34 protein-coding genes are annotated in these 42,922 nt (G+C 68.1%); 14 read left to right on the forward strand and 20 right to left on the reverse strand.

Annotated elements, in window-relative coordinates:
• Window positions 1-203 precede the first annotated feature (203 nt).
• Together PMI12_RS19615 and PMI12_RS19620 are read left to right on the forward strand one after the other, a co-directional pair.
• A complete protein-coding gene (locus PMI12_RS19615) occupies window positions 204-2,102 on the forward strand; it encodes an ATP-binding cassette domain-containing protein (protein ID WP_007835946.1) in 1,899 nt (632 codons plus the stop codon).
• A gap of 88 nt (window positions 2,103-2,190) precedes the next feature.
• Window positions 2,191-3,957, forward strand: coding sequence for a phospholipase D family protein (locus tag PMI12_RS19620; protein ID WP_007835947.1), 1,767 nt, complete (start codon window positions 2,191-2,193; stop codon window positions 3,955-3,957).
• Between the two features lie 6 nt (window positions 3,958-3,963).
• Here the strand turns inward: PMI12_RS19620 and PMI12_RS19625 are convergent, their stop codons facing one another.
• The 4 genes from PMI12_RS19625 to PMI12_RS19640 all read right to left on the reverse strand — a co-directional run bounded on the left by PMI12_RS19625 (window position 3,964) and on the right by PMI12_RS19640 (window position 8,842).
• Complete coding sequence (locus PMI12_RS19625; RefSeq protein ID WP_007835948.1) at window positions 3,964-4,875, reverse strand: copper chaperone PCu(A)C; 912 nt, start codon at window positions 4,873-4,875, stop codon at window positions 3,964-3,966.
• Between the two features lie 29 nt (window positions 4,876-4,904).
• A complete protein-coding gene (locus tag PMI12_RS19630; protein ID WP_007835949.1) occupies window positions 4,905-7,223 on the reverse strand; it encodes a TonB-dependent receptor in 2,319 nt (772 codons plus the stop codon).
• An 84-nt stretch (window positions 7,224-7,307) separates the two neighbouring features.
• Window positions 7,308-7,679, reverse strand: coding sequence for a DUF2946 family protein (locus PMI12_RS19635; RefSeq protein WP_007835951.1), 372 nt, complete (start codon window positions 7,677-7,679; stop codon window positions 7,308-7,310).
• A gap of 11 nt (window positions 7,680-7,690) precedes the next feature.
• The gene (locus PMI12_RS19640; RefSeq protein ID WP_007835959.1) at window positions 7,691-8,842 is read right to left on the reverse strand and encodes a TraB/GumN family protein; all 1,152 of its coding nucleotides are present in this window, start codon (window positions 8,840-8,842) and stop codon (window positions 7,691-7,693) included.
• Window positions 8,843-8,906: 64 nt separating this feature from the next.
• On the opposite strand from PMI12_RS19640, the gene PMI12_RS19645 reads away from it, so the two are divergent.
• Window positions 8,907-9,320, forward strand: coding sequence for a VOC family protein (locus tag PMI12_RS19645; RefSeq protein ID WP_007835960.1), 414 nt, complete (start codon window positions 8,907-8,909; stop codon window positions 9,318-9,320).
• Window position 9,321: 1 nt separating this feature from the next.
• Entirely contained in the window at window positions 9,322-10,485 is a 1,164-nt protein-coding gene (locus PMI12_RS19650) for a toxin-antitoxin system YwqK family antitoxin (protein ID WP_007835961.1), read from the forward strand.
• A gap of 86 nt (window positions 10,486-10,571) precedes the next feature.
• Here the strand turns inward: PMI12_RS19650 and PMI12_RS19655 are convergent, their stop codons facing one another.
• The 3 genes from PMI12_RS19655 to PMI12_RS19665 are packed head-to-tail and all read right to left on the reverse strand — an operon-like array spanning window position 10,572 to window position 13,537.
• Window positions 10,572-11,546, reverse strand: a complete 975-nt coding sequence (locus PMI12_RS19655) for a Bug family tripartite tricarboxylate transporter substrate binding protein (protein ID WP_007835962.1) — start codon at window positions 11,544-11,546, stop codon at window positions 10,572-10,574.
• Between the two features lie 3 nt (window positions 11,547-11,549).
• Window positions 11,550-11,786 (reverse strand): hypothetical protein, encoded by a 237-nt coding sequence (locus tag PMI12_RS19660; RefSeq protein WP_007835963.1) that lies wholly within the window; start codon window positions 11,784-11,786, stop codon window positions 11,550-11,552.
• Window positions 11,783-13,537: an FAD-dependent monooxygenase gene (locus PMI12_RS19665; protein WP_007835964.1), complete on the reverse strand. Its 1,755-nt coding sequence runs from the start codon at window positions 13,535-13,537 to the stop codon at window positions 11,783-11,785. The genes PMI12_RS19660 and PMI12_RS19665 overlap by 4 nt, the downstream gene beginning before the upstream one ends.
• Before the next feature lie 98 nt (window positions 13,538-13,635).
• On the opposite strand from PMI12_RS19665, the gene PMI12_RS19670 reads away from it, so the two are divergent.
• Window positions 13,636-14,418 carry a helix-turn-helix transcriptional regulator gene (locus PMI12_RS19670; RefSeq protein WP_007835965.1) on the forward strand — a complete coding sequence of 261 codons (783 nt, stop codon included), beginning with the start codon at window positions 13,636-13,638 and terminating at the stop codon, window positions 14,416-14,418.
• Window positions 14,419-14,427: 9 nt separating this feature from the next.
• On the opposite strand, the gene PMI12_RS19675 is transcribed toward PMI12_RS19670, so the two are convergent.
• Complete coding sequence (locus PMI12_RS19675; protein WP_007835966.1) at window positions 14,428-15,528, reverse strand: fumarylacetoacetate hydrolase family protein; 1,101 nt, start codon at window positions 15,526-15,528, stop codon at window positions 14,428-14,430.
• 140 nt (window positions 15,529-15,668) lie between these two features.
• Here PMI12_RS19675 and PMI12_RS19680 point away from each other — a divergent pair, with 140 nt between their 5' ends.
• From PMI12_RS19680 to PMI12_RS19690, 3 genes are all read left to right on the forward strand, one after another.
• Window positions 15,669-16,859, forward strand: a complete 1,191-nt coding sequence (locus PMI12_RS19680; RefSeq protein WP_042673827.1) for a DUF3108 domain-containing protein — start codon at window positions 15,669-15,671, stop codon at window positions 16,857-16,859.
• A gap of 105 nt (window positions 16,860-16,964) precedes the next feature.
• A complete protein-coding gene (locus PMI12_RS19685) occupies window positions 16,965-17,276 on the forward strand; it encodes a BTH_I0359 family protein (RefSeq protein ID WP_007835970.1) in 312 nt (103 codons plus the stop codon).
• Window positions 17,277-17,441: 165 nt separating this feature from the next.
• A complete protein-coding gene (locus PMI12_RS19690; protein WP_007835973.1) occupies window positions 17,442-18,293 on the forward strand; it encodes a ChaN family lipoprotein in 852 nt (283 codons plus the stop codon).
• Between the two features lie 306 nt (window positions 18,294-18,599).
• Here PMI12_RS19690 and PMI12_RS19695 read toward each other — a convergent pair whose 3' ends face one another.
• Window positions 18,600-19,934: an aminotransferase class III-fold pyridoxal phosphate-dependent enzyme gene (locus PMI12_RS19695; protein WP_007835976.1), complete on the reverse strand. Its 1,335-nt coding sequence runs from the start codon at window positions 19,932-19,934 to the stop codon at window positions 18,600-18,602.
• A 70-nt stretch (window positions 19,935-20,004) separates the two neighbouring features.
• Here PMI12_RS19695 and purU point away from each other — a divergent pair, with 70 nt between their 5' ends.
• On the forward strand, window positions 20,005-20,871 hold the full coding sequence (gene purU, locus PMI12_RS19700; protein WP_007835977.1) for a formyltetrahydrofolate deformylase: 867 nt from the start codon (window positions 20,005-20,007) through the stop codon (window positions 20,869-20,871).
• A gap of 9 nt (window positions 20,872-20,880) precedes the next feature.
• On the opposite strand, the gene PMI12_RS19705 is transcribed toward purU, so the two are convergent.
• The 4 genes from PMI12_RS19705 to PMI12_RS19720 form a co-directional block, all read right to left on the reverse strand.
• On the reverse strand, window positions 20,881-21,252 hold the full coding sequence (locus PMI12_RS19705; protein ID WP_007835978.1) for a YXWGXW repeat-containing protein: 372 nt from the start codon (window positions 21,250-21,252) through the stop codon (window positions 20,881-20,883).
• A 129-nt stretch (window positions 21,253-21,381) separates the two neighbouring features.
• The gene (locus tag PMI12_RS19710) at window positions 21,382-22,701 is read right to left on the reverse strand and encodes an SGNH/GDSL hydrolase family protein (RefSeq protein WP_007835979.1); all 1,320 of its coding nucleotides are present in this window, start codon (window positions 22,699-22,701) and stop codon (window positions 21,382-21,384) included.
• A gap of 64 nt (window positions 22,702-22,765) precedes the next feature.
• Window positions 22,766-26,059: a carboxyl transferase domain-containing protein gene (locus PMI12_RS19715; RefSeq protein ID WP_007835980.1), complete on the reverse strand. Its 3,294-nt coding sequence runs from the start codon at window positions 26,057-26,059 to the stop codon at window positions 22,766-22,768.
• A gap of 10 nt (window positions 26,060-26,069) precedes the next feature.
• Window positions 26,070-27,683 (reverse strand): AMP-binding protein, encoded by a 1,614-nt coding sequence (locus PMI12_RS19720; RefSeq protein WP_007835981.1) that lies wholly within the window; start codon window positions 27,681-27,683, stop codon window positions 26,070-26,072.
• 85 nt (window positions 27,684-27,768) lie between these two features.
• Here PMI12_RS19720 and PMI12_RS19725 point away from each other — a divergent pair, with 85 nt between their 5' ends.
• The 3 genes from PMI12_RS19725 to PMI12_RS19735 all read left to right on the forward strand — a co-directional run bounded on the left by PMI12_RS19725 (window position 27,769) and on the right by PMI12_RS19735 (window position 33,117).
• Window positions 27,769-28,458, forward strand: coding sequence for a TetR/AcrR family transcriptional regulator (locus PMI12_RS19725; protein ID WP_007835982.1), 690 nt, complete (start codon window positions 27,769-27,771; stop codon window positions 28,456-28,458).
• A 26-nt stretch (window positions 28,459-28,484) separates the two neighbouring features.
• Window positions 28,485-29,744 carry a branched-chain amino acid ABC transporter substrate-binding protein gene (locus tag PMI12_RS19730; protein WP_007835984.1) on the forward strand — a complete coding sequence of 420 codons (1,260 nt, stop codon included), beginning with the start codon at window positions 28,485-28,487 and terminating at the stop codon, window positions 29,742-29,744.
• A gap of 154 nt (window positions 29,745-29,898) precedes the next feature.
• Window positions 29,899-33,117 (forward strand): bifunctional cytochrome P450/NADPH--P450 reductase, encoded by a 3,219-nt coding sequence (locus PMI12_RS19735; protein WP_007835986.1) that lies wholly within the window; start codon window positions 29,899-29,901, stop codon window positions 33,115-33,117.
• A 15-nt stretch (window positions 33,118-33,132) separates the two neighbouring features.
• On the opposite strand, the gene PMI12_RS19740 is transcribed toward PMI12_RS19735, so the two are convergent.
• The 5 genes from PMI12_RS19740 to PMI12_RS19760 all read right to left on the reverse strand — a co-directional run bounded on the left by PMI12_RS19740 (window position 33,133) and on the right by PMI12_RS19760 (window position 37,529).
• Window positions 33,133-33,912 carry an esterase/lipase family protein gene (locus PMI12_RS19740; protein WP_007835991.1) on the reverse strand — a complete coding sequence of 260 codons (780 nt, stop codon included), beginning with the start codon at window positions 33,910-33,912 and terminating at the stop codon, window positions 33,133-33,135.
• An 89-nt stretch (window positions 33,913-34,001) separates the two neighbouring features.
• The gene (locus tag PMI12_RS19745; RefSeq protein ID WP_007835992.1) at window positions 34,002-34,637 is read right to left on the reverse strand and encodes a TetR/AcrR family transcriptional regulator; all 636 of its coding nucleotides are present in this window, start codon (window positions 34,635-34,637) and stop codon (window positions 34,002-34,004) included.
• A 22-nt stretch (window positions 34,638-34,659) separates the two neighbouring features.
• Window positions 34,660-35,088, reverse strand: coding sequence for a phasin family protein (locus PMI12_RS19750; RefSeq protein ID WP_007835995.1), 429 nt, complete (start codon window positions 35,086-35,088; stop codon window positions 34,660-34,662).
• Between the two features lie 52 nt (window positions 35,089-35,140).
• On the reverse strand, window positions 35,141-35,695 hold the full coding sequence (locus PMI12_RS19755; RefSeq protein ID WP_007835996.1) for a hypothetical protein: 555 nt from the start codon (window positions 35,693-35,695) through the stop codon (window positions 35,141-35,143).
• A gap of 163 nt (window positions 35,696-35,858) precedes the next feature.
• Window positions 35,859-37,529 carry a WS/DGAT/MGAT family O-acyltransferase gene (locus tag PMI12_RS19760; protein WP_007835998.1) on the reverse strand — a complete coding sequence of 557 codons (1,671 nt, stop codon included), beginning with the start codon at window positions 37,527-37,529 and terminating at the stop codon, window positions 35,859-35,861.
• Between the two features lie 362 nt (window positions 37,530-37,891).
• Here PMI12_RS19760 and PMI12_RS19765 point away from each other — a divergent pair, with 362 nt between their 5' ends.
• Together PMI12_RS19765 and rocF are read left to right on the forward strand one after the other, a co-directional pair.
• Window positions 37,892-39,949 carry a prolyl oligopeptidase family serine peptidase gene (locus PMI12_RS19765; protein ID WP_007836000.1) on the forward strand — a complete coding sequence of 686 codons (2,058 nt, stop codon included), beginning with the start codon at window positions 37,892-37,894 and terminating at the stop codon, window positions 39,947-39,949.
• Window position 39,950: 1 nt separating this feature from the next.
• A complete protein-coding gene (rocF, locus tag PMI12_RS19770; protein ID WP_007836002.1) occupies window positions 39,951-40,871 on the forward strand; it encodes an arginase in 921 nt (306 codons plus the stop codon).
• On the opposite strand, the gene PMI12_RS19775 is transcribed toward rocF, so the two are convergent.
• Window positions 40,868-41,410, reverse strand: coding sequence for a DUF805 domain-containing protein (locus PMI12_RS19775; protein WP_007836003.1), 543 nt, complete (start codon window positions 41,408-41,410; stop codon window positions 40,868-40,870). The two genes, rocF and PMI12_RS19775, sit on opposite strands and share 4 nt — an antisense overlap.
• A 44-nt stretch (window positions 41,411-41,454) precedes the next feature.
• Window positions 41,455-42,816, reverse strand: coding sequence for a DUF58 domain-containing protein (locus tag PMI12_RS19780; RefSeq protein WP_007836004.1), 1,362 nt, complete (start codon window positions 42,814-42,816; stop codon window positions 41,455-41,457).
• Between the last annotated feature and the right edge of the window lie 106 nt (window positions 42,817-42,922).

Here is a 42,922-nt window from a genome sequence, read left to right on the forward strand (position 1 = left end):
CGCAAACAGAACTCCTGGGAGGACTGCTTGCCTCGAACACCTTGCGGTATTCATCAGCGAAGCCCACGAGTATATGACAGTTTTCGGACCTTGCAAGGCTGCCCGCAAGAAACTCGAAGAAGGCCCCTCAGGCCCCTCACACGGAGCGGCCTCCTCCTCCACCACCAGGCCCTGACATCGGCTCCTCCGATAATCCGCGCCACATGGCACTCATCACACTCCTCGACGCCCAGCTCGCGTTCGGTCACGTCCCGCTGCTGGATCATGCGGACTTCTCTCTTCTCGAATCGGAGCGTATCGGCCTGATCGGCCGCAACGGTGCTGGCAAGTCTTCCCTGCTCAAGATACTGGGCGGCCTGGAGAAGACCGACGACGGCACTCTCCAGTTGCAGCAGAACCTCCGTGTGGCTTATGTCGCCCAGGAACCCTTGCTGGACATGGACGCGGATGTATTCACCGCAGCCAGCCAGGGCCTGGGCCCCGTCATTGCCATTCGCGATCTCTATCTCTCCGGTGCGGACGGCCTCGATCTGGACGCGCTGCAGTCCCAGATCGAAGCCTTCGACGCCTGGAACTGGGAGCAGCGCGTGGAAGAAACGCTGCACCGCCTCCACCTGGACCGCGACGCCCGCGTCGGGTCGCTCTCCGGCGGCACCCGCAAGCGCGTCGCACTGGCCCAGGCGCTGGTGGCCGCGCCCGACGTGCTTCTATTGGACGAACCCACCAACCACCTGGACCTCGACTCCATCGAATGGCTCGAGCAGTTGCTGATCGACTTCAAGGGCAGCGTCGTCACCGTCACCCACGACCGCAGCTTCCTGAACCGCGTCGCTACCCGCATCGTCGAGCTGGACCGGGGCAAGCTGGGCTCCTACCCCGGCAACTTCGAGCAGTATCTCCTGCAGAAGGAAGAGCAGCTCGCCCAGGAAGCCGTGATCAGCGCCAAGGCCGACAAGCTCCTGGCGCAGGAAGAGATCTGGATCCGCAAGGGCGTCGAAGCACGCCGCACCCGCAGCCAGAGCCGCATCAACCGCCTGCAGGAACTGCGCGCCACGCACGCCGCCCGCCGGAACGTGCAAGGCAGCGTCAACATGGACGTGGCCTCGGGTCAGTCCAGCGGCAAGATCGTGGCCGAGCTCACCGATGCCACCAAGTCCTTCGGCGAGAAGACCGTCATCCGCAAGTTCAGCAGCACCATCTTGCGCGGCGACAAGGTCGGCCTGCTCGGGCCGAACGGCGCGGGCAAGACCACACTGCTGAAGCTGATCCTGGGCGAGCTCGAGCCCGACACCGGCAAGATCCGCCGCGGCACCAACCTGCAGGTGGCGTACTTCGACCAGATGCGCGACAAGCTCGACCTCGACGCCACGCTGGAAGACTTCATCAGCCCCGGCAGCGAGTGGATCGAGATCGGCAGCCAGAAGAAGCACGTCAAGAGTTACCTCTCGGACTTCCTCTTCTCGCCGGCACGCGCCAACTCCCCGGTCCGCTCCCTCAGCGGCGGCGAGCGCAACCGCCTGCTGCTGGCCCGCCTGTTCGCCCGCCCGGCCAACGTGCTGGTGCTGGACGAACCCACCAACGACCTCGACATCGACACCCTCGAGCTGCTCGAAACCCTGCTGCAGGATTACGACGGCACGGTGTTCCTGGTGAGCCACGACCGGACCTTCCTCGACAACGTGGTGACCAGCACCATTGCCTACGAAGGCGACGGCAGCTGGCGCGAGTACGAAGGCAGCGTGCAGGACTGGCTGATCCAGTCCAGGCGCGCCCGCGAGATTGCCGAGCAGCGCCTCGCCGCAGCACCCGCTCCAGCACCTGCGCCCGCCCCGGCCGCGGAACCCGCGGCAGCCCCCCGGACAGCCGTCGCCCGCAAGAAGCTCTCTTATAAGGAGCAGCGCGAACTGGACGCCCTCCCCGCGCAGATCGAAGCCCTCGAAGCCGAGCAGAAGCGCATTACCGAGATGCTCGAACTCGACGGTGGCGCCATCTACGCCACCGATGCCTCTCGCGCCGCCGAACTGGCCGAGCGCCACGCCAACATCGACGACGAACTGCTCGCCGCCCTGGAGCGCCAGGAAGAGCTGGTCGCCGGGCGCTGACGCCCATGCCGGTCGTCCGCCTGTCCGACGCGCGGCAGGCGCCGACTAGGCTATACATGCTGCTCATCTCAACACCGGGAGAAGCCGCATGCCTTCCTCCTTCCAGGCGTTCTGCCGCCGATCCGCCACGCTTCCCGCGCTCGGCGCGTTCCTGGCGCTCCTGTTCCTCTGCGGCTGCGCGCAATTGCCGCAGAACGTCGAGCGCCCCATCTCGACCGCGATCACCTCGCCAGCCAGCGGCACCGCGCTGGCCGACCTGGTGCAGCAGCGCCGGCAGGCCGACAAGGCCCGCTATGAATCCGGCTTCATGCTCATGGGAGGCCCGCAAGCGGCGTACGGCAGCCGGCTGGCACTGATCGAGGGTGCCCAGAAGACGCTGGACCTGCAGTACTACGCCATCCACGCCGATGCCAGCACCGGCCGCCTCGTGCGCGGCCTGCGGGGAGCTGCCGAGCGCGGCGTGCGGGTGCGCGTGCTGCTCGACGACTTCCACACTACCGGCCGCGACGCGGCGGTGCTGGGGCTGGCCTTCATTCCCAATATCGAGATGCGGCTGTTCAATCCGATCGCGGGCTCGCGCGATTCCCGCATCAGCCGCTTCCTCAATTCGATCGACGACGCCTCGCGCATCCAGCAGCGCATGCACAACAAGCTGTTCATTGCCGACAACGTGCTCGCCGTCACGGGCGGGCGCAATCTCGGCGATGCGTATTTCGGCAATGCGGCCAACGCCAACTTCATCGATGTCGACGTGCTGGCGGCCGGTCCCATCGTGCAGGATCTCTCGCGCAGCTTCGACAGCTACTGGAACAACGAGCGCGCCTACCCCGTGCAATCGCTGATCACGCGCGAGGAGCTGCAGGCCATGCGCGACCGCGCGCGCAAGGCCGATCAGGAACTGGCCGAGGAATCGGCCCGCGCCCAGGACGCGAACGGCAACCCGAAACCGCCGGACGGCGAGCCGCGCCCCAACGCGCCTCCCACCGCCGCCCAGCGCGCCCGCGCCTGGGACGAAAAGCCGCTGGACCTGCGCACCGCCACCTTCGTCTGGGCTCCGGCCGTGATGCTGGCCGACAAGCCCGGCAAGATCCCCGCCGACTCGGATCCCACCAATGCGAAGGCACCGGGCCTCGTGGTCAGCCGGCCCGATGACAAGGCCGGCACCTCGCGTGGTGCGGCGTCGCTGGAAGCCGCCTCCGACCGGGCGGCCAACGGCGACACGGTGGTCGAGGGCCTCCTGCAGCTGATCGGCCAGGCGCGCACCGACCTGGTCATCATCTCGCCCTACTTCGTGCCCGGCAAGGACATGCTGCGGGCTTTTTCCGAAGCCCGCGGGCGGGGCGTGCGCATCCGCGTGCTGACCAACTCGCTGGCCTCGAACGACGCCCCGGTGGCGCACGTGGGCTACGCGCGCCATCGCGAGGAACTGCTCAGGATGGGCGTCGAGCTCTACGAACTGCGCAGCGAGCAGGCGAGCCTCGGCAATGTCTTCGGCTCTTCGGTCGGCGACAGCGCTCCCGGTGAATCGCGCGCGATGCTGCACTCCAAGGTGCTGGTGATGGATGGCCGGCTGCTGGTGGTCGGCTCAATGAACCTCGATCTGCGCTCGCAGCTGCAGAACACCGAGCTCGCGCTGCTGATCCGCAGCAACGAACTCTCGCGCGCAGCGTCGGAGCAGATCGAGCGCGGCATGCGCGAGCGCTCCTGGCACGTCGATCTGGTGGACGGATCGCTGCAGTGGCACGCGCCCGAAGGCAGCGACCTGAAGGACACCCGCACCGAGCCAGACGCCAGCGCCATGCTGCGGCTGATGCTCAAGCTCTTCGGCCCGCTGGCGCCCGACCAGCTGCTTTGAAGAGGCTCAGTGCTTGTGCTGATGCGCCGGGCCGGCGGCATCGGCACCTTCGGGCGCGCCCACCGGCAGCGCTACGTCCAGCGCGGTCTTCACGCCCTTGGCGTCCTCGAACTTCAGCGTCATCGGCACGCTCGCGCCCTTGGCCAGCGGGCCCTTCAGGTCCATCATCATCACGTGATAGCCGCCGGGCTTGAGCTCGACGGTCTGGCCCGCGGGCAGGTCCAGGCCGCCGGAGAGTTCGCGCATCTTCATGGTGTCGCCCTCCATCTTCATCTCGTGCACTTCGGCGATGCCGGCTGCCGGGGTCGAGATGCCGACCAACTTGGTGCCGGTAGGTGCGGTGAGCTTCATGAAGGCGCCGGTGCCGCTCTGGCCCGGCACCGACTGGCGCACCCAGCCATCGCGTACGTCGACGGTGGCCACGCCCTGCGCCACCACTTCGAGCTTCGCGGCGGGGCTCTTCAGCCCCTTGGTCGAATTGCCCGAGGCCGGCACCTCGGCCCAATCGGCCACGCCAACGTCGCAGGTCTGCAGCACCTTGAACCACAGCGTGCCCGGTGCCGCGGGCATCTTGCCGCGCAGCACGAACTCGGCGCGCTCGCTGCCGGGCAGCGCGTTCTCGGGCTTCTCGGCGGTCCAGCGCACTTCGCCATCGCCGCCCGTTCCGCCCTTCTGCACGTCGAGCTTCCAGCCCTTGCGCGCCTGTGCGTCGCTCAGCACGAAGCCCTTTGGCAGGCGCACGGCGAGGCCGGTGGTGGCCTTGGCGCCTTCGCAGGCGTGGCCGACGCGGAAGGCGGCGTTGTAGTCGCTGCCCACGGTGGCGCCGCCCGGCGGCAGCGTGACATGCGCGGAGGCGGCCGCAACGCCCGTCAGCATGGCGCAGGCAGCGAGAGTCTTGAGAGTGGTCGAGGCATTCATGGCGAAAGATCCTTGAAGTGGAAAGAGGGTCAAAGGTCGAACTTGAGTTCGGCCACGTAGGTGCGCTGCGGGTATGGGTGGAAGGCCCAGTACCTGTTGTTGTTCAGGTTGTCGATGCCGAAGGACGCGCTCCACTGCCGGTCGATCCGGTAACGTACGCGCGCGTCGACCACGAAGAACTTCGAGAAGCCCATGTACGCGGCGCCGTTGGGGTCGCTGTTGTCGAGCGTGCCGTACTGCCTGCCGCTGTAGCGCGCGCCGACGGTGTAGCTCCAGCGGGCGTCGGGGCGGTAGGTGGCGAGCAGCGCGGCGCGCACCTTGGGCACGCGCGGCTGGTCGCGGCCGACGCTGGCCGCAAAGCCGCTGTTGGCGGTGATCTTCGAGCGGGTCAGCGTGAGGCTGCCGCTCAGGTCGAGCCCCCGCACGCCCACGTCGACCGCGTTCATCGCCACTTCGAGCCCGCGCGTGCGGATGGCATCGACGTTCTGCACCGTGCTCACGAGGTTGGTGAGTGCCTGGGTGTAGAGCGCGTCCTTGGTGTTCTCGAAGAACAGCGTGGTGCGGAGCACGCCGTCGAGCCCCCAGCCCTTCATGTCGCGCTCGGCGCTGAGCTCGGTGGTCCACGAGCGTTCAGGGCGCAGATTCGGATTCGTGTTGACGATGCGGTTGCCGTCGATCGAGCCCTGGTAGAGCTCGCTCACCGTCGGCATGCGCACCGCACGGCCGGTCGAGGCCTTGAAGAGCCAGTCGGACGTGGCCTGCCACGCGATGGCGGCCTTGGGCGAGTCGTAGCTGTTCTTGCGCGGCGTGAAGTTCAGCAGCGTGCTTGCGTTGCCGAGCTGGCCGCCGTAGGCCTGCCAGCGCTCATGGCGCAGGCCGAGCGTGGTCTTCCAGTCCTTTGCGAAGCGCCAGGTGTCCTGCGCGTAGAGCGACTGCAGCCGGGTGTTGCCGTTGAAGGCCGAGAACGGCGTGACGGGAGAGCCGTCGATCCAGTCGAGCGTGTTGCCGACGCTGGCGCGCAGGCGCGCCGTGTCCTGCTGGAAGCCGAAGTCGACCACGTGCGCGCCCACGCCTTCGGCCGAGCCGGTGGGCCGCCAGGTGCCGGCCGCCTTGAAGGTGTTCCAGCCGGAACCGCCCATGTCGGTGGTGCGGCCCGGGCCGCCGTTGAAGGCGCCGGGTAGCGGTGTGGTGGGCGTGCGCGAGGTGTCGCGCGAATAGTCGAACAGGCTCGCCGCCACCTCCCAGTCGAACACGCCGCCGGTGTGGCTCTTCACCGAGAGGCCGTGCATGTAGTGCGTGAGCGCGGTCTCGGTCGGTGCGAGCGCGGCGCTCGGCGAATCGAGGTTGTAGCTGCGCCCGCCGATGTTCACGCGCCCGCCGTACACCGGCCGCCCGAAGGCGTCGCGCAGCCAGGTGTCGACGCTGCCGTGCGTGGTGTTGTTCCATGCACCCAGCGTGTAGGTGGCGCGCACCGCAGGCGAGAGGTCGTAGGCCACCTTGAGCTTGGCCTGTTCCTGCGTGGTGTCGTAGAGGGTCGAACCGCCCACCAGCCACCACGGCTGGTTCGATGGATTCAGCCCGAGTACGGCGCCGGTCACCGGCGTGCCCGCGCTGCCGACCGTGCCCGCGCTCACCAGCCGGTTGCCGAACACCAGCGCCTGCCCCTTGCTGTGGGTGCGCGACGCGCTGAGCCACCACGACCAGTCGCCGCTGCGGCTGCCCAGCGACAGGTCGAGCTGCTGGCCGGCCGGCGAGGAATGGCTGTTGTACAGGTCGAAGTTCGACGCGAAGCCGCTGAGCTTGACGTGCGCCTCCAGCTGCGTGGGCATGCGCGTCACGTAGTCGACCACCGCACCCACCGAGTTGCCCGGGTACGCGGCCGAGAACGGCCCGTACAGCACGTCGACCCGCTCGATTTCTTCCGGCGACACCATGCCCCAGCGCGGCGCGTAGGTGGCGCCGTTGCCCAGCGGGTTCGACAGCATGATGCCGTCGGCGTACACCATCGAGCGCGCGCTGTTGCCCGTGCCCGAGGCGCGGGTGGCGAGCACGGCGTGGTTGAAATCGCCGATGTAGCGCTTGCGCACGACCAGGCTCGGCAGGTATTTGAGCGCGTCTTCGCTGTCGGTGGCGTTGACGGTTTCGACGACCTGCTCGTGCGTGACGCCTTCGATGGTGGTCGGGATCTGCGTCGGAAGCGAGGTCGGGCGGCCGCCGGTCACGGTGATGGTGCTGAGCGCGCGGCCACCGGTGCCGCTTTCAGGCGTCTCGGCGGACTGCTGTGCCAGCGCAGGCACGCCGAAGGGAAATGCCATGGCGATCGCCAGGGCGCGGGAATGCTTTTTCAAGAGGAACCTTCTCCACGAAACTTCAAGCCGGACAGGCCGCACATGCGCTTCGGTCGCGCGCATGCAGCTACGGTTTTGAGAGCGTCAGGAGAAAGCCGGGGGCCCGCGCGCCGGCAACGGCGCCGCGGTGGCCGCGGCCAGGCGCGCGGCGGGAATGGACTGGACCACGCGGCCCAGCGGCAAGGGAAGATCGAAGACGGGAGCGGCCACAGCCGGCGGCGGTGCGCCGCTCAGCACGCACAACGGGCAGTCCATGTGCGAGGCGCCCATTTCCTGCGTGCCGTCTTCGGTGTGGACCACCACCTTGATCGAGCCGGCGCTGGAACACACCAACTCCATGGCCTGCGGGTTCACCAGCGGCGATGCCACCGCCACGCCCAGCGACAGCACGAACCACAGCAGCACCCAGCGGCCGACGAGGCCGAGGAAGCGGGTGGGGTGGCGCAGCACGTGCATGGCGGTCGCGATTATCTGCGCACTTTGCCCTTGGCAGGCGCCTTGCCCCCTTTGGCGGCAGGCACAGCCTTTGCCGATCTACCGCCCTTTGCTGCGGCAGCAGGCGCACCCTTCTGACCACGCTGACCCTTGGCGGCCTTGCCGCCGCGCACGGCCTTCGGCGCTGGCGAAGGCGCCGCAAGCGCCGGCATCGGCACCGCCGTCTGCGCCTGTGCATCGGTCAGCACTGCCGTCACGGTGAAGCCGCGCGCCGCCATCAGCGCGGGCAATCCCTGCGGGCCGATCATGTGCAGTGCACCGACCGCCGCGAACACGCGCTTGCCACCGAAGTGCAGGCGCTCGATGCCGTCGGCCAGGTTCGGGTTGCGGTCGTCGAGCAGGCGCTTCATCAGCCGCTGCTCGGCGGTCGTCTTGAGGCAGTCGCACCACTCGGGGTAGCGGGCGAGCCTGGCCGCGTCGCTGCGCGCCCAGACGTCGGCCAGCTCCTTGAGCTGGCCGCGCAGCTTGCCCGATTCCAGTTCGTCCAGCGCCGCATCGACCTGCTCTGCCTCCTCGGCTTCGGATTCGCCGGTCAGCGCCTTCAGCTGCTCGGCCGCGCTTTCGAGCGCGACGACCGGCTTGTTGCCGTTGCGGGCGGAAACCGCCAGCGTCTCGTCCACGCCGAATTCCGGGTACAGCCCGTCGGCCCGTCCCGCCAGGCCGGCCAGTGCCGTGACCTGCAGGATCGGCTGCAGCTTCGACAGCGTGCCAGGCGGCACGCAAGCCTCGGTGTTCTGGCGCTCGAGACGGCGGGCACGCTCGCCGCTGAGCATGCGTGCCAGCAGTGCCGGGTCGGCCGGCTGGCCCATGACCTGGGCAGTAGCCTCGTCGCGCAAGTCGAGCTCCAGCGCAAGGGTGTCGCTCTGCGCGAGCGCTTTCTGGATGGTCGGACCGGGCCGCACCCAGTCGCCGCGGCCGACGTGGATGGTGCCGTAGAGCCACGAGCTGCGCCCGTCGCGCTCGATGCGCCAGAGCACCCCGCGGTCGACGCCATTGCGCACGCCCATGCCCGGCTTTTCGAGGCTGGCGATGGCCGAGGGGGGGCAGGCGGCATGCGCAGCCGCGAAAGTGAACAGAAGAGCGATGCCGCACATCCGCGCGGCGAAGATCCGGAGTATCCGCAAGGCTTGCTCCACGATAAAAGAAAGTCCGGCATTCTCACAGCACCGCTGCCCATAATCCGAAACCATGCAGAGCATCTTCCACCTGGCCTTCAACGTCCGCGACCTCGACGTCGCCCGCCGCTTCTATGGCGGCGTGCTCGGCTGCGCCGAAGGCCGCAGCACCGGCACCTGGGTCGATTTCGACTTCTTCGGTCACCAGGTTTCGCTCCACCTCGGCGAGCCCTTCGCCACCGCCCGGACCGGCCGGGTCGGCGACGTGATGGTGCCAATGCCGCACTTCGGCCTCGCGCTGGCCCTGCCCGACTGGCAGGCGCTGGCCGCGCGGCTCGAAGCCGCCGGCACCGAGTTCGTGCTGAAGCCGCAGGTGCGCTTCGAGGGCCAGCCGGGCGAGCAGTGGACGATGTTCTTCCTCGACCCGTTCGGCAACCCGATCGAGGTCAAGGGTTTCCGCTCGCTCGACACGCTTTACGACAAGTGACATGACCCCGCGCCGGACCGCCCTCCGCGGCGCCGCCGCATTGCTCGCGTTGCTCGGCGCCGCGACGGCGCACGCGCAGCTGGACTGCGAGCTGAACGGCCGCAGCGTGAACCCGGCCGACGGCAGCAGCACCGCGGGCAAGACCGGCCTGCTGCGCTGCAAGGACCGCGCAACCGGCGAGCTGCAGCGCGAGGAACAGGTGCAGAACGGCGTGTCGATGGGTCTGGTGCGCATCTACGAGAAGGGCAAGCTCGCCAAGGAGCACACCCTCAATGCCAAGGGCAACCTGCAGGGCCGCGCCCGCGAGTTCTCGCCCACGGGCCGCGTGCTGCGCGACGCCACCTACGACGACGGCCAGGAGCGGGGGCTCGTGCGCAGCTTCTACCCCGACGGCAGGCTTCGGCGCGCCATCTTCTATCCCGACACCGGCAGCGGCAGCGAACGCGCGTCGGTCGAATTCACCGAGCACGGCCAGCTGTCGGCGCTGCGCTGTGCCGACGCGCCCACGTTGGCCCCGGTGGTCGATGACGCCAGGCTCTGCGGCTTTACAGGCACCGGCCCGTCGCAGGTCGAACTGTTCGACTCGCGCGGCACCCTGCGCTCGCGGCTGTCGTACGTGTCGGGCAAGCGGGTGCGCTCGCAGAGCTTCTACGACAACGGCAAGACCGCGGCGATCGACGAAATCGTCGGCAACCAGCGCACCGAGCAGAACTACTCGTCCGAGGGCGTCAAGCGCCGCGAGGCGGTGTACCTGCTGGTCGAGCGCGCGAGCGTGCGCCTGCGCGAGCAGGCCTTCTCCGAAAAAGGCGCGCTGGTGCGCGACCAGCGCTGGAACAGCGCGGGCGAGCCGATCGTCGACGACAGCTACTACCTCAACGGCCAGCCGAGCAGCAAATCCGCCTACAGCGGCAGCGGCGACACGCGCACGGTGGAGATCACCGAGTTCTACGACAGCGGCCAGCGCGCCGCGCAGGGCCGCTACCAGGTGGTGAGCCGCGGCCGGCAAATCCCGGTCGGCACCCACCAACGCTTCAGCGAAAAGGGAACGCTGCTGGCTGAATCCACCTTCGACGCCAAGGGCCGCGTGACGCGCGAGCGCGCCTGGGACGAGAACGGCGAGCTGCAGCGCGACGACGAGGTCTTCGAGGACGGCTCGAAAAAATAGGCTCGCCTCCTACCGGTGCAACACCAGGGGCCCGGCAACGCCGGTTCCTCGGTGTTTCACGAAGGGAGAGAGTCCCCTCTGCGGCTTCAGTCCAGCTTGATGCCGGCTTGCTTGATGATCGGGCCCCAGCGCCTGGACTCGGCGCGCGACAGCGCCGCGAACTGCGCCGGCGTGCCGGGCATCGCTTCCATTCCGAAATCATCGAAGCGCTTCTGCACGGTCGGCGTGCCGAAGGCCTTGTTGAGGTCGCCGTTGAGCTTGTTCACCACCGCCGCCGGCAGGCCCGCCGGGCCCAGGATGCCCTGGAAAGCGAACACCTCGGTGTTGGGCACGCCCACTTCGGCCAGCGTCGGCACGTTGGGCAGCAGCTTGCTGCGCGCACCCGAGCCGATGGCCAGCACGCGCACCTTGTTGCCCTGCATGATCGACAGGCCCGAAGCCAGGTCGAGGAACATGCAGGGCACCTGCCCGCCCATCACGTCGGCCATGGCCGGCGCCGCGCCACGGTACGGAATGTGGGTGATGAAAGTGCCGGTGCGCACCTTGAACATCTCCATCGCGAGGTGGTGCGGCGAGCCGTTGCCGGGCGAGGCGTAGTTGACCTTGCCGGGGTTGGCCTTCACGTAGGCCAGGAACTCCTTGAAGTTCTTCGCCGGGAAGTCCGGATGCACGACCAGTGCCAGCGGGAACTTGCCGATCGCACCGATGTAGGTGAAGTCTTTCTCGGGGTTGAACGGCAGCTTGCTGAACAAGTGCTCGTTGAAGGCCAGCACGGCGTTGTCGGCCGACATGATCGTGTAGCCGTCGGGCTTGCTCTTGGCGACGATGTCGGCGCCGATGTTGGTCGAGGCACCGGGGCGGTTGTCGACCACGATCTGCTGGCCCAGCGTCTGGCGCATCGATTCGGCCAGCACGCGCGCGATCACGTCGGTGCCGCCGCCCGCAGGGTACGGCACCACCCACTTGACGAGTTGCGCGGGGTACTCCTGTGCATGGGCGAAAGGCGTGGCGGCCACGGCGGCGCCGGATGCGAGCGTGGCGAGAAGGGTGCGGCGATCCATGGATCAGTCTCCAGTCGTTGTTTGTGATTCGGAAGCGGACAGCGATGGTACGGGCAGCGCGTGCAACGCGTCGGCCAGCGCGGCGCGGCAGCGCGCCTCGTCGCCGACCTGCTCGAACAGCAGCAGCGCAAGCCGCGCGAGGAACAGCGATTCGCGCTCGGCGCCCGCCTCGGTGATGGCGCGCGCGCACTCGGCGTAGAGGCGGTCGCGGGCGTCGGGGTTCAGCGGTGTCGTGCTCATGCGGGGAGCTCCTGGGCCGCACGGGCCAGTGCGGGTTGCAGGGCGCCGGGCGGCAGGCGATGCCAGCGCGCGGCCACGTGGCCGTCGGGGCGCAGCAGGTAGACCGCGCCGTCCTGTGCGCCGAGCGCTTCGAAGACGGCAGGGGATGCATGCGCATCGGCGCCGCCGGAGCCCGGGCTCGCAATGCTGCGAACGACGAAGGGCAGCGCGCCCTGCCGTGCCTGCGCGACGTCGGCCGCGGGCGGCGCGGCCACCTCGGGCTGCAGCACCAGCAGCGTGAAGGCCGGCGCGACCCAGTCGGTGAGATGGCCTTGTTCGAGTTGCTGCTCCGGCATCACTTCGCCCGGCAGCGGGCCGGCCGGCAATGCATCTCCTTCGCCCGACGACAGCGGCGAATCGGCGTAGCGCACGGCCTGCGTCTGGCGCGGGTTGATGAGTTGCGCGATGCCGCGGTGCCTTTCCGACAGCGACAGCGCCGCCTCGCGCAGCAGGTCGAAGCCGCGCGACGGCGGCGACATGAACTCGGTGCTGCGCATCGCGTTCTCGGCGTTCACGTGGAAGGCCGCGATGCGCTCCTGCGAGTACGAGTCGAGCAGTGCCGCATCCGACAAGCCCCTGGCGACGAACGCCAGCTTCCACGCGAGGTTGTCTGCGTCGTCGAAGCCCGAGTTGAGCCCTCGCACGCCGAAGATCGGCATCGCATGCGCCGCGTTGCCCGCGAACACGACGCGGCCGTGGCGGTAGCTGTCGAGCGTCATCGCGCCGGCGCGGTAGACCGAGGTCCACACCGTCTTCCATGGCAGGTGGCCTTCGCCGATGGCGTCGAGGTGGCGCTGCACGAACTCGGCCACGGCTGGTGGCTGCAGCGCCTCCTCGGTGCTCTGGCCGGGGCGCAGCTGGTAGTCGATGCGCCAGATGTCGTCGGGCTGGCGGTGCATCAGCACGGTCGAGCCCGGGTTCCACGGCGGGTCGAACCACGCGCGGCGCTCCGTCGGGTGCCTGCTCTTGAGCTCGATGTCGATGATCACGTAGCGGCCTTCGTAGCCCGTACCTTCGAGCGCGAGCCCCATCGCCTTGCGCACGAAGCTCTGGCCGCCGTCGCAGGCTGCGAGCCACTGGCCGTGCAGCCGGTATGCGCCTTCGGCGTTGCGCACGTCGAGCGTCACGCCGTCGTCGTGCTGCGCGAGGCCGGTGAGCTCGGTGCCCCAGCGGATGTCGATGAGCCCCGGCGTCGCCTCGTTGCGGCGGAAGATCTCTTCGAGCAGGTAGTGCTCGGCGTAGTACTGCTCGAGGTTGATCATCGGCGGCAGCTTCTGCTGCGCGTCGTGCGGCATCTCGAAGCGGAACACCTCGGCCGTCTTGTAGAAGCTGCGCCCGCCGGTCCACGGCAGGCCCTTGCCCATGAAGCCGCGCAGCACGCCGAGCCGCTCCATGATCTCGAGACTGCGGCGCGAGATGCAGGCCGCGCGGCTGCCCACGCACACGGTGTCGTCGGCTTCGAGGATCACGCTGCGCACACCGTGGTTCGCGAGCCCCAGCGCCAGCGCCATGCCGACAGGGCCGCCGCCGGCGATCACCACCGGGTGGCTGCCGGCTTCAACGCCGCCAGGGCCGAGCGCGGGCGTTCGGGCTCCGTAGCGCGTGTAGTGGAACGCGCCGACCGAGGGCGGCAGTCCGGCGTCGGCGCCGGACTTCGGCGGCACGGGGCCGCTGGCGGCATCGCCGAGGGTGGCAGCGGGAGAGTTCATCATCCGGCGGGATTGTCCCGATGCGGGAGGAGCGGCAATGTCATAACTTCGTACGAGGTAGTTACCCGTATGTGCGCCCTTTTCTTCTTCTTTCCTCCCGCATGAGACGCTGGCGCATCCACCCCGCCGAAGACACCGCGCTGGCCGCCGCCGTGGTCGGCGACGTGCTCTCCGGCGTGGGCACGCCGCTTCTGGCGACCAGCTATCTCAAGGCCATGCAGCGCGTGATGCCGGTGACCTTCTGCACCGTGTTCGTGGTCGATGCCGCCGGGCGCATCGAGCTCGTGTCTGCCGCCAGCAGCTACGGCAGCACGGCCGAGCGCACGTCCGAACGCTACGTGGCGCAGCGCTTCGATTTGCTCGACCCGAACATGGCCTGGCTGGCGGCGCGCAAGCTGCCCAGGCGTGCGCAGCTCTGGATGGGGCACCAGCGCGCCGACGAAGTGGCCGACCCGGTGTACCGCGCCGCCTGCTACGGCGACGTGGGCATTCGCGAGCGCGCCTCGGTGCTGTTGCTGCAGCCCACGGGCCAGCGCGTGGCCGTGAGCTTCTACCGCAGCCTCGCGCAGCCGGAGTTCGGCGCGGCCGACTTCGCGCGCATCGAGGCGCACGCCACGCTCCTGGCCGATGCCACCGCCGCGCACGGCCGCAGCGCAGTGGCCGCGCGGGAGCCGGTGGAGCCCGTCCTCGCCTCGCGGCTGCTGAAGCTGAGCCTGCGCGAGCGCGAGGTCATCGGCCACCTGATGGCGGGCCGGACGGCCAAGGAAGCCGCGCGCGAGATCGGCGTGGAGCTGACGACGGTGCGCACCCACCAGTACCGGGCGTTCCGGCGGCTGGGGATACGGTCGCAGAAGGAGTTGCTGCGCGGCGCGGGGCCGCACTGAGCCGGCCCCTCAGTCTTCGGAAGCTTCTTGCTCCGGCCGTGGCTCGTCCGGCGCCCCGCCCTGCTGCGGCTTCACCAGCGACACCGGCGCCTCCTTCGGCCGCCCCGCCGTGGACACGATCTCCTGATCGATCGCCCCGAACAGCGAGCGCCCGTCCAACCCCTTCATCTCGATGCGGATCGTGTCGCCGAACTTCATGAACTCGGTGTAGGGCTGGCCGGTCTGGATGGTCTCGATGCAGCGCTTCTCGGCGATGCACGAATAGCCCTTGGGCCAGTCCATGTGGCCGTTCTTCTCGACGCCCTTGTTGCTCACGGTGCCGCTGCCCACGATGCTGCCGGCGCGCACGTTGCGCGTCTTGGCGATGTGGGCGATGAGCTGGCCGAAGTGGAAGGTCATCTCCGGGCCGGCGTCGCACAGGCCGACCTTGCGGCCGTTCCAGCTGCTTTGCAGCGCGAGGTGTACGCGGCCGTCCTGCCACGCCTCGCCGATCTCGTCGAGCGTGACGGCCACGGGGCTGAAGGCGGTGGCGGGCTTGCTCTGGAAGAAGCCGAAGCCCTTGGCCAGCTCGGCCGGAATGAGGTTGCGCAGGCTCACGTCGTTGGCCAGCATCACGAGGCGGATGCCGTCGAGCGCCTGGTCGGGCGTGGCACCCATGCGCACGTCGCCGGTGATCACCGCGATCTCGGCCTCGAAGTCGATGCCCATGGCTTCGCTGGGCACGACCACGTCGTCGGTCGGGCCCAGGAAGTCGTCGCTGCCGCCCTGGTACATCAGCGGATCGGTGTAGAAGCTCTCGGGCACCTCGGCGTTGCGCGCCTTGCGCACCAGCTCCACGTGGTTCAGGTAGGCCGAGCCGTCGGCCCACTGGTAGGCGCGCGGCAGCGGGGCCATGCACATCGACGGATCGAAGGGAAAGGAATGGCGTGCACGGCCGGTGTTGACGGCGTCGTACAGGTCCTGCAGCTGCGGGCTCATGAAGCCCCAGTCGTCCAGCACCTGCTGCAGCCGGCTCGCGATGCCGGTGGCGTAGTGGGCGAGCGTGAGGTCGCGCGATACGACGACGAGCTGGCCGTCGCGCGAGCCGTCCTTCAAGGTGGCGAGTTTCATGATGCGGTGCGTGCGTGAGAACGGGGACGGGGCGCCGGCCCGGGCCGGTCGCCGCTCCCACTTAAACTGGTTGAACGGGCGGCAGTTTACCGAGGTGGTCTTTCGTGAACCTCCGGGCCGGCGCCTCACTCCACATACCGATGCCGACGCTCGTCGCCCCCTCTTCCTCGCCATCGCTGCCTCCCGGGCTGCCGGGGCGTCCGTCGTGGCGGGTTCTGATCGGGCTGACGCTGCTGGTGGGGCTGGTCCATCTGTTGCTGCTCGGGCTGGCGCCGATGGCGGTCGGGCCGGAACCCTCGCCGCTGGCTAGCAAGTTCAGCACGCGCACCATCGTGATCGCACCACCGGCGTCCGAGGCGCCCGCTCCGGCGGCCGCACCCGCCGAAGCGAAGCCGCCTCCGCCACCCAAGCCGCGGCGTCCCCGTGAAGCGTCTGTGCCCAAGCCGAAACCGGCCGTCGTCAAGCCTGCGCCCGCGCCAGAGCCGGATGCCTCCACGCCTTCAGCCCCCGAAACGCCCGACCTGACAGCCCAGGCCGCTACCAATTCAGGAGCAACACCGCCGGAAGCAGCGGCCAGCGCCCCAACCGGCGCGGTATCGCCTTCCAGCGGCACCGGAACCGGCACCACTGCGGCGGCCGGCGGCGAGGCCTCGGGCACCATCGCCGGCACCCAGGCGATGAAGATCCCCGGCTCGGTCACGCTGGACTTCGAGGCCACCGGCCAGTCCGGCGCCTCCCCGCAGCGTGGCGTGTTCGGCGAACTGGTCTGGCTGCAGGATGGCAGCCGCTACGACGGACGGCTGACGCTCAAGGCGGTGTTCTTCACCTTGCTCAACTGGCACAGCACCGGCCGCATCGGTCCTTCGGGGCTGGAGCCCGAGCGGTACTCCGAAAGCCGCAAGTCAGAGCTGGCTTCTCATTTCGTACGCGAACAGGGGCAGATCGTGTTCAGCAACAACGCGCCACCCGTGCCCCTGCTGGCCGGCGCGCAGGACCGCATGAGCGTGATGATGCAGCTCGGCGGCCTGCTGGCGGCCAGCCCCGGGCGCTATCCGGCAGGCACCCGGATTTCGGTCCAGACCGTGGGGCCGCGCGATGCCGACGTCTGGGTCTTCGTGGTCGGTGACGAAGAAAAAGTGAGCCTTCCGGCCGGCGAATACGTCACGCGCAAGCTCACCCGCAATCCTCGGCGGGAGTTCGACCGAAAACTCGAGCTTTGGCTTGCGCCAGCGTACGGCTACCTGCCAGTGCGCATCCGGCAGACGGAACCCAACGGGGACTTCGCTGACGCCCAATTGCGCAAACCCCTACCCGCGGCCCCCCCGAACTGAGGAGAAGGTCGTTCCATCGGAGCAAAGCCAAGAAAATTAGCCCGTTGGTTTTACAGGAATGACAACCTGTCTTGAAACTGGCGCGTTGATTGCTATGTATCCCCCATGAACGCCATCGACATCCTCACAGGGCCCGCCATGAACATGCTTTATGACTCGGAGTCTTTCGTCGTCGTCCACGTGCAGCCCAATGAAGGCGACGAACCCGCGCAACCCAACGTGCCGGTTCTGGAGCGCCACGGCTTCGAGATCGTGGACAAGCGTTCGGGCAAGGAGGTCTACCTCGACGGCTCGTGGGCCGAGCTGTTCCAGCAGCAGATCGCCGCATGGCAGCTCAACACCCCCACCCAGGAAGAAGTCGAGGACACGCTCGAAGGCTACGCCGAGCTGGCCCACACGCCGGTGCTGGTGCACTGACGCAAATTCGGCCTCCAACGACAAAGCGCCCTGTCCGGGCGCTTTTTTCATGAAGCACCGGCAACGGGTCCCGTGAACCGGGTCAGCGAAGAAACCGAAAGAGACGACAGGGAAAAGCGGAAATGGACGGCACGGCGGGCGTGTGCCGGGGCATAGTATGGCGTGATGTCCCCTCCAAACCGGCCCCTGCGGACTCCCTGGCGCCTGCTTCTTCCCCTGCTCGCCACCACCGCATTCGGGGGCTGCTCGGTGCTGCCTCCCGGCGCCGATGCACCCATCGCGCGCCGCATCGCAGCACTCCAGCCGGTCGACGCCCTCCTGCTCGGCGAGCAGCACGACGCCCCCGAGCACCACGCCATCGAGCGCGAAGCCGTCGAGGCGCTGGTCGCGCGCGGCCATCTCGCCGCGCTTGCGCTCGAAATGGCCGAGGAAGGCCGCAGCACCGCGCGCATCGCCCCCACCGCCACCGAAGCGCAGGTGCAGGCGGCCCTCGACTGGAGCGACAAGGCCTGGCCCTGGGCCAGCTACGGCCCCACCGTGATGGTGGCCGTGCGCGCGGGCGTGCCCGTGGTCGGCGCCAACCTGCCGCGCACGCGCATGAGGGACGCCATGGCCGACGTCTCGCTCGACGTGCAGCTCAATGGCGAGGCCTATGCCGTGCAGCAGGACGCCGTGCGGGAGGGCCACTGCAAGATGCTGCCCGAATCCCAGATCGTCCCGATGACGCGCATCCAGGTGGGCCGCGACCGTGCAATGGCGCAGGCCATCGTCAAGGCAAGGCGGCCGGGCCAGACGGTGCTGCTGATCGCCGGCGCGGGCCACGTCGTGCGTACGCTCGGCGTGCCGCAGCATCTGCCCGACGACATCAAGGTTGCCACGGTGCAAATGCGCGCCGCTGCCGCTGCGGCGGACGTGGCGGCGGGTGATTACGACAGCACATGGCAGACGCCGCCATTGCCCGAGAAAGACTATTGCGCCGAGTTCAAGCGGCTGGCCAGGCCGCAACCGAAGGCTTGAACGCGTCGACCCTATTCACCGAACCAGAACAACAACCAGGCGCCGACGGAGCCGAGTGTCACGGTGACGAGAAGAGCCTGACGACCCACGAAAAGCGGCTGATTCATCCAGCGTTCGATTTTTTCCGACATCGTCATCTCCAGCCCCGTGGTGAGGGCTGAAGAATGAAGCTCCCGCTGGCTTCTGTCAAAGCGCTAAAAATGCTTCGTCGACAGTCAGTTCAAAACGAAAGTCGCATGGTTTCCGGCGCCGCGATCCTGCGAACGGCCTTCGCGTCGCCGGCTTGCGCAAGGGCCGCCGCCCCGCTCAGGCGTGCTTTCTGATCGAATCCGCCAGCGTATTCACCAGCGTGTCGATGTGCGACTTTTCCACGATGTACGGCGGTGCGATCACCAGCACGTCGCCCGCGGGCCGTACCAGTGCACCCTTGTGGAAGCAGTCCAGGAAGATGTCGTAGGCGCGCTTGCCCGGCGTGCCCGCGATGGGCGCGAGTTCCACCGCCGCGGCGAGGCCCAGGCTGCGGATGCCGATCACGTTCGGCAGGCCCTTGAAGGCACTGTGGAAGGCATCGCCCAGCACCTTGCCCATTTCGCCGGCGCGCGCGAACAGGTTCTCCTGCTTGAAGAGATCGAGCGTGGCGATGGCCGCGGCGCAGGCCACCGGGTGGCCCGAGTAGGTGTAGCCGTGGAAGAACTCGACCACGTGCTCGGGCGCCTCGGTCTTCATCATCGCGTCGTAGAGCTTGTCGCGGCAGATCACGCCGCCGAGCGGAATGACGCCGTTGGTCACGCACTTGGCGAAGTTCAGCATGTCGGGCACCACGCCGTAATAGTCGGACGCGAAGTTGGTGCCCATGCGGCCGAAGCCGGTGATGACCTCGTCGAAGATCAGCAGGATGCCGTGCTTGTCGCAGATCTCGCGCAAGCGCTTCAGGTAGCCCTTGGGCGGCAGGTACCAGCCGGCCGATCCGGCCACCGGCTCGACGATGATCGCGGCGATGTTGCTCGCATCGTGCAGCGGCAGGATGCGCGTTTCGAGCTCGACCAGCGGGTCTTCGGCCCACACCGGCTCCTCGTTGTGGATGTAGGCGTGGTTCACCGGATCGTGGATGAAGCGCATGTGGTCCACGCGCGGCAGGAAGGCCGAGCCGAACACCTTGCGATTGCCGGGAATGCCGCCCACCGACATGCCACCGAAGCCCACGCCGTGGTAGCCCTTCTCGCGGCCGATGAACACGTTGCGGTGGCCTTCGCCGCGTGCGCGGTGATAGGCAAGCGCGACCTTCATCGAGGTGTCTGCGGCTTCCGAACCCGAGTTGCAGAACAGCACCTTGTTGAGATCGCCGGGCGCGAGCGAGGCGATCATCTCGGCCGCCTTGAAGGCGCGGTCGTTGCTGACCTGGAAGGCAGTGGCGTAGTCGAGCGTGTCGAGCTGCTTCTTGATCGCCTCGTTGATGGGCTTGCGGTTGTGGCCCGCGCCCACGCACCACAGCGAGGAGATGCCGTCGATCACCTTCTTGCCTTCATGCGTGGTGAACTCCATGCCATCGGCCGCCACGAAGACGCGCGGGTCTTTCCTGAAATGGCGGTTGGGAGTGAAGGGCAACCATTGGTTGTCCATGTTGAAGTCCTGCTGGGCCATGTCTCGCTCCTGCGGTTATGTGGTCGAGGAAAATCGCGATTCTGGCACCCCTGCGACAATCACGCCCCTGATGACGACCACTACGCCCACCTCGCCCGCCTACATCCTGAACCTCTCTTGCCCCGACCGTACGGGCATCGTGCACGCCGTGTCGGGCTTCCTGCTCGAACGGGGCGCCAACATCGAAGAGGCCGCCCAGTACAACGACCACGACACGGGCCTGTTCTTCATGCGGGTGCGCTTCGCCTGCGGCGAGCACAGCGAAGCCACGCTGCGCGAGGAATTGAAGACCTTCGCCGCCGGCTTCGGCATGGCGCTGCAGCTGCATGCCGCCGCCGAGCCCATGAAGACCGTGATCCTGGTCAGCAAGGAAGGCCACTGCCTCAACGACCTGCTGTTCCGCTGGAAGAGCGGCCTGCTGGCCATCGACGTGCGCGCCATCATCTCGAACCACCGCGACTTCTACCAGCTGGCCGCCAGCTACAACGTGCCGTTCCACCATATCCCGGTGACGGGCGCGACCAAGGCGCAGGCCGAGGCGAAGCAGCTGGAAATCATCGAGGCCGAAGGCGCCGAGCTCGTGGTGCTCGCGCGCTACATGCAGATCCTGAGCAACGACCTGTGCCGCAGCCTGGCTGGCCGCGCGATCAACATCCACCATTCGTTCCTGCCCAGCTTCAAGGGCGCCAAGCCCTATTACCAGGCCCACGACCGCGGCGTGAAGCTGATCGGCGCCACCGCCCACTACGTGACGGCCGACCTCGACGAAGGCCCGATCATCGAGCAGGACGTGGAACGCGCCGACCACACCGACACGGTCGAAGACCTCACGGCCCGCGGCCGCGACACGGAGAGCCAGGTGCTGGCGCGGGCGGTGAAGTGGCACAGCGAGCACCGCGTGCTGCTGAACGGCCACCGCACCGTCGTGTTCCGCTGAACCCTGCCGTCAGTTGCGATTCGGGTCGTCCGGCCGGCGGTCGTAGCGGTTCGGCACCCCGTCGCCATCGCGGTCCCAACCGCCCCTGTGGTATTGCCAGCGGTCGCCGTCCTGGCGCCATTCCGGCGGACGGTAGGCATAGCCCGGACGCTCGCGCACCCAGTAGCCGCGGACCCACACGTGGCGGCCACCGTGCCATTCATAGTGCCCCGGCGACCACGCATAGCCGCGGCGCGGCGGCGGCATGCGTTCGAAGCGCGGCGGGGGCGGCGCCACCTCGATGGTGACGGGCTGCGCCTGCGCGGCCGTGGGAACAGCCAACGTGCCCACCGACAGAAGCGAAGCAGCGCCGATGGAAAGAGCCAATGCGATCTTTTTCATGAAGTACCCCTCATGAGTTGTAGGAGCCTTCATGCTGCCCAGCCCATGTGAAGCGCCTGTAAGCGGTGCACGAAATCTTGTGTAGAGCTGTGACCCGCCTTTCGCTGCTCCCACAGCCCTTGCGAGCACTCACTCCTGCAATTCGTGCAGGTCGATGGTCGCGGCCATCGCGGCATGGCCGGCCTTGTTGGGGTGCAGATGGTCGCCCGAGTCGAACAGCGGGTTCAATGCCTGCGGGTCTGCGGGGTCACGCAGCGCCGCATCGAAATCGACCACGCCGTCGATGTCCTGCCGGCCGCGAATCCAGCGGTTGACGGCTTCGCGCATGGCATCGTTGGCCTCGTTCCAGTAAGGCGTGTTCCTGAATGGCGGCACCGTGCCGAGCAGCACCTTCACGCCCTTGGCGCGAGCCTGCTTGACCAGCTGCTCCAGCCCATCGGTGATGCGCTCGGCGGTCGGCATGTCGCGGGGCTTGATCTCGGCGCCGGGCACGTTGGCGAACAGGGTGCGGCCGATGTCGTTGGTGCCGAGCAGGACGATCGCGTGCGTCACGCTGCTCTGCCGTAAGGCGTCGCGCTCGAAACGCGAGAGGCCGCTGGGCCCCATGCCGTCGGCCAGCAGGCGGTTGCCGCCGATGCCGGCATTGAGCACCGCTATGTCGTTTCCAGCGCCCTGCGTATCGCGCAGGCGCGTGGCCAGCATGTCGGGATAGGCCCCGAATTTGGCCTCCGCGGTGCCCGACGTGATGGAGTCGCCGAAAGCCACGACGGTGCGCACGGACTTCGTGGTGAGGACGTCGAGCCCGGTCACGATCTGGTTCAGCACCAGCGGCGTGGGGCTCTTCAGCTTCGGCGCCATCACGGCATTGCCGGCAGTCACCCAAGTCGTTCCCGGCTCGAGCATGGAAACCGTGGAAAACGACGCGGCGCGGTCGAAGAAGGCACTCACGACCACGGTTTGCCCCGCCTGAACCGGCAGGTCGACGCCATCGCTCCAGGCGTCCGCGCCGGGGGCGAGCGTGAGGCTGGTGCGCCCGCCGAACCGCAGCACGCGCAGCGTGGTCGGCGAGAACGCATCGGCGCCGGTGCCGCGTGCCGCACTCGCGGCGGCAATGCGCAGCGGCGCCTTGCCGAAGCGGTTCGAGAAGCGAATGCGGATGCGCTGGCCGTCCAGCGACAGTTCGACCTGCTGGCGCAGCGTCTGCCCGCGCAGGTCATTGCCGGCGGGCGATGAATAGCCCGCGCCGCCGGGGCTTGCGGCCAGCTCGCCGAACTCGACCGGCGCCACGGCCCAGCTCGCCACCCAGTGCGCCTCGGCGGGCTGGCGGGGATGGTTGCCGGGAGTGACGGCCTGCACGCCGACGGCCAGCACTGCGAGGCAGAGGGCCGCCACCCAGTGCGCCGTGGCCACGTCGCGGAGGTGGGCTGCCCAACGAGAAACCAGTTTCATTCGCGCAAAGCGGCTCAGTTTACGGAGCCATGATCTCCCGCGCGTGACGAGGTCTAAAGCCGGGTTACCAAGTGTCTACATAGGCAGCGGCCGCGCCGGGCGCCTTCGTCGCGGAGGACAGCCCACGCACCAGCCAGGTGCGTGTTTCGGCCGGATCGATCACTGCATCGATCTCCAGCGTCTGCGCCATGTGGATCGCCTCGCCGTTCGCGTACTGCTGCGCCACGAGCTTCCTGAACAGCGCATCGCGCTCGCCGCCCTCCGGGACGGCCGCCAGTTCCTTGCGAAAGCCCAGGCGCACAGCACCTTCGAGCCCCATCGCACCGAATTCGCCAGTGGGCCAGGCCACGGTGAAAACGGGTGCGTCGAAACCGCCCGCCGTCATCGCCTGCGCGCCCAAGCCATAGCCCTTGCGCAGCACCACGGCGAAGAACGGCACGCGCAGGTGCGAGGCCACCATGAACATGCGGCACACGTGGCGCACCTGCGCCTGCGCCTCGATTTCGGGCCCGACCATGAAGCCGGGCGTGTCGCACAACGAAACAATTGGAAGGCCGTGCGCATTGCACAGCTGCATGAAGCGCGCGGACTTGTCGGCCGCTTCCACGTCGATCGCGCCGCCAAGGTGGTGCGGGTTGTTGGCCATCAGGCCCACCGGCCGGCCCTCGATGCGCGCGAGCGCCGTGACGATGCCCGCGCCGAAACCCGCGCGCAGTTCGAGCAGCGAGCCGGTGTCGGCCACGCCGCGCATCGCCGCTCGCACGTCGTACACGCGCAGCCGGTTCTCGGGCACGACGTGGCGCAGCGTGCGCGGGTCTGCGCATTGCCAACCGGTGGTCGCACCCTGGAAGTAGGACAGGTACTGCTTCGCCGCGGCCACTGCGGCGGCTTCGTCTTCCACGAGGATGTCGATCACGCCATTGCGCGACTGCACGCTGCTCGGGCCGATCTGTTCGGGCGCAAAGGTCCCGAGGCCGCCGCCTTCGATCATCGCGGGGCCGCTCATGCCGATGTTGCTGCTCCTGGTGGCGATGATCACGTCGGCGCAGCCCAGCAGCGCCGCGTTGCCCGCGAAGCAGCGGCCGTGCACGATGCCGACCACGGGCACCTTGCCCGAGAGCGCCGCGAACTGGCTGAAGGTATGGTTGTTGAGCCCCGCGACGATCGGCATGTCCGTATCGCCGGGACGACCGCCGCCGCCCTCGGCGAACAGCACCACCGGCAGCTTCAGCTGATGCGCGACCGCCAGCAGCCGGTCGGTCTTGTGGTGGTTGCGCATGCCCTGCGTGCCGGCCAGCACGGTGTAGTCGTAGGCCAGCACGGCGCAGCGCGACACCTCGGGGCCGAACTGCTTCGCATTGATGCTGCCCAGGCCCGTGACCATGCCGTCGGCGGGCGTGTTGGCGATCAGGTCCTCGAGCGTGCGGCGGCGCGTCTGTGCGGCGATGGCGAACGCGCCGTACTCGATGAAGTTTTGGGAGTCGGCAGCGGTGTCGCACAGGTCGGCGATGTTCTCGCGCGCGGTGCGGCCACCCTGCGCGTGGCGCTTGTCGACGGCGGCCTTGCGGTTGGCGTCGAGCGTGGGCGCGTGGCGATCGATGACCTTTTGCAGATCGGGGCGGATCGCGTCGAGGTCGTCCTCGGCACGCGCCTCGGCCTCGACGGCTTGCGCATCGACGGCCTCGAGCTGCACCAGCGACTGGCCTTCGACGAGGTAGTCCCCGGGCGCAGCCAGCAGCGCTACCACGCGGCCGGCCACGGGCGCGTGCAGCAGATGCTCCATCTTCATGGCCTCGAGCACGCCGAGTTGCGCGCCGGCGGGCAGCACGTCGCCGATGTCCACTTCGAACTGCAAAAGGCGGGCCGGCATCGGCGCCTTGACGGTCAGTTCGTCCGAGCCGTCGTCTTCGACGACGGGTTGCGCAGCCGGCGCGGCCGCCGTCTTCTTCGCATGCTTTTCAAACGAGGCCGCAGCGGCCAGCAGATCGCCCAGATGCGACTCCACGAAGCGCGTGTGCACCGCCTGCGTCGCGAACTCGGGCCGCGCTGCGATGGCGCGCAGCAGCGACAGGTTGGTGGCGATGCCGTCGATGTGGCATTCGTCCAGCGCGCGCAGCGAACGGCGCAATGCATCTGCGAAACGCGGCGACGGCGAATGCACGATGAGCTTGGCGAGCAGCGTGTCGTAGTGCGGCGAAGGCGCAAGGCCCGCGTAGCCGTGCGTGTCGATGCGCACGCCCGGCCCGGCCGGCAGGTCGAAGCGCGCGAGCGTGCCGCCCGAGGGCCGCGCGTTGCCTTGCGCATCGAGCGTCTCGGCATTGATGCGCCACTGCACCGCGAAGCCGCGCTGCGGCGCCGTGCGATCGGCGTCCACACCCAGTTCATCCAAGGGCTGGCCCGCTGCGACAGCGATCTGCAGTTGCACCAGATCGAGACCGGTCACAGCTTCCGTCACCGTGTGCTCGACCTGCAGCCGCGGGTTCGCCTCGATGAAAACGAAGGGCAGCGTCGTCGATCCGGCATCGACCAAAAATTCGAACGTGCCCAGCCCGCGATATCCCACCGCCTTCGCCATGCGCAGCGCAGCCTGCGTGACCCGCGCGCGCAGGGCCTCGGGCAGCGAGGGACTCGGTGCAATTTCCACCAGCTTCTGGAAGCGCCGCTGCAGCGTGCATTCGCGTTCGCCGAGGCTGGCCACGGCCTGCCCGTCGCCCAGCACCTGCACCTCGATGTGCCGCGCATTGCGCATCAGCCGTTCGACGTACACGCCCTCGATGCCGAAGGCCGCCCTGGCTTCGGACATGCAGCGGGCATGTGCCTCGGGCAGTTCGTGCACGTCGATCACCGCGCGCATGCCGCGCCCGCCGCCGCCGCCGATGGCCTTGACCATCACGCCCGCGCCCTGCGCGTGCTGCTCGGCGAAGAAGGCCTGCGCCTGCGCAAGCGTCACCGCGCCGGCGCTGCCGGGCATCACCGGCACATCGCATTGCGTGGCCAGGGCGCGCGCGCGTGCCTTGTCGCCGAACAGGCCCAGCTGCTCGGGCGTCGGGCCGATGAAGACGAGGCCTGCCTCGGCACTGGCCTGCGCGAAATCGGCGCGCTCGCTGAGAAAGCCGTAGCCGGGATGCACCGCATCGCATCCTTGCGCCTTTGCAACGGCAATCAGCGCGGCCACGTCGAGGTACGCGGAAGGCCCGGTCGCATCGAGTGCGACGGCCGTGTCGGCCAGCTGCGCGTGCAGCGCCGAGGCGTCGTCGCGCGCATGCACCGCCACGCTGGCGATGCCCAGGTCGCGCAGGGCGCGCATCAGCCGCACGGCGATCTCGCCGCGGTTGGCAATCAGAACTTTGGAGAACAAACAGAACCTCTCAGCTTTGGTCTTTGAGCAGGCGGCGCAGCACCTTGCCCGCGCCGGTGGTCGGCAATGCATCGATGAAGCTCACGGCGCGCGGCGCCTTGTAGCTCGCCATGTTGTCTCGCGCCCAGGCAATCAGCGCATCGGCCTCGAGCGCGGCGCCGGGCTTGCGCACGATGAAGGCCTTCACGACCTCGCCCTTCTCGGCATCGGGCTGCGCGATGACGGCCGCCTGCGCGACCGCCGGGTGCTTGATGAGGATGGTCTCTACCTCTTCGGGGAACACGCTGTAGCCCGAGACCTTGATCATTTCCTTGAAGCGGCCGATGAAGGTGAGGTAGCCATCGGCGTCGAGCTTGCCCATGTCGCCCGTGTGCACCCAGCCGTTGCGCAGCGTGGCAGCGGTGGCCTCGGGCTTGTTCCAATAGCCCTTGAAGACGCCGGGGCTGGTCAGCACGATCTCGCCGACCTCGCCTGCGGGCATGTCGGCCTGCGTGTCCGCGTCGACGATGCGGATCGTCACGCCCGGCACCGGCACGCCCTGCGTGCCCCAGCGCGGCGCGTGGTGCGGCGTGTAGGTGTCGCAGGTGTGGGTCTCGCTCAGGCCGTAGGCGGCCTCGAACGAGGTGCAGTTCGGCGCATGCGAGCGCCACTGCTGCGCCAGCGGCTCGCTGAAGGCGATGCCGAAGCTGGTCACCGGGTTCATCTTCAGGCTGCCCAGGTCGAAGCTCGCGATGTCGGGCACCTGCATGCAGGCCACGTTCATCGGCGCGATGCTGTACCACCAGCTCACCTTGTACGCGGCGATGGCCTGCAGCGCGGCGCGCGGATCGAAGCGGTGCATCAGCACCGAGGCTGCGCCGCTGAGCACCGGCACGTTGACGCCCATCAGCATGCCCGCGATGTGATACAGCGGCGCGATGGACAGCAGCACGTCATCGGGCCCCACGCCATTGCAGTCGGCCGCGGCGCGCGTCTTGAAGAGCGCGTTGCCATAGCTCAGCATCGCGCCCTTCGGCAGGCCGGTGGTGCCCGAGGTGTAGGTCATGAGCGCAACGTCGTCCATGTCGATGGCGACGGCCTGCGGCTTCGCGCCAGCCTTCATCACGGCGAGGAAGTCTTCGCAGCCTTCGGGTACGGTGCGTTCGGACTTGCGCTCCGCGGCGAGTTCGAGCGGAAGGTCGAGCGCGGGATGGGCAGGCAGCAGATCGGCGTAGTGCACCACGAACACATGTTCGAGCGCGCTCTGCGGCTGCACCTTGCGCACTACCGGCAACAGCGACGCGGCCGCGACGATCACGCGCGCCTTCAGGTCGTTGACCTGGTAGGCCAGCTCGTGCTCCTTGTTGAGCGGCCCGCTCGGGCAGACGATGGCGCCGATTTTCTGGATGCCGAAGTGCGCCACAAGGTATTGCGGGCAGTTGTTGAGGAAGAGCACCACCGGCTCTCCCTTCTTCACGCCGAGCGCCTGCAGCCGCGCGGCGAAGGCGTCGCTCGCGCGATCGAGCTCGGACCAGCTCATCGCCTGGCCGTACCAGAGACAGGCAGTGCTGCCGCCGCGCTCGCGTGCGTGGGTGCGCAGGTACTCGTGCAGGGGCTGCTGCGGGCGGTCGGGCAATGTCTCCATGGCGTCACTTCCTCAGGGTTATCGATAGCCGCACGCACCGGGCTGGCGCTTGCCAATGGTGCATGGTGCACGAACAATCCTACCCATGGGTATAACTTCCGCGACACGGCACAAACCCTCTGGAAGCCAGAGCGGCACCGCTGCACAGCCGCACCTGCCGCAAGGCACGGGCCGACAGCGCGCAGCCACGCAGGGCACCGACCTGCAGCGCGAGCGCATCCTGCAGGCGGCTGCGCAGCTGTTTGCGGCGCAGGGCTATGCCAACACCACCATGGCGCAGATCGTGCGCGCGCTGGGCGTGACCAAGCCCTTCGTGTACTACTACTTCCGCGACAAGCAGGAGATTTTCGAAACACTGTCGTGGCGCCCGGCTGTCGATTGCTTCACCGCGCTCGACTTCGCAGCCACAGACCCGCGCCGCGCCAGCGAGAAAGTGATCGACGGCATCGAGCGGCTGATTCGCGCGACCATTGCGCATCACCCCGTCGCCTTCTTTCCTTATCGCGAGCCGCAGGTGTACCGGCCCGAGTACATCGCGGCGCAGAAGAAGCTCGCCCACCACTTCTACGACCTGCTGTGCCCGCTGCTCGAAGAAGCGCGGCGCGACGGCGACCTCGACTTCGCCGAGACCAAGCTCACCGCGCTCGCGGCCTGCAGCCTGCCGGGTTTTCTCTACAGCTGGTACCGCCCGAACGGGCGCCTCTCGCCCGACGAGGTGGTGGCCGAACTCACGAAGCTGGCCGGCCGCGTGATCGGGCTGCAAGCGAAGAACTGACTGACAACCATCCCCGGAGACAAACCATGAAGTTCAACCGTGCGCCATTGGCGCGGATCGCCCTTGCCTGCCTGCTGGCCACCGCCGGCGCCGGCGCCGCTCACGCGCAGCAGACCTACAAGGTCGCCTACATCGATCCGCTCTCGGGTCCTTTTGCCAACGTCGGCGAGCTGATGCTGATGCACACGCAGTACGCCATCGAGGACATCAACGCCAGGGGCGGCGTGCTCGGCGGCACGAAGCTGCAGCTGCTGCAGTTCGACAGCAAGCTCTCGGCGCAGGAAAGCCAGAGCGCGCTGCAGGCGGCCATCGACCAGGGCGCGAAGGCGATCGTCACGGGCGGCTCGGGCTCGTCGGTGGTCACGGCGCTGGTGCAGTCGGTGGCGCGCTGGAACCAGCGCAACCCGGGCAAGGAGCTGATCGTGCTGAACCACTCCTCCATCGACCCCGAGATGACGGGCAAGGGCTGCAGCTTCTGGCACTTCCAGACCGAGGCCAACACGGCGATGAAGATGAAGGCGCTGGCCAACTACATCAAGAAGACGCCCGACGTGAAGAAGGTCTACCTGCTCAACCAGGACTACGCGCACGGCAAGCAGTGGGCCAGCTACGGCAGGCAGCTGGTGGGCCTTGCGCGGCCCAACATCCAGTTCGTGGGCGAAACGCTTCACCCCATCGGCCGCGTGAAGGACTTCGCGCCCTACATCGCCAACGTGAAGCAGAGCGGCGCCGACTCGGTCATCACCGGCAACTGGGGCCAGGACATGACGCTGCTGCTGAAGGCCGCGGGCGACGCGGGCTACAACCTGCGCTACTTCAACCACAGCGCAGGCTCGGTGCCGGGCACGGTGACGGCCGTGTCGCAGGCGAAGCTGGGCCAGTTGACCTGGGTGGCCGAATGGCATCCGGGCGAGGCCGACACGCCCAAGGTGGACGCGCTGGCCAAGGCCTACAAGGCCAAGACCGGCAAGGACTTCCTCGCGCCGCGCATCGACATGACGCCGCGCCTGCTGGCTGCCGCCATCGACAAGGCCGGTTCGACCGACACCGTCAAGGTGGCTCGCGCGCTCGAAGACCTGAGCTTCGACTCTGTGGTGGGCCCAGTGCGCATGCGTGCCGAAGACCACCAGTTGTTGTTGCCGCAGGTGGTCAACACCATCGTGCCGGTGGACGGCAAGACGGTGAAGACGGGCTGGGAGGGCACGAACTACGGCTTTCGCACCGACGCGGTGTATACCGGGAACGAGCTGGCGCAAGGTACGGAGTGCAAGATGGTTCGGCCATGACTTGCCTCGGGGCGCACGCGAAGGCCACCGGGTGCTCCCCTCCGCGAATGTCCTAAGGGAAACCCCGTCCTGCCCACCTCCCGTGCCGTCGGGATACTCCGGCTTCCATACCCCGGTATCCGAAGCGGGTCCACTCCAAAGGCACAACAAGACCATGGCAGGCAAAAACTCGCTCCACCCGATCCCGCATCCGGCGAAGAAGCCCTTCGTCGGGAACCTGCTGTCGATCGGCTCCGACTCTCCCGTGCTCGACATGTGGAAGATCGCGCAGGACCTCGGCGGCATCTACTGGCTGGACATGCCGGGCATGCCGGTGATCGTGGTCTCGTCGCCCGAGCTGGTGGACGAACTCTGCGAGGAAGCGCGCTTCGACAAGAGCACGCGCGGCGCGCTGCGCCGGCTGCGTGCCGCCTCGCACGGACTGTTCACTTCGGACACGCACGAGGAGACCTGGTCGAAGCCGCACAACATCCTGTTGGCCAACTTCAGCCAGCGCGCGATGCAGGCCTACCACCCGATGATGCTGGACATCGCGGGGCAGCTGGTCACCAAGTGGGAGCGGCTGAACTTCGATGAAGAGGTGGACGTGGTGCGCGACATGACCGCGCTCACGCTCGACACCATCGGCCTGTGCGGCTTCGGCTATCGCTTCAACTCGTTCTACCGCGAGGGCTTCCATCCCTTCGTCGACGCCATGGTGCGCACGCTGGAGACGGTGCAGAACCGCCGCGGCCTGCCGCTGGAAGAGCTGATGCTGAAGAAGGAGCTCGCGCAACAGCGCAAGGACATCCGCTTCATGCACAAGATGGTGGAAGACATCATCGAGGAGCGGCGCGCGAGCGGGGCCGACATCGCCACCAAGCCCGACCTGCTGAGCTACATGATCGCTGGCGTGGACAAGAAGAGCGGCGAGCAGCTCACCGACAAGATGATCCGCGACGAGTGCATCGAATTCCTCATCGCGGGGCACGAGACCACCAGCGGCCTGCTCTCGTTCGCCATCTACTTCCTGCTGAACAACCCCGAGGCGATGGCCAAGGCGCAAGCCGAGGTGGACAACGTGTTCGGCCCGGACACCTCGCAGAAGCCGACCTACGCGCAGGTCAACCGGCTGCAGTACGTGATGCAGGTGCTGAAGGAATCTCTGCGCCTGTATCCGACCGCGCCCGCGATCTCGATGCGCGCCAAGGAAGACACGAAGATCGGCGGGCTGTACACGATCAAGAAGAACAACATGGTCATCATGCATGCGCTGGCGCTGCACCGTGACAAGGGCATCTGGGGCGAGGATGCCGACCAGTTCAACCCCGACCACTTCAGCCGCGAAGCCGAGCGCGAGCGGCCGGCGAACGCGTTCAAGCCCTTCGGCAACGGGCAGCGCGCCTGCATCGGGCGGCAGTTCGCGCTGCAGGAGGCGGTGCTCACGCTGGGCATGATCCTTCAGCGCTTCAACCTCGTGGACCACACGGGCTACAAGCTGAAGATCAAGGAAGCGCTGACGATCAAGCCCGAGAATTTCAAGATCAAGGCACTGCTGCGCGACCCGGCCACGCGCCCGCGCGGCAACATGAGCGACGCGGCCGCCGCGCCCGTGCAGCCCACGCAGCCAGCACAGCGCAAGCAGCAGGCGGCGCGCCACGGCACCTCGCTGCTGGTGCTGCAGGGCTCCAACCTCGGCACGGCCGAAGACCTCGCGCGGCAGCTGGCCGAGGCCGGCGAGACGCGCGGCTTCTCCACCCAGCTGGCCTCGCTCGACGACTATGCCGAGCGGCTGCCGGCCAACGGCGCGGTCGCCATCGTCTGCGCCTCGTACAACGGCGTGGCGCCCGACAACGCGGCCGAGTTCCACCGCTGGCTCGACAAGGCCGACGATTCGCTCAACGGCGTGCGCTTCAGCGTGTTCGGCTGCGGCAACACCGACTGGGCCGCCACCTACCAGGCGGTGCCGCGCCGCATCGACGAACGGCTCGAGGCGCTCGGCGCCACGCGCGTGCATCCGCGCGGCGAAGGCGATGCGCGCGAGGACATGGACGGCGCCTTCCAGGACTGGAGCGATGCGCTGTGGCCCGAGCTGGTGAAGGCCTTCGACATCAAGACCGGCGCCGACTCACCCGCGCAGAGCGAGCCGCTCTACACGCTCGAGGAGCTGCCGCCGCCGCAGAAGAACGCGATCGTCGACGCGCTGGGCGCGGTGGCGCTGCGGGTGATCGAGAACCGAGAGCTGCAGAACGGCGGCAACGGCGAAGCAGGCCGCTCCACGCGCCACGTCGAGCTGATGCTGCCCGAGGGTCTGGTCTACCGCGCCGGCGACCACCTGAGCGTGGTGCCGCGCAACAGTCCGGCCCAGGTCGAGCGTGCGATGGCGCGCTTCGGTTTCGACCGCACATCCCATGTACGACTGCATGCAGCAGCGGGCCGCAAGGCGGCGCTGCCGGTGGAGCAGGTGATCGCGGTCGACCGCCTGCTGGGCGACTACGTCGAGCTGCAGGACGTGGCCACGCGCAAGCAGATCGCCACGCTCGCGGCGTACACCGAGTGCCCGTTCACCAAACCCAGGCTCGCGGCGCTGTCAGGCAGCGACGAGGCTTCGCAGGCGATGTACAAGACCGAGGTGCTGCACAAGCGCAAGTCGCTGCTCGACCTGCTGGAAGAGCACCGTGCCTGCCAGGTGCCGTTCGCGGTGTTCCTCGAAATGCTGTCGCCGCTGTCGCCGCGCTACTACTCGATCTCTTCTTCCCCGACGATGACGCCGGGCAAATGCAGCGTGACGGTAGGCGTGGTGAGCGGCCCCGCCAGGTCGGGCAGCGGCACCTTCGAGGGCGTGTGCTCCAACTTCCTGGCGCGCGCCGAAGCCGGCGACACGGTGCACGGCGTGGTGCGAGAGACCACGGCCGAGGGCTTCCGGCTGCCCGACGATGCGGCCCGGCCGCTCATCATGGTCGGACCAGGCACCGGCCTCGCGCCGTTCCGCGGCTTCCTGCAGGAGCGCGCGGCGCAGATCGAAGGAGGTAACCCGCTCGGCGAGGCGCTGCTTTTCTTCGGCTGCCGCCATCCCGAGCAGGACTTCATCTATGCCGACGAACTGCAGGCCTGGGCGCACCGCGGCGTGATGAAGCTGCACACCGCGTTCTCGCGCGCGGGCGAGCGCAAGGTCTACGTGCAGGACCTGATCCGCGAGCAGGCCGCCGATGTGTGGAAGCTGCTGGAAGCGGGCGCGGTGGTTTACGTATGCGGCGACGGCTCGCGCATGGAGCCCGACGTGCGGCGCACGCTGAGCGACCTCGCGCGCGAGCACGGACACGACAGCAAGGCGTGGATGGACAAAATGATCGCCGACCAGCGCTACGTGCTGGACGTGTGGGCCGGAAGCTGAGAAGCCCGCTGGGGCTCAGATATCGCGATCGGGATCCGGATAGACCAGCGGCCCCAGCAACCCACGATTGAAGGGCTTCCACTCGCCCTCGGGCTGCGCCAGCCGGTCGGCCACCGCATAGAGCACCGCAGGGTGCGCGCCCAGTCCCAGGTGGCTGGCGACGACTTCAATGTTCTCGGACTGCGGCCCGGTCTTCTCGATGCTGCAGCGCCAGGCAACGACACCGTCGGTGCGGCTGAAGATCGAGGTGGTCGGCACCGGCGGCGTGGGCTGCACGAACTTCATGCGGCGCGGGTCGTGCGAACTCTGGCCGCTCACGCCTTCGTACACGCGCCATGCGTTGGTGGCGCGCGGGCTGCCAGAGAAGGGGCTGCCCAACGTGATGACGTTGCGGATCATGGGCGCATAGGAAGACGCCAGCAGCCGCGCATACACGCCGCCCAGACTCCAGCCGATCACGCTGACCTTCTGGCCGCTCTTGTCGTGCAGGGTCTTCAGCAGCTCGACCATGGCGTCTTCCACGCCTTCGCGCGGACCGAAATTGCGGCCCTGGCCCCAGCCGTGCGCGTCATAGCCGCGGCTGCACAGGTAGCGGCGCAGCAGCAGCGTGGAGCCGTCACCCGCCACCAGGCCCGGCAGCACGAGCACCGGGTGTCCATCGCCGCGCGGCGTGAGCTGCAGCAGCGGCCACATGGCGATGCCGGCGCCGGTTTCCCAGAGCGCGCGGGCTTCGGCCAGCAGCAGCAGGCGCGACGGTGGCGCGACAGGTTCCTTGGCGTAGGTGGCAGTGGTCATGATGAAGGATGGCTCCTTTGTGGTTTTTATCTGCTTCAAGACGAACATGAGGCCGACGGAATCAATGCCCCGTCGGACGACAGCGACATTTAACCGAGGTATTTGCGCCTCAGGTAATCAAGGTAAGCCCTCGATTCGCTGGAAACATACGGAGAAACCAGCGTGAGCGTGTAGAAAGCCGCCAAACCGGGGTCGGCCTGCGCCAGCGCGTCGCGCCCCGGCACGAGCCGCTCGAACGACAGCCAGCAGGTGGTGGTGAAGACCATCTGCAGCGCCAGGATGCGGGCCTGCTCGGCACTGGTCTCGATCACGCCGGAGGCCACCAGGCCTTCGCACAGCGTTTGCGCAGCCAGCAGGTTCTGCGCGGTGAGGGCCTGCGCGCGCTGGCCCAGCGCCGGGTATTCGCTGGCCAGGAAGGCCATGTCGCGGTAGATGAAGCGGTATTCGTCGATGGCCTCGAAGCGCAGGTGCAGCGCAAGCCAGAGGTCGTCGATGGCGGCGATCGATGCCGACGAACCGTTCAGGGCCTCGAGCCGCTGCTCGAAGCGCCGGAACAGCCATTCGACGATCAACTGCTTGGCCTTGAAGTGGTAGTGCAGGTTGCCCGGGCTGATGCCGAGCTCGGCCGCGATCTTGTGGGTCGACACGGCCGCGAGGCCTTGCGCGTTGAACAGCGCGAGGCTGGCCTGCAGGATGCGGTCGCGTGTGGTGTTGGAACTGGCCACAACCGGCTTGTCGGGTTGTCGCTCAGCGTTTGGCGCGGCCACGGGGGGCGGCGGCGCCGGTGCCTTCGAGTTGCGCCACGCGCACGCGCAGTTGCGCGACCTCGTCGCGCAGGGCCTGCACTTCTTCTGCGCCGGGCATGCCCAGGCGCTGCATGGCGGTGGCGACGCGCTGGTCGAAAACGTCCTCGAACTTGCGGATGCCGAAGCTGTCGAGCCCGGGGACCTTGCCCTGCCCGATGCCGAGCAGGCCCTCGATCACGTTGGCCTGGCGCTTGGCGACGTCGTTGCGCACGTTGTCCAGTGCCTTCAGGCCGGCGCGCAGCAAGACTTCAGCCTTGCCGGGCTCCGCGGACTTCTTGGTTGCCGCGGTCGCCTTCCTGGCAGCCGGCATCTTCTTCGCAGGCGCCGCCCTCTTCTTCAGCTTTGCAGTTTCGTCAGGACGGGTCGCCATGCAGTGCTCCAGATGCCGGAAAAAAGAAAAGGGCGCTTCACGCGCCCCGGGGTCAGGCCGCCTTGCGGGCAGCAGCGCGGCGAACCGGCTTCTTGGCGGCGGCGGCCTTGGCCTTCACCGTGCGAACGGGCCTGGCTTCTTCGGCGCCGCTCACGCGGGCTTCGATCTGCTTCGTGCCGGCGGCGATCTTGTCGGCGATCTGCACCGAGACGGCGGCGATCGGCTGGTTCAGCGCGCCCAGGGCATTGATCACCGAGGTGGCGACCGGCGACTCGACGCGGGCCACGCGGCCAGCAACGGCTTCGATGCCGCTGGTGGTGCCGGCTGCAACGCGGTCCATCACGGACACGATGCGGCTGGTGTCGATATCCAGGCGGTTGGCCAGGAAACCATTGATCTTTTCCTGCGCGCCGATCAGGTTGGCCTTGACCTGCTCGCTCACCAGCGGAATCTGGCGGCTGCCGAGGAACTCGCTGTAGCGCGAAGCGGCACCGCCCAGGAGCCGATGCACGCCGGTGCGGTAGGCGCCGACCAGGGTCTTGCCGGCGTCGTTGTACTGGCCGACGACATGAACGGCTGCGGAAGCGATGGTGGTTTGCGTGGACATGAGAGTGATTTCCTTGAAGTTGATGGGCTCGCGAAGGAAACGGGTGTGTCTGTCGCGATGGGCCTATCTTCTTCCGCGGGGCCTAGGCCTGAAAAACTAGAACGGTCGGAAAACTAGTCCAACTGCCCCAATTTTCAGCAGGCCGCCGGGCCCCGTGCGCCGATCATGCCGCAGCGGCCCGGGGGGTGCCGGAGCGTTTGGCCGGAGCGGCCTTGCGGGCCGGTGGCTTGGGCGCGACCTTGATGGGCGCCTTCTTCACGGCAGCCTTCCTGGCCACGGCCTTGACCGGCGGCGCCTTCTTGCGCGCGGCAGGCTTCTTCTTCGCGGCAACGGGCGCGGGCGTGGGCGCGGCCTCGTCCGACGGGTCTTCGGCCATCTTCGCCGGCACCGGCGCGGGCGCCGCACCGGTGGCCGCCGGGTGCTTCTGCGTCAGCTCCATCAGCAGCTTGTGCTCGGCCAGCATGTAGTCGCCGATCTCGGTGATGTCGGGTACCGCGCGGCGGCAGGCGATCAGGCCGTAGTCCATGCGGCCGTTGTAGCTCTGCACCGTCACGTTGAGCGCCGTGCCGTGGCTGGCGATCGACACCGGGTAATAGCAGGTGACGAGCGCGCCCGCGAAGTACATCGGGAACGGCGCCCCGGCCACGTTCGAGATGGCCACGTTGGCCGCCGGCGGCAGCAGGTTGACGATGCCAGAGCGCCCCACCATCGAGGCAATGCCCGACATCAGCCAGGGCGCGGCGAAGGTCGGGAAATCGTCGAGGATCACCGCCTTGAAGCGGTTCATGGTCGACTTCGACGAGGTCGACGACGCGTTGATCGCCTTCAGCCGCTGCACCGGGTCGGTGATGTCGGTGGCCAGGCTCACGAGGATCATGCTGGCCTGGTTGTTGGCCGTCTGGTCGCCGGCCTCGCGCAGGCTGACCGGCACGCCGGCCACCAGCGGCTTGGCCGGCAGTTCGTTGTTGTCGGCCAGGTAGTGGCGCAGGGCGCCGGACACGGTGGCCATGACCACGTCGTTGAGCGACACGCCGAAGTGCTTGGCGATGTACTTGGTCTCGGCCAGCGAGATGGTGCGCCCGGCGAAGGTGCGCTGGTTGGTGATCGACACGTTGAGCGAGGTGCGCGGCGCGAAGAGGTTGAACTTCTTCGGCGCGGCGGCCGTGTCCTTCTCGGCCGCCTTCTCGTCGGGCTTGGCCAGCCCGCCGATGGCACGCGCGATGGCCGGCGCCATCTTGAAGAGCTTCACGTACTGCTGCGCGGTGTTGCGCAGCGCCGCGGTCGCAAGCTCCGCCATGCCCAGCTGGTAGCCGCTGCCGCGCGGGCGCGAACGCGGCGGCTTCACCACGCGGCCGGTGGCCTCGAGGTCGAAGATGGCCTTGCCCACTTCCACGCCGGCCTGCCCGTCGATGCCCGCGTGGTGCACCTTGGTGTAGAGCGCCACCTGCCCGCTCTTGAGGCCGTCGATGATGTAGAACTCCCACATCGGCCGGCTGCGGTCGATGAGCGAGGAATGCAGCCGCGCCACGTACTGCTGCAGCTGGCGGTTGGTGCCGGGCTTGGGCAGCGTGATGTGGCGCACGTGGTAGTCGAGGTCGATGTCGTCGTCCTCGACCCACACCGGGTTGCTCATGTCGAAGGGCATCAGCGCGAGCTTGCGCGTGAACACGTCGGCCAGGTGGATGCGGCTGGCCATGAAGCTCTTGGCGTCTTCGTAGAAGTCGCCCTTGTAGCCCTTGGGCAGGTCGAGCACGTTCAGGGAGCCCACGTGCATCGGCATTTCCGGCGTTTCCATGTGCAGGAAGGTGGCATCAAGACCGCTCAGGTGTTTCATGTGTTGTCTCTCCTTGGTGGGGCATGCGCCGCTAGGGTCTGTCATTAATCAAACGCCCTCGCGAACCCCTGCTGCGCGGTGCAGTGCAAGGCGCCCTGAACGCCGCGTAGCATCGCTACGCAAGTGAAGGGCAACGCCGCATGGCGGGGCCAGCGCGAGGGCGTTTGATTGATGACAGACCCTAAGCAGGATAGCGCGGGCACTGCATTCGTGGGCCCCGCGTTCTTCAGTGTTTCCACCGGGGGGAAGGCACCGGCGCGACAGGGGTTTGCCCGAAGTAGCGAAAAAGTGTCGGGCGCCTGGCGGGCATGCGGCAACTGCTCACAAGGCCCTCTTTCACACGGGCTCCGTACACTGAGGCCATGACATCCAGCCTCCCCCCGCAGCATCCGCAAGACGAGCAGCTCTGGCTCGAAGACATCGACGGCGAGAAGCAGCTCGCCTGGGCCCGCGAACAGAACGCGCTCGCCGTGCAGGCCTATGCGCAGTCGCCCGCGTTCGAGGCGCTCCAGCAGGGCATCCTCGAGGTGCTCGACTCGGACGACCGCATTCCGATGGTGCGCAAGATCGGCCCCTTCTTCTACAACTTCTGGCGCGACAAGGAGCACCCCAAGGGCCTGTGGCGCCGCACCACGCTGGACGAGTACCGCAAGCCGCAGCCCGCGTGGGAGAGCGTGCTCGACCTCGACGCGCTGGCCGCGGCCGACAAGGAGAACTGGGTCTGGCACGGCGCCGACTGCCTGGAGCCCGACTACAAGCGCTGCCTGGTCTCGCTGTCGCGCGGTGGCGCCGATGCCGACGTGGTGCGCGAGTTCGACCTCGAATCGAAGCAGTTCGTCGAAGGCGGCTTCTCGCTGCCCGAGGCCAAGAACCACGTGGGATGGAAAGGCATCGACCAGCTCTACGTGGCCACCGACTTCGGCCCCGGCTCGATGACCAGCTCCAGCTATCCGCGCATCGTGAAAGAGTGGCGGCGCGGCACGCCACTCGCGAGCGCGGCCACGGTGTACGAAGGCCTGCACGAGGACATGTCCATCAGCGCCTACCGCGACAACACGCCCGGCTTCGAGCGCGACTTCGTCTCGCGCCAGATCGACTTCTACGAGAGCGAGACCTGGCTGCGCGGCGCCGACGGCACCCTCGCCAAGATCGACGTGCCCGACGACTCGCTGGCCGAGATCACGCGCGAGTGGATGCTGATCGAGCCGCGCACCGACTGGACCGTGGGCGGCGCCACCTACAGGTCGGGCTCGCTGCTGGCTGCGAAGTTCGACGACTACATGGCCGGCCGGCGCGAGCTCACGGTGCTGTTCGAGCCCGACGACACCACCGCGCTCGACAGCCACTCGTGGACGCGCCATCACCTGATCGTCAACGTGATGCACGACGTGGTGAACCGCCTCGAGGTGCTCACGCCTCCCGCCGACGGAAGGGGGCCATGGAGGCGCGAGAGCCTGGGCGGCGCGCCCGAGCTCTCGACCATCGCCGCGGGCGGCATCGACGAGGACGAGAACGACGACTACTTCCTCACGGTGAGCGGTTTCCTGCAGCCGACCACGCTCTACATCGGCACCATCGGACAGGGCGAGCCCCAGGTGCTGAAGGACAGCCCCGCCTTCTTCGATGCCTCGCGCCATCGCGTGAGCCAGCATTTCGCGACATCGAAGGACGGCACGCGCGTGCCCTACTTCGAGATCGCCCCGAAGGACCTGAAGGCCGACGGCCGCAACCCCACGCTGCAGTACGCCTACGGCGGCTTCGAGATTTCATTGCAGCCGAGCTACAGCGGCAGCATCGGCCGCGCGTGGCTCGACAAAGGCGGCGTGTACGTCGTCGCCAACATCCGCGGTGGCGGCGAGTACGGCCCGCGCTGGCACCAGGCCGCGCTGCAGGAAAACCGGCTGCGCACCTGCGAAGACTTCGCGGCCGTGTCGCAAGACCTGTTCGCGCGCGGGATCACCTCGCCCTCGCACCTTGGCGCGATGGGCGGCAGCAACGGCGGCCTGCTGATGGGCAACATGCTCACGCTGTATCCACAGCTCTACGGCGCCATCGTGAGCGAGGTGGCGCTGCTCGACATGCAGCGCTACACGCACCTGTCGGCGGGCGCCTCGTGGATCGCGGAATACGGCGACCCCGACCAGCCCGAGGAATGGGAATGGATCAAGACCTTCTCGCCCTACGAGAACGCGAAGCCGGGCCAGGCCTATCCGCCCGCGCTGTTCACCACCTCCACGCGCGACGACCGCGTGGGCCCGGTGCATGCGCGCAAGATGCACGCAAAGCTGTCCGCGCTGGGGTACGCCAGCAGCTTCTACGAGAACATGGAAGGCGGCCACAGCGCGGCCGCGGACAACAAGGAGTCCGCCTTCATGGACGCGCTGGGCTATGCGTACCTGTGGCACCACCTGAGGAGTTGAAATGAGCAACGCCAACATCACCCTCGAACTGATCGGCGCGCCGACCGACGTCGGCGCCAGCGTGCGCGGTGCCGGCATGGGCCCCGACGCCCTGCGCGTGGCGGGCCTGCCGGAAGCGCTGGCGCGGCAGGGCTACGTCGTCGTCGACCGCGGCAACCTCGCGGGCCCCGCCACGCCGTGGGCGCCGCCGGCCAACGGGCTGCGCCATCTCGACGAGGTGATCGCCTGGAACCGCTCGGTGTACGCGGCCGTCGACACCGCGCTGGGCGCCAGCCATGTGCCGCTGATGATGGGCGGCGACCACTGCCTGGCCATCGGCTCCATCAGCGCGGTGGCATGGCATGCGCGCAAGCGTGGCAAGAAGCTGCGCGTGCTGTGGCTCGACGCGCACTCCGACGTCAACACCGAGACCACGAGCCCCAGCGGCAACCTGCACGGCATGCCGGTGTCGTGCCTGCTGGGCCACGGGCCCGCGGTGCTCACGGGCTGGAGCGGCGAGCGCGCGGCGCTGCACCACGACGCCATCCGCTTCATCGGCATCCGCAGCGTCGACAGCGACGAGAAGGAGGCCATCCGCACGCTGGGCCTGAGCGTGTTCGACATGCGCCACATCGACGAGCACGGCATGCGCACGACCATGACCGAGGCGCTGCAGGACGTGGACGACGACACGCATCTGCACGTGAGCTTCGACCTCGACTGCCTCGACCCGGCCGACGCGCCCGGCGTGGGCACCGGCGTGCGAGGCGGGCCAACCTACCGCGAGATGCAGTTGTGCATGGAAATGATCGCCGACACCGGACGGCTGGGCTCGCTCGACGTGGTGGAGCTGAACCCCGCGCTCGACGTGCGCAACCAGACGGCCGAGGTGGCGGTCGAACTCATCGAGAGCCTGTTCGGCAAGTCGACGCTGGTGCGTTAGGGCTTGGCGGCCTGCGCGGCCTTGGCCTTGACCGTGTACTGCTGGTAGGCCGGCAGCGCGATGGCCGCGAGGATGCCGATCGCCGCGATGACGGGAAGAAGCAAGGCGCCGATGATGACGCCGACGCCGTTCGGCGGTGGCGGCGCGCCGAAGCGATTGACGCCCTTCGTACCGGGGTTGAACACCCAGACCAGGCTCACGAGCGGAATGAGGCACAGCAGCACGGTCCAACCGGTCCACCCCATGTCGTGGCTGCGCTGGATCGAAAGCAGCGTGAAGAACACGAAATAGGGAATGACGATCAGCAGCGGCAACAGCGACGCGAGGGTCGAACTCAATGAGCTCGCGAAGATCGCAACGATCACGCCGACCACGATCGCGAACAGCAAGTAGCCCACGAGGCTGTAAGACAGATAGCGCAGCCGCCCGATCCGCCCCTTGGAGGACAACAGCTTCACGGGCTGCACTCGGGCTTCGCCGTCATACACATCGGCCACTTCCGCCCTCGGCGCGGCATAGGGATTCACCATCTCTGTCATGCGCTTCTCCTCTGTTGTTGAACGAACATTGTGAACAAGGGTGCCTACAAAAGGCCAGCCCTCTTGACTGCGTGATAGCGATTCACCAACGCCACCGCAAGGTCGGCCGGTTCCACGTCGACCGACAGCGGATCGTTGCCGACCACGCGCGCAAAGGCGTCGCGGCGCGACTGCTCGAACAGGTGCGCCGCGGCCACGTCGACCGCGTCGCGCGCATGCACCAGCGGCTGATTGGCGATGCGCCCGAGCACCCGCTCGCGCAGGCTCGCGACCAGCACGAGGTGCTTGCGGCGCAGCAGCTTGATGGCGGGGCGCAGTTCGGCGGAATCTTCGTCGCGAAAATTGGTCAGCACGATGACCAGCGCGCGCCTTCTCTGCACGCGCAGCAGTTCCTGCGCGGCCAGCAGGTAGTCCGAATGGGTGGCGCCGGGCTGTATGTCGTGCAGCCGGTTCATCAGCGCGTTGAGGGTGGCGGTGCCCTTGCGCGGGGCGAAGTCGCGCCGCTCCTCGGCAAGGCAGCCGAAGGTCATGGCGCCGACCTCGTCGCCCTCCTTCAGCGCCACGTAGCTCAGCAGCATCAGCGCATTGAGCGCCTCGTCGAAATGGCTGCCGGCCTGCTGCGCCAGCGCGCCTTCGTCGGCACGCATGCGGCGGCCGCAGTCGAGCAGGAACAGCACGCACTGGTCGCGATCGTCCTGGAACTCGCGCACGATCGGGCGGCGCTGGCGCTGCGTGGCCTTCCAGTCGATGTGGCGCAGCGAATCGCCGGTCTTGTAGTCGGCGAGCTGGCGGAAGTCGGTGCCGAGCCCGCGCTGCGCGTAGGTCTTGATGCCGATCTGCGCCAGCCGCCGGTCGCCCGACAGCCAGGCGTAGCGCGCCAGTGCGACGAAGTTGGGGTACACGCGCAGCCGGCGCGGCTCGCCCAGCGTCTGGCGCATGTCGAAGCAGCCGAAGCGCGTGCGCCAGCGCAGCTGGGTGGCGCCGAACTGCGCAACGCCGCGCTGCGTCGCGGTGGCGGTGTAGCGCAGCGCGATGTGCGAGAGCGCCGGCACGATGACCGTCTGGGGCAGGCCCTCGAAGGCGAAGTGCGTGTCGAGCTCGTCGAACACCGACACCTGCCAGGCCCGTGCGCCTTCGTTCACCAGCGTGAGCGTGAGCACCGTGGGCACGCCGAGCGAGAACGCGCCGGGCAGCTTGCGCTCGATGCGCAGCGGCGCGGCGCGCCAAAGGCGCAGGCTGTGCCAGAGGTCGACGCCCGCAAGCACGAGCCCCGCCGCCAGCAGCGCGCCCGCCACGGCGGCGACGTATCCCACCGGCGCGCCCAGCAGCAGCGCCGCGGAGGCGACCGCTGCCAGGCCGGCCAGCGCCAGCACGGCCGCGCGCGCGGGGATTGGCAGCGGGCGCATCAACGGAGCACCGCCCCTTCGGGAAACACCGCGGAACCGGCTTCGCCGGGCCGCAGGTGTTGCCCCCGGCAGGGGGTTGGCGAAGCGACACGAAGTGCGCGAAGCC

The organism is Variovorax sp. CF313 (genome assembly GCF_000282635.1).
GTDB lineage: Bacteria > Pseudomonadota > Gammaproteobacteria > Burkholderiales > Burkholderiaceae_C > Variovorax.

What these genes read in the sequence shown, in the direction of transcription:
- PMI12_RS19615 (WP_007835946.1), top strand. Translation starts at nt 204, where the DNA reads ATGGCACTCATCACACTCCTCGACGCCCAGCTCGCGTTCGGTCACGTC.
- PMI12_RS19730 (WP_007835984.1), top strand. Translation starts at nt 28,485, where the DNA reads ATGAAGTTCAACCGTGCGCCATTGGCGCGGATCGCCCTTGCCTGCCTG.
- purU (WP_007835977.1), top strand. Translation starts at nt 20,005, where the DNA reads ATGACGACCACTACGCCCACCTCGCCCGCCTACATCCTGAACCTCTCT.
- PMI12_RS19755 (WP_007835996.1), bottom strand. Translation starts at nt 35,695, where the DNA reads ATGTCCACGCAAACCACCATCGCTTCCGCAGCCGTTCATGTCGTCGGC.
- PMI12_RS19655 (WP_007835962.1), bottom strand. Translation starts at nt 11,546, where the DNA reads ATGGATCGCCGCACCCTTCTCGCCACGCTCGCATCCGGCGCCGCCGTG.
- PMI12_RS19750 (WP_007835995.1), bottom strand. Translation starts at nt 35,088, where the DNA reads ATGGCGACCCGTCCTGACGAAACTGCAAAGCTGAAGAAGAGGGCGGCG.
- PMI12_RS19775 (WP_007836003.1), bottom strand. Translation starts at nt 41,410, where the DNA reads ATGACAGAGATGGTGAATCCCTATGCCGCGCCGAGGGCGGAAGTGGCC.
- PMI12_RS19725 (WP_007835982.1), top strand. Translation starts at nt 27,769, where the DNA reads ATGGGTATAACTTCCGCGACACGGCACAAACCCTCTGGAAGCCAGAGC.
- PMI12_RS19680 (WP_042673827.1), top strand. Translation starts at nt 15,669, where the DNA reads ATGCCGACGCTCGTCGCCCCCTCTTCCTCGCCATCGCTGCCTCCCGGG.
- PMI12_RS19780 (WP_007836004.1), bottom strand. Translation starts at nt 42,816, where the DNA reads ATGCGCCCGCTGCCAATCCCCGCGCGCGCGGCCGTGCTGGCGCTGGCC.
- PMI12_RS19705 (WP_007835978.1), bottom strand. Translation starts at nt 21,252, where the DNA reads ATGAAAAAGATCGCATTGGCTCTTTCCATCGGCGCTGCTTCGCTTCTG.
- PMI12_RS19735 (WP_007835986.1), top strand. Translation starts at nt 29,899, where the DNA reads ATGGCAGGCAAAAACTCGCTCCACCCGATCCCGCATCCGGCGAAGAAG.
- rocF (WP_007836002.1), top strand. Translation starts at nt 39,951, where the DNA reads ATGAGCAACGCCAACATCACCCTCGAACTGATCGGCGCGCCGACCGAC.
- PMI12_RS19670 (WP_007835965.1), top strand. Translation starts at nt 13,636, where the DNA reads ATGAGACGCTGGCGCATCCACCCCGCCGAAGACACCGCGCTGGCCGCC.
- PMI12_RS19660 (WP_007835963.1), bottom strand. Translation starts at nt 11,786, where the DNA reads ATGAGCACGACACCGCTGAACCCCGACGCCCGCGACCGCCTCTACGCC.
- PMI12_RS19620 (WP_007835947.1), top strand. Translation starts at nt 2,191, where the DNA reads ATGCCTTCCTCCTTCCAGGCGTTCTGCCGCCGATCCGCCACGCTTCCC.
- PMI12_RS19625 (WP_007835948.1), bottom strand. Translation starts at nt 4,875, where the DNA reads ATGAATGCCTCGACCACTCTCAAGACTCTCGCTGCCTGCGCCATGCTG.
- PMI12_RS19690 (WP_007835973.1), top strand. Translation starts at nt 17,442, where the DNA reads ATGTCCCCTCCAAACCGGCCCCTGCGGACTCCCTGGCGCCTGCTTCTT.
- PMI12_RS19695 (WP_007835976.1), bottom strand. Translation starts at nt 19,934, where the DNA reads ATGGCCCAGCAGGACTTCAACATGGACAACCAATGGTTGCCCTTCACT.
- PMI12_RS19760 (WP_007835998.1), bottom strand. Translation starts at nt 37,529, where the DNA reads ATGAAACACCTGAGCGGTCTTGATGCCACCTTCCTGCACATGGAAACG.
- PMI12_RS19765 (WP_007836000.1), top strand. Translation starts at nt 37,892, where the DNA reads ATGACATCCAGCCTCCCCCCGCAGCATCCGCAAGACGAGCAGCTCTGG.
- PMI12_RS19710 (WP_007835979.1), bottom strand. Translation starts at nt 22,701, where the DNA reads ATGAAACTGGTTTCTCGTTGGGCAGCCCACCTCCGCGACGTGGCCACG.
- PMI12_RS19685 (WP_007835970.1), top strand. Translation starts at nt 16,965, where the DNA reads ATGAACGCCATCGACATCCTCACAGGGCCCGCCATGAACATGCTTTAT.
- PMI12_RS19650 (WP_007835961.1), top strand. Translation starts at nt 9,322, where the DNA reads ATGACCCCGCGCCGGACCGCCCTCCGCGGCGCCGCCGCATTGCTCGCG.
- PMI12_RS19675 (WP_007835966.1), bottom strand. Translation starts at nt 15,528, where the DNA reads ATGAAACTCGCCACCTTGAAGGACGGCTCGCGCGACGGCCAGCTCGTC.
- PMI12_RS19645 (WP_007835960.1), top strand. Translation starts at nt 8,907, where the DNA reads ATGCAGAGCATCTTCCACCTGGCCTTCAACGTCCGCGACCTCGACGTC.
- PMI12_RS19665 (WP_007835964.1), bottom strand. Translation starts at nt 13,537, where the DNA reads ATGATGAACTCTCCCGCTGCCACCCTCGGCGATGCCGCCAGCGGCCCC.
- PMI12_RS19740 (WP_007835991.1), bottom strand. Translation starts at nt 33,912, where the DNA reads ATGACCACTGCCACCTACGCCAAGGAACCTGTCGCGCCACCGTCGCGC.
- PMI12_RS19720 (WP_007835981.1), bottom strand. Translation starts at nt 27,683, where the DNA reads ATGGAGACATTGCCCGACCGCCCGCAGCAGCCCCTGCACGAGTACCTG.
- PMI12_RS19635 (WP_007835951.1), bottom strand. Translation starts at nt 7,679, where the DNA reads ATGCACGTGCTGCGCCACCCCACCCGCTTCCTCGGCCTCGTCGGCCGC.